This is a genomic window from Geodermatophilus sp. SYSU D00766 (assembly GCF_054049915.1).
This window is the reverse complement of record NZ_JBJGYI010000028.1, coordinates 1-57,671: the sequence shown is the minus strand read 5'-3', so window position 1 is coordinate 57,671 and position 57,671 is coordinate 1. Positions and strand designations below refer to the sequence as shown.

The 57,671-nt window shown below is 73.8% G+C and carries 52 protein-coding genes (1 of these 52 running past the window's edge); 39 read left to right on the top strand and 13 right to left on the bottom strand.

The genetic code is table 11. From position 1 onward, the window contains the following. Positions 1–130, top strand: the end of a protein-coding gene (gene purU, locus ACI8AD_RS18170) for a formyltetrahydrofolate deformylase (protein WP_456871928.1). 722 nt of this gene lie to the left of the window's left edge; 130 of the gene's 852 nt are visible here — the last part of the coding sequence; the start codon falls outside the window, past its left edge; its stop codon occupies positions 128–130. 21 nt (positions 131–151) lie between these two features. On the opposite strand, the gene ACI8AD_RS18165 is transcribed toward purU, so the two are convergent. After that, positions 152–1,552: a threonine/serine ThrE exporter family protein gene (locus ACI8AD_RS18165; RefSeq protein WP_456871927.1), complete on the bottom strand. Its 1,401-nt coding sequence runs from the start codon at positions 1,550–1,552 to the stop codon at positions 152–154. Between the two features lie 201 nt (positions 1,553–1,753). Between ACI8AD_RS18165 and ACI8AD_RS18160 the strand changes: the two genes are divergently transcribed. The 25 genes from ACI8AD_RS18160 to ACI8AD_RS18040 all read left to right on the top strand — a co-directional run bounded on the left by ACI8AD_RS18160 (position 1,754) and on the right by ACI8AD_RS18040 (position 27,521). Next, complete coding sequence (locus tag ACI8AD_RS18160) at positions 1,754–2,137, top strand: hypothetical protein (protein ID WP_456871926.1); 384 nt, start codon at positions 1,754–1,756, stop codon at positions 2,135–2,137. Positions 2,138–2,353: 216 nt separating this feature from the next. Next, complete coding sequence (locus ACI8AD_RS18155; RefSeq protein WP_456871925.1) at positions 2,354–3,619, top strand: ROK family transcriptional regulator; 1,266 nt, start codon at positions 2,354–2,356, stop codon at positions 3,617–3,619. 75 nt (positions 3,620–3,694) lie between these two features. Further along, complete coding sequence (locus ACI8AD_RS18150) at positions 3,695–4,996, top strand: ROK family transcriptional regulator (protein ID WP_456871924.1); 1,302 nt, start codon at positions 3,695–3,697, stop codon at positions 4,994–4,996. A gap of 217 nt (positions 4,997–5,213) precedes the next feature. Beyond that, complete coding sequence (locus ACI8AD_RS18145; RefSeq protein WP_456871923.1) at positions 5,214–6,515, top strand: ABC transporter substrate-binding protein; 1,302 nt, start codon at positions 5,214–5,216, stop codon at positions 6,513–6,515. Between the two features lie 75 nt (positions 6,516–6,590). Further along, positions 6,591–7,544, top strand: a complete 954-nt coding sequence (locus ACI8AD_RS18140) for a carbohydrate ABC transporter permease (protein ID WP_456871922.1) — start codon at positions 6,591–6,593, stop codon at positions 7,542–7,544. Between the two features lie 12 nt (positions 7,545–7,556). Next, on the top strand, positions 7,557–8,390 hold the full coding sequence (locus tag ACI8AD_RS18135) for a carbohydrate ABC transporter permease (protein ID WP_456871921.1): 834 nt from the start codon (positions 7,557–7,559) through the stop codon (positions 8,388–8,390). Positions 8,391–8,548: 158 nt separating this feature from the next. Beyond that, entirely contained in the window at positions 8,549–9,460 is a 912-nt protein-coding gene (locus ACI8AD_RS18130; RefSeq protein WP_456871920.1) for a redoxin family protein, read from the top strand. A 26-nt stretch (positions 9,461–9,486) separates the two neighbouring features. After that, a complete protein-coding gene (locus tag ACI8AD_RS18125) occupies positions 9,487–10,713 on the top strand; it encodes an ABC transporter ATP-binding protein (protein WP_456871919.1) in 1,227 nt (408 codons plus the stop codon). Positions 10,714–10,726: 13 nt separating this feature from the next. Continuing rightward, on the top strand, positions 10,727–11,737 hold the full coding sequence (locus tag ACI8AD_RS18120) for a sugar phosphate isomerase/epimerase family protein (protein ID WP_456871918.1): 1,011 nt from the start codon (positions 10,727–10,729) through the stop codon (positions 11,735–11,737). Next, positions 11,737–12,123: a C-glycoside deglycosidase beta subunit domain-containing protein gene (locus tag ACI8AD_RS18115; RefSeq protein ID WP_456871917.1), complete on the top strand. Its 387-nt coding sequence runs from the start codon at positions 11,737–11,739 to the stop codon at positions 12,121–12,123. Before ACI8AD_RS18120 ends, ACI8AD_RS18115 begins: the two co-directional genes overlap by 1 nt. An 11-nt stretch (positions 12,124–12,134) precedes the next feature. Next, entirely contained in the window at positions 12,135–12,545 is a 411-nt protein-coding gene (locus tag ACI8AD_RS18110; protein ID WP_456871916.1) for a C-glycoside deglycosidase beta subunit domain-containing protein, read from the top strand. Further along, a complete protein-coding gene (locus ACI8AD_RS18105; RefSeq protein ID WP_456871915.1) occupies positions 12,542–13,573 on the top strand; it encodes a sugar phosphate isomerase/epimerase family protein in 1,032 nt (343 codons plus the stop codon). Before ACI8AD_RS18110 ends, ACI8AD_RS18105 begins: the two co-directional genes overlap by 4 nt. Next, on the top strand, positions 13,570–15,090 hold the full coding sequence (locus tag ACI8AD_RS18100; RefSeq protein WP_456871914.1) for a GMC oxidoreductase: 1,521 nt from the start codon (positions 13,570–13,572) through the stop codon (positions 15,088–15,090). The genes ACI8AD_RS18105 and ACI8AD_RS18100 overlap by 4 nt, the downstream gene beginning before the upstream one ends. After that, positions 15,087–16,595 (top strand): GMC oxidoreductase, encoded by a 1,509-nt coding sequence (locus ACI8AD_RS18095; RefSeq protein ID WP_456871913.1) that lies wholly within the window; start codon positions 15,087–15,089, stop codon positions 16,593–16,595. The genes ACI8AD_RS18100 and ACI8AD_RS18095 overlap by 4 nt, the downstream gene beginning before the upstream one ends. Positions 16,596–16,597: 2 nt before the next feature. Then, entirely contained in the window at positions 16,598–17,914 is a 1,317-nt protein-coding gene (locus ACI8AD_RS18090) for a C-glycoside deglycosidase beta subunit domain-containing protein (protein WP_456871912.1), read from the top strand. Positions 17,915–18,027: 113 nt separating this feature from the next. Next, on the top strand, positions 18,028–18,810 hold the full coding sequence (locus ACI8AD_RS18085) for a nuclear transport factor 2 family protein (protein WP_456871911.1): 783 nt from the start codon (positions 18,028–18,030) through the stop codon (positions 18,808–18,810). A gap of 8 nt (positions 18,811–18,818) precedes the next feature. Further along, positions 18,819–20,267 carry an MFS transporter gene (locus ACI8AD_RS18080; RefSeq protein WP_456871910.1) on the top strand — a complete coding sequence of 483 codons (1,449 nt, stop codon included), beginning with the start codon at positions 18,819–18,821 and terminating at the stop codon, positions 20,265–20,267. A gap of 216 nt (positions 20,268–20,483) precedes the next feature. Further along, the gene (locus tag ACI8AD_RS18075) at positions 20,484–21,452 is read left to right on the top strand and encodes a sugar phosphate isomerase/epimerase family protein (protein ID WP_456871909.1); all 969 of its coding nucleotides are present in this window, start codon (positions 20,484–20,486) and stop codon (positions 21,450–21,452) included. Beyond that, entirely contained in the window at positions 21,449–22,423 is a 975-nt protein-coding gene (locus ACI8AD_RS18070; protein WP_456871908.1) for a sugar phosphate isomerase/epimerase family protein, read from the top strand. The genes ACI8AD_RS18075 and ACI8AD_RS18070 overlap by 4 nt, the downstream gene beginning before the upstream one ends. Next, positions 22,420–23,373: a sugar phosphate isomerase/epimerase family protein gene (locus tag ACI8AD_RS18065; RefSeq protein WP_456871907.1), complete on the top strand. Its 954-nt coding sequence runs from the start codon at positions 22,420–22,422 to the stop codon at positions 23,371–23,373. Before ACI8AD_RS18070 ends, ACI8AD_RS18065 begins: the two co-directional genes overlap by 4 nt. After that, the gene (locus tag ACI8AD_RS18060; RefSeq protein ID WP_456871906.1) at positions 23,370–24,356 is read left to right on the top strand and encodes a sugar phosphate isomerase/epimerase family protein; all 987 of its coding nucleotides are present in this window, start codon (positions 23,370–23,372) and stop codon (positions 24,354–24,356) included. Before ACI8AD_RS18065 ends, ACI8AD_RS18060 begins: the two co-directional genes overlap by 4 nt. Next, positions 24,356–24,754, top strand: a complete 399-nt coding sequence (locus tag ACI8AD_RS18055) for a C-glycoside deglycosidase beta subunit domain-containing protein (protein WP_456871905.1) — start codon at positions 24,356–24,358, stop codon at positions 24,752–24,754. The genes ACI8AD_RS18060 and ACI8AD_RS18055 overlap by 1 nt, the downstream gene beginning before the upstream one ends. Positions 24,755–24,764: 10 nt before the next feature. Beyond that, positions 24,765–25,823, top strand: coding sequence for a sugar phosphate isomerase/epimerase family protein (locus tag ACI8AD_RS18050; protein ID WP_456871904.1), 1,059 nt, complete (start codon positions 24,765–24,767; stop codon positions 25,821–25,823). A 1-nt stretch (position 25,824) separates the two neighbouring features. Then, a complete protein-coding gene (locus tag ACI8AD_RS18045) occupies positions 25,825–26,601 on the top strand; it encodes a TIM barrel protein (protein WP_456871903.1) in 777 nt (258 codons plus the stop codon). Then, positions 26,598–27,521 carry a ThuA domain-containing protein gene (locus tag ACI8AD_RS18040; protein ID WP_456871902.1) on the top strand — a complete coding sequence of 308 codons (924 nt, stop codon included), beginning with the start codon at positions 26,598–26,600 and terminating at the stop codon, positions 27,519–27,521. The genes ACI8AD_RS18045 and ACI8AD_RS18040 overlap by 4 nt, the downstream gene beginning before the upstream one ends. Here ACI8AD_RS18040 and ACI8AD_RS18035 read toward each other — a convergent pair. Then, positions 27,515–28,141, bottom strand: coding sequence for a trehalase-like domain-containing protein (locus tag ACI8AD_RS18035; RefSeq protein ID WP_456871901.1), 627 nt, complete (start codon positions 28,139–28,141; stop codon positions 27,515–27,517). The two genes, ACI8AD_RS18040 and ACI8AD_RS18035, sit on opposite strands and share 7 nt — an antisense overlap. Positions 28,142–28,376: 235 nt before the next feature. Here ACI8AD_RS18035 and ACI8AD_RS18030 point away from each other — a divergent pair, with 235 nt between their 5' ends. Further along, positions 28,377–29,540, top strand: coding sequence for an ABC transporter ATP-binding protein (locus tag ACI8AD_RS18030; protein WP_456871900.1), 1,164 nt, complete (start codon positions 28,377–28,379; stop codon positions 29,538–29,540). A 138-nt stretch (positions 29,541–29,678) separates the two neighbouring features. Continuing rightward, the gene (locus ACI8AD_RS18025) at positions 29,679–31,202 is read left to right on the top strand and encodes an amino acid permease (protein WP_456871899.1); all 1,524 of its coding nucleotides are present in this window, start codon (positions 29,679–29,681) and stop codon (positions 31,200–31,202) included. A 511-nt stretch (positions 31,203–31,713) separates the two neighbouring features. On the opposite strand, the gene ACI8AD_RS18020 is transcribed toward ACI8AD_RS18025, so the two are convergent. After that, on the bottom strand, positions 31,714–32,244 hold the full coding sequence (locus ACI8AD_RS18020) for a MarR family winged helix-turn-helix transcriptional regulator (RefSeq protein ID WP_456871898.1): 531 nt from the start codon (positions 32,242–32,244) through the stop codon (positions 31,714–31,716). A gap of 92 nt (positions 32,245–32,336) precedes the next feature. Here ACI8AD_RS18020 and ACI8AD_RS18015 point away from each other — a divergent pair, with 92 nt between their 5' ends. Together ACI8AD_RS18015 and ACI8AD_RS18010 are read left to right on the top strand one after the other, a co-directional pair. Further along, a complete protein-coding gene (locus tag ACI8AD_RS18015; protein ID WP_456871897.1) occupies positions 32,337–32,912 on the top strand; it encodes an NADPH-dependent F420 reductase in 576 nt (191 codons plus the stop codon). Positions 32,913–32,960: 48 nt separating this feature from the next. After that, the gene (locus ACI8AD_RS18010; protein WP_456871896.1) at positions 32,961–33,872 is read left to right on the top strand and encodes a dioxygenase family protein; all 912 of its coding nucleotides are present in this window, start codon (positions 32,961–32,963) and stop codon (positions 33,870–33,872) included. 73 nt (positions 33,873–33,945) lie between these two features. Here the strand turns inward: ACI8AD_RS18010 and ACI8AD_RS18005 are convergent, their stop codons facing one another. Then, positions 33,946–35,175: an acyl-CoA dehydrogenase family protein gene (locus ACI8AD_RS18005; protein WP_456871895.1), complete on the bottom strand. Its 1,230-nt coding sequence runs from the start codon at positions 35,173–35,175 to the stop codon at positions 33,946–33,948. Positions 35,176–35,342: 167 nt separating this feature from the next. Here ACI8AD_RS18005 and ACI8AD_RS18000 point away from each other — a divergent pair, with 167 nt between their 5' ends. Beyond that, complete coding sequence (locus tag ACI8AD_RS18000; RefSeq protein WP_456871894.1) at positions 35,343–36,122, top strand: enoyl-CoA hydratase/isomerase family protein; 780 nt, start codon at positions 35,343–35,345, stop codon at positions 36,120–36,122. A gap of 100 nt (positions 36,123–36,222) precedes the next feature. On the opposite strand, the gene ACI8AD_RS17995 is transcribed toward ACI8AD_RS18000, so the two are convergent. Continuing rightward, entirely contained in the window at positions 36,223–38,757 is a 2,535-nt protein-coding gene (locus tag ACI8AD_RS17995) for a DUF4062 domain-containing protein (protein ID WP_456871893.1), read from the bottom strand. Between the two features lie 887 nt (positions 38,758–39,644). Here ACI8AD_RS17995 and ACI8AD_RS17990 point away from each other — a divergent pair. Continuing rightward, a complete protein-coding gene (locus ACI8AD_RS17990) occupies positions 39,645–40,001 on the top strand; it encodes a hypothetical protein (RefSeq protein ID WP_456871892.1) in 357 nt (118 codons plus the stop codon). A gap of 592 nt (positions 40,002–40,593) precedes the next feature. Here the strand turns inward: ACI8AD_RS17990 and ACI8AD_RS17985 are convergent. The 3 genes from ACI8AD_RS17985 to ACI8AD_RS17975 form a co-directional block, all read right to left on the bottom strand. Beyond that, positions 40,594–40,869, bottom strand: coding sequence for a type II toxin-antitoxin system RelE family toxin (locus ACI8AD_RS17985; protein WP_456871891.1), 276 nt, complete (start codon positions 40,867–40,869; stop codon positions 40,594–40,596). Continuing rightward, positions 40,866–41,159 carry a type II toxin-antitoxin system Phd/YefM family antitoxin gene (locus tag ACI8AD_RS17980; protein ID WP_456871890.1) on the bottom strand — a complete coding sequence of 98 codons (294 nt, stop codon included), beginning with the start codon at positions 41,157–41,159 and terminating at the stop codon, positions 40,866–40,868. The genes ACI8AD_RS17985 and ACI8AD_RS17980 overlap by 4 nt, the downstream gene beginning before the upstream one ends. A gap of 654 nt (positions 41,160–41,813) precedes the next feature. After that, positions 41,814–42,707, bottom strand: coding sequence for an IS110 family transposase (locus ACI8AD_RS17975; RefSeq protein ID WP_456871889.1), 894 nt, complete (start codon positions 42,705–42,707; stop codon positions 41,814–41,816). 676 nt (positions 42,708–43,383) lie between these two features. Here ACI8AD_RS17975 and ACI8AD_RS17970 point away from each other — a divergent pair. Continuing rightward, entirely contained in the window at positions 43,384–43,821 is a 438-nt protein-coding gene (locus tag ACI8AD_RS17970; protein ID WP_456871888.1) for a GNAT family N-acetyltransferase, read from the top strand. Here ACI8AD_RS17970 and ACI8AD_RS17965 read toward each other — a convergent pair. Next, positions 43,706–47,080, bottom strand: a complete 3,375-nt coding sequence (locus ACI8AD_RS17965; RefSeq protein ID WP_456871887.1) for a BTAD domain-containing putative transcriptional regulator — start codon at positions 47,078–47,080, stop codon at positions 43,706–43,708. The two genes, ACI8AD_RS17970 and ACI8AD_RS17965, sit on opposite strands and share 116 nt — an antisense overlap. Positions 47,081–47,292: 212 nt before the next feature. On the opposite strand from ACI8AD_RS17965, the gene ACI8AD_RS17960 reads away from it, so the two are divergent. After that, positions 47,293–47,856 (top strand): hypothetical protein, encoded by a 564-nt coding sequence (locus ACI8AD_RS17960; RefSeq protein WP_456871886.1) that lies wholly within the window; start codon positions 47,293–47,295, stop codon positions 47,854–47,856. Then, positions 47,853–50,993: an ATP-binding protein gene (locus tag ACI8AD_RS17955; protein ID WP_456871885.1), complete on the top strand. Its 3,141-nt coding sequence runs from the start codon at positions 47,853–47,855 to the stop codon at positions 50,991–50,993. The genes ACI8AD_RS17960 and ACI8AD_RS17955 overlap by 4 nt, the downstream gene beginning before the upstream one ends. 29 nt (positions 50,994–51,022) lie before the next feature. Here ACI8AD_RS17955 and ACI8AD_RS17950 read toward each other — a convergent pair whose 3' ends face one another. After that, positions 51,023–51,490, bottom strand: a complete 468-nt coding sequence (locus ACI8AD_RS17950; RefSeq protein WP_456871884.1) for a hypothetical protein — start codon at positions 51,488–51,490, stop codon at positions 51,023–51,025. Positions 51,491–51,518: 28 nt separating this feature from the next. Then, entirely contained in the window at positions 51,519–52,739 is a 1,221-nt protein-coding gene (locus ACI8AD_RS17945) for an aspartate aminotransferase family protein (RefSeq protein ID WP_456871883.1), read from the bottom strand. Between the two features lie 444 nt (positions 52,740–53,183). Here ACI8AD_RS17945 and ACI8AD_RS17940 point away from each other — a divergent pair, with 444 nt between their 5' ends. From ACI8AD_RS17940 to ACI8AD_RS17925, 4 genes are all read left to right on the top strand, one after another. Continuing rightward, positions 53,184–53,996, top strand: coding sequence for an SDR family oxidoreductase (locus ACI8AD_RS17940; protein ID WP_456871882.1), 813 nt, complete (start codon positions 53,184–53,186; stop codon positions 53,994–53,996). A 474-nt stretch (positions 53,997–54,470) separates the two neighbouring features. After that, positions 54,471–54,950, top strand: coding sequence for a hypothetical protein (locus tag ACI8AD_RS17935; protein WP_456871881.1), 480 nt, complete (start codon positions 54,471–54,473; stop codon positions 54,948–54,950). 148 nt (positions 54,951–55,098) lie between these two features. Next, complete coding sequence (locus tag ACI8AD_RS17930; protein ID WP_456871880.1) at positions 55,099–55,395, top strand: hypothetical protein; 297 nt, start codon at positions 55,099–55,101, stop codon at positions 55,393–55,395. 970 nt (positions 55,396–56,365) lie between these two features. Continuing rightward, positions 56,366–56,575 carry a hypothetical protein gene (locus ACI8AD_RS17925; protein ID WP_456871879.1) on the top strand — a complete coding sequence of 70 codons (210 nt, stop codon included), beginning with the start codon at positions 56,366–56,368 and terminating at the stop codon, positions 56,573–56,575. 9 nt (positions 56,576–56,584) lie between these two features. On the opposite strand, the gene ACI8AD_RS17920 is transcribed toward ACI8AD_RS17925, so the two are convergent. Together ACI8AD_RS17920 and ACI8AD_RS17915 are read right to left on the bottom strand one after the other, a co-directional pair. After that, the gene (locus ACI8AD_RS17920) at positions 56,585–57,508 is read right to left on the bottom strand and encodes a tyrosine-type recombinase/integrase (RefSeq protein ID WP_456871878.1); all 924 of its coding nucleotides are present in this window, start codon (positions 57,506–57,508) and stop codon (positions 56,585–56,587) included. Between the two features lie 31 nt (positions 57,509–57,539). Beyond that, positions 57,540–57,671, bottom strand: a 132-nt coding sequence (locus ACI8AD_RS17915) for an integrase core domain-containing protein (RefSeq protein ID WP_456871938.1), incomplete at its 5' end; no start/stop codon positions are given.

Genomic DNA, 57,671 nt, shown 5'->3' with positions numbered 1-57,671 from the left:
CACCCACGACCCGCGCGCCCTCGCGACCGTCGGCCAGGACGCCGAGGCGCTGGCGCTGTCGCGTGCCGTCCGCTGGCACAGCGAGCAGCGGGTGCTGCTCAACGGGAACAGCACCGTCGTCTTCCGGTGACCCGGCGGGGGTGCGGTCGGCTCAGTCGGTGGTGAGCGCGCGGCGGCGGACCCGCTCGTCGTAGCGGTCCCGCCCGCCGCGCAGCGGCCGGCCGAGGTACTCGCCGAGCGTGACGCCGGCGGCCAGGGCCAGCCCGACGGCCGCGGCCCCGACGAGGATGGCGGCCCCCTCGTCGAGGCGGGCGTCGACGACGATCGCGAACAGGCCGTGGTAGACCGCCAGCCCGGGCAGCAGCGGCACGATGCCGCAGACGGCGACGAGCTGCGGGGGGACGCGCAGCCGTCCGGTGAGCACCTCCCCGCAGAAGCCGAGGACGACGGCCGCGACGCCGCCGGCCAGCGGGGGTCCGGCGCCCAGCCCGCCCGCCGCCCAGGACGTCGACCAGGCGAGCGCCCCGGCCACCGCGGCGAGCGCGACGGCGCGCGGCCGGGCGTGGCAGGCCAGCGCCCAGGACGCGGCGATGCCGGCCGACGCGGCCAGCGCGACGGCGAACGAGGTCGCAGCGGCGGTGTCGATGACCTGCAGCGGGAGCCCGGCACGCCGCGCCAGGTCCAGGACGCCGGCGATGCCCACGACGATGCCGGCGGTCAGGGTCACCACCTCGAAGGCCCGGGCCACGGCCGTCACCGGGAAGCCGTTGATGGCGTCCTGGGCCGCACTGACCAGGGACAGCCCGGCGAGCAGCACCACGATGCCGGCCGCGACGACCAGGGAGGTCCGGACGTCGACGTCCCAGACGAGCAGCAGGACGGCGACCCCGGTGGCCAGCGCCGCCCCGGCGACCTGCTGGAAGAACAGCGGCAGGCTCCGCCGGGCGAGCACGCGCATCACCTGCTCGACCAGGGCGGTGGTCAGGGCCGCGAGCAGGGCCTCCCGCCAGCCGCCGCCGAGGACGAGGCCGAAGCACGCGGCGACGCCCGCCCAGCCCAGCGCGGTCACGCTCCGGCGGTAGGTGGTCGGCGCGGAGACCACCCGGTCCAGCCGGCGGTGCGCCTCCTCGACGTCGACGTCGCCGGCGCCCACCGCGCGGGCCAGGTCGGTGACGCCCTGCAGGCGGGTGTAGTCCAGCCGGCTGGTGCTCACGACCCGCATCGCGGTGAGCGGCACGGCGTTCTCCCGGTCGTAGCTGACCGTGATCGAGGTGAAGGTGACGTCCACCGAGCAGCTGGTGAGCCCGTAGGCGGCGGCCACCCGCAGCACGGTCGCGGTCGCGTCGGCCGCCGACGCCCCGACGGCCAGCATCGACGCCCCGATGCGCAGCGCGAGCCCCAGCGCGGCGTGCGCGGCGAGGTCGTCCATCCGGCTGGCCTGGGCCCGCAGGCCGATCGGCGCGGTCGGCGGGCTGGTCCCCGCGATCGCGCGCCAGGCCCGCTCCGGGAGGCGCGCGGCGGGCAGGGGACGACGCGGGGGCCAGGTGGGCACGCGTCCACGCTAGGTGCGGCGCGATCCGCCCGGCTCGGGGTGCCACCGGGGCGGTCGACCCGCCGGCACCGGTCCGGCGGCGGGAGCGTTGACGCGCCAGTGACGCGGGCGTGATGGGGGCTGCGCAGGATCGCGCACGACCGAGCGGCCGGGAGACGTGAACCGGTGGGACCGCTCGACCGGGAAGAGGAGGGATCCCCCATGTCCGAGCAACCGTACGAGCAGCCGGCCCTCAGCGACGAGGCGCAGGCCCAGGCCCGCCAGGCCATCGACGAGTCGGCCGAGCTGGCCGCGGGGATGCTGTACGCCGTCGTGAACGGGGACGGCACCCTGGCCAGGGGCTCCGGGGTGGCGTCGGCGACCAAGCTGTTCGACGGCCAGTACGAGGTCATCTTCCGGCGCGACGTCGCGCGGGGCGCCTTCCTGAGCACCATCGGGCTGTCCGCCGACTCCGGTGCGTCCCCGCCCGGCGAGATCATCGTCAACCTCCGCGTGGGCACCACCAACGGCGTGTTCGTGATGACCTTCGACAGCACCGGCAAGGCCGAGGACCGGTCGTTCCACCTGGCCGTGGTCCTGCCCTGATCCCCGAGGGCACGGGCACCTGCGCGACCCGGCCCCGCTCTGCCGTCGGGCGAGCGGGGCCGGCTGCCGTCCGCGGGGACGTCGACCGCGACGTCCGGTGGCCCCGGAGGCCGGCGCGGTCCTGCCCCGTCGGGACGACGTCGGGGCCGTGACACGTCACGGGACGGCTCCGCGACCGATGATGGTGGCCGAGCCGTTCCGGGAGGAGACGTCGTCGTGCCGAGTGACCGCTACACCGGCCTGGCTGCCGTGCTCGCTGCCATCCGCAGCGCGTCCGACACCACGCAACCCCAGCTCGTGGAGCAGGTGGGCCTCGGCCGCAGCGTCGTCGCGCAGCGGGTCGCGGAGCTGGAGGCGGCCGGTCTCGTCGTCTCCAGCGGGTTCGGTCCCTCGACCGGGGGCCGGGCGCCGCGCCGCCTGCGCCTCAACGGCGACGCCGGGTACGTGCTCGGTGCCGACATCGCCACCAACGAGCTCGTGGTCGGGGTGGCCGACCTCTCGGGCACCCTGCTCGCGACGCGGCAGCGGGAGATCGACGTGGTCGACGGCCCGGAGATCGTCGTCGGCGCCGTCGAGCAGCTGGCCGCCGAGCTGGTCGAGGAGGTCGGCGCGCACCGGAGCCCCTGGTCCTTCGGTGTCGGCATGCCCGGGCCGGTGGCCTACGCCAGCGGCGAGCCGGTCGCCATGCCGACGCTGCCGGACTGGAGCCGGCACCCCACCCGGGAGCGGCTGGCCGAACGGTTCGGGGTCCCGGTGTGGGTGGACGACCGGACCAACCTGTCCGCCCTCGGCGAGCGCAGGGTCAACCCGGTCGCGGCGCGCGCCCGGCACATGATCTACCTCGGTGGCGGCTACGGGCTCGGCGCCGCCGTGGTGCTCGACGGCCGGATCCACCGGGGCGCGCACGGGCTGGCCGGCGGCATCGACCACGTCCCGGTGCCGGGCGCGGACGACGTCGCCTGCCACTGCGGCCGGACGGGGTGCCTGGAGGCGGTCGCCGGGCGCGCGGCGCTGGTCCGCGACGGCCGGCTGCTGGCGGAGACGGCGCAGAGCCCGGCCCTCGCCCGGGTCCTGGCCCGCACCGGCCGGATCCGCCCGGTCGACGTCACCGAGGCCGCGGGGAACGGCGACGTCGCGGCCCGGGCGCTCCTGCACCGCAGCGCCACCATGATCGGGCGCAGCCTGGCGATCCTCGTCAACGTGTTCGACCCCGACCTGGTCGTGGTGGGCGGTGGCATCGCCCGCGCCCGCGCCCACGTGCTGGCGGCCATCCGCGAGGAGGTCTACCGGTCGGCCCTGCCGGCGGCGACGCGCGACCTGCGGATCGAGCCGTCCGCCTTCGACCAGGAGGTCGCCGGGATCACCGGTGCCGTCGAGTTCGCGCTGGGGGAGCTGTTCGGTCCCGAGCACCTGGCCACGGTGCTCGACGGCCGCACCGGCGCAGCCGCCGTCACCGCCCTGGAGGAGGACCTGCCGGCCTGAGCGGCGGGCCCGCTTCGGCTTCCCGCCCGGCCTACTTTCTCCGCACGGAGGTAGAAGTCCGGCTACGCTCCGTCCGTGACTGCGGACACCCGGCACGGGGACGGGGCGCCGGCGTCCGGTGAACGGCTCGACGGTCTCGTGGCCGTCCTCGACGCCATCCGCTCGGCACCGGTCACCCAGCCCCAGCTCGTCCAGCGGCTCGGCCTGGGCCGGACCGTCGTCGCCCAGCGCGTCGCACGCCTGGAGGCGGCCGGGTTGGTCGTGCAGGACGGGCTCGCGCCGTCCAGCGGCGGGCGGTCACCGCGCCGGCTGCGCCTGCAGCGGACGGCGGGGATCGTCGCCGGCGCCGACATCGGGGCAACCGGCATGGCGGTGGGGCTGGCCGACCTCGAGGGCACCGTGCTGGTGGAGGCCCGGGAGCGCGTCGACGTCGCCGACGGCCCGGACGCGGTGCTGAGCCGGGTCGAGCGACTGGTCGAGGACCTGCTCACCCGGCTGCCCGCCCCGCGGCCGCTCTGGGGTCTCGGGGTGGGCGTCCCCGGCCCGGTGGAGTTCTCCACCTCCCGGCCCGTCGCCCCGCCGATCATGCCCGGCTGGGACGGCTACCCGATCCGGGAGCGGCTGGCCGGCCGGTTCGCCGCGCCGGTGTGGGTGGACAACGACGTCAACGTGCTCGCCCTGGGCGAGGTGCGGACGAACCCGGCCGCCGCCGGGGCGCAGGACGTGCTGTACGTCAAGATCGGCACGGGCATCGGCGCCGGCCTGGTCTCCGGCGGGCGGGTGCACCGGGGGGTCAACGGCTGCGCCGGCGACATCGGGCACGTGGCCGTCGCCGAGGCCGACGCGGTCGTCTGCCGCTGCGGCAACGTCGGCTGCCTCGAGGCGGTGGCCGGCGGGGCGGCGCTGGCCCGCGAGGGGCGCCTCCTGGCCGAACGCGGGGACAGTCCGGTGCTGGCCGGGGTCCTCGCGGCGAGGGGGGACCTGGCCGCTGCGGACGTCACCGCCGCCGCCGAGCGCGGGGACCCCGCCGCCCGCGCCCTGCTCGCCCGGACCGGCCGGCTGGTCGGCAGCACCCTGGCGACCCTCGTGAGCTTCTACAACCCCGGCCTGGTGGTCCTCGGGGGTGGTGTGGTGCACGCCGGCGACCACGTCCTGGCGGTCGTCCGCGAGGCGGTCTACCGGCGGTCGTTGCCGCTGGCGACCCGCACGCTGCGCATCGACCCGTCCGTCCTCGGCGAGGCCGCCGGGCTGGCCGGGGCCGTCCACCTCGTCCTCGACAACCTGTTCGCGCCCGGCCGGCTCGCCGCGTGGCTGTCCTGGGGCTCCCCGGCCGGCCACCCGGAGATCGCGGGCACGCCCGACCGCACCCCGGCCTGACCCGGCTCCCGGCCCGGGTCGCCGGGGAGCCCAGGGCATCACCGCGGCTGATGCCGCGCATCAGCAGCGTTACGCCCTCGTTGCATTGACTTCCTCCGCTGACTGGCAGAAGTATGTGGTTGCCATCACGCGGACGGTGTCGCGAGAGACCGGACGCGGTGCTCAGCCCCAGCGTCGCAGCCGTCCGGAACGCGGACACCAGCAGAGAGGCAGCCACATGACCCAGCAACCCCACCGGGGGCTCCGCCGCATCGGCGTCCTCGCCGCCGTGCCGGCCCTGAGCGCACTGACGCTCGCCGCGTGCGGGGGCGGTGACGACGCCAGTGCCTCCAGCGGCTCCGGCGGGTCCTCGGACAGCTTCACCTTCGCCTTCGAGAACGCCTCGGGCGGCCAGCAGAACCCCTGGCAGCTGCTCGCCGACCAGTACGCCGAGGAGACCGGCGTCCAGGTCGAGACCCAGGGCCTGCCCCCGGACAGCTACGGCCTGAGCATGCGCACCCAGCTGCAGGGCGGCAGCGGCCCCGACCTCCTGATGGTCTCGCCGGGCGCCGGCAACGCCAACGCGGTGCTGCCCCTGGCCGAGGCCGGCTACATCGAGGAGCTCGGCGAGGAGTCGGCGGCCCTCGTCCCCGAGGGCAACGAGACGCTGTTCGAGATCGACGGCAAGGTCTACGCGCAGCCGACCGACATCATCCCCGTCGGGGTGGTCTGGAACTCCGGCGCCGCCTCCGACACGGGCGTGGAGTTCCCCGCGGACGAGTCCGCGATGCTCGACGACTGCGGCACCCTCGCCGGCGACGGGAAGTCCTTCCTCGCCGTCGCGGGGTCCGCACCGCCGAACATGGGCCTGATGGCCATGGCCATCTCCGCCACCCGGGTCTACTCCGAGACCCCGGACTGGAACGAGCAGCGCTCGGCCGGTGACGTGAGCTTCGCCGACAGCGAGGGCTGGCAGGCCACCCTGCAGACGATCGTCGACATGAACGAGGCCGGCTGCTTCCAGCAGGGCGCGGCCGGCGGCGGCTTCGACGCCATCACCCAGGGCCTCACCCAGGGCAGTTCGCTCGGGGCCTTCGTCCCCGGCGCCGCCGCGACCGAACTGGCCAAGGCCACCCCCGGCCTGGAGCTGCAGGTGGAGCCGTTCCCGCCGGCCGACGGCGGTGAGCAGTTCCTGCTCGCCAGCCCGAACTACGCCCTGTCGATCAACGCGGCAGCCGACGACGGGGCCAAGGAGGCCGCGCAGGAGTTCCTCGCCTGGATGGCCGAGCCGGAGAACGCCGCCCGCTTCACCGAGCTGCAGGGTGGGGTCGCCATCACCGGGGTCGACGAGAACCTCTCACCGGTGTACGAGCCGGTGGCCGACCTGCTGGAGAACGGCGACTACGCCCCGCTGCCGAACCTGGCGTGGCCCAACCCCGGCGTCTACGACGCGCTGTCGACCGGCGTCCAGGGCCTGCTCGCCGGCCAGGGCGACGTCCAGTCCGTGCTCGAGTCGATCGACCAGGCCTGGGACCAGTGACCCGGGCCGGCTGACCCCGGCACCACTCCCGACCGCACCACAGACCGCACATCCGGACGCACCGAGGGACTGACGATGACCGCAACCATGGGCACCCCGCAGGACACCGGTGCAGTCGTCCGGGGCACGGTCCCGGCCGCCGGGGGCGGGCGCTCCGCCCGCTCCCGGCGCACCCGGCCGCTCATCACCTACGGCCGCTGGTGGTGGGCGCTGCCCGCCGTCCTGGCGGTGCTGCTCATCCACTACATCGCCACCGCCGGCGGTGCGCTCTACGCCTTCACCAACTGGACCGGGGTCGGCGACTTCGACTTCGTCGGGCTGGACAACTTCCGGCGCATCGTCGAGGACCCGGCCCTCATCGGGTCGCTGAAGAACACGCTGTTCCTCGCCTTCGGCTTCCTGATCGCCACGAACGTCTTCGGCCTGCTGCTGGCCCTGGCGCTCAACCGCACGCTGAAGACGCGCTACCTGCTCCGGGTGCTGTTCTTCATGCCGGTGGTGCTCAGCCCGCTGGCGGTCTCCTACATCTGGAAGTTCATCTTCGACTTCAACGGCCCGCTCAACGGCGTCATCGGCTGGTTCGGCGCGGCGCCGAAGACGTGGCTGGCCGACCCGGACCTGGCGCTGTGGGCGGTGCTGGTCGTCATGGCCTGGCAGACGACCGGCCTGGTGATGGTCATCTACCTGGCCGGGCTGGCCACCGTGCCGGTGGAGATCGAGGAGGCCGCGGCGCTCGACGGCGCCAGCACCTGGCGGCGGTTCCTCCACGTCACCCTGCCGTCGATCCGCCCCTCGGTGGCGATCGCCTCGACCCTCATGCTCATCCAGGGCCTGCGGGTGTTCGACCAGGTCATGGCCCTCACCGGCGGCGGTCCCGCCGGCGCCACCGAGACCCTGGCCACGCAGGTCTACAAGGAGACGTTCGCGCTCAGCAACTTCGGCTTCGGCGCGGCCCTCGCCCTCCTGCTCACCCTCATCATGCTCGTCTTCTCGGTGCTGCAGCAGGCTGCCACCAAGGACCGGTCGTAAGGGATCCGTGCCATGTTCCGATACACGAAGGCCACGGCGCTGCGCGAGGCGCTGGTGTGGGTCGTCGCCCTGCTGACCCTGCTGCCGTTCTACTTCCTGGTCATCAACGCGCTCAAGCCGGACGAGGAGCTGCTCACCACCGGCTCCTCGACCCCGCCGAGCCGGCCGACGGTGGAGAACTTCACCGAGGTGCTGACCGCCGGTGGCGACTCCAACATCCTGCTGGGCCTGTTCCACAGCGTGGTGATCACCGCCGGGAGCATCGTCGGCCTGGTCGCCTTCGGCTCGCTGGCCGCCTACGTGCTGGCCCGCACCACGGCTCGCTGGGGCACCGTCGCGTTCTACCTCTTCCTCGTCGCCATCGTGCTGCCGACCCAGCTGGGGCTCATCCCGCTCTACATCGGCGCCCGGCAGCTGGGGCTGGTCGGCTCGGTCTGGGGGATGGTCATCCTGTACGTCGGCACGCTGATGCCGCTGGCGGTCTTCCTCTACGCGGGCTTCTTCCGGAACCTGCCGCGGGACTACGAGGAGGCCGCCGCGCTCGACGGCGCCAGCCCGGCGCGGGTGTTCTTCCGGGTCGTCCTCCCGCTGATGGCGCCGGCGACCGGGACGGTGGCCATCCTGACCGGGCTCATCGTGTGGAACGACTTCTTCTCGGCGCTGATCTTCCTCGGCGGCTCGGAGAGCCAGACGCTGACGGTGTCGATGTACTACTACGTCGGGTCGCTGGTCTCCGCCTGGAACAAGATCTTCGCCATCGTGATCATCTCGATGATCCCGATCCTGGCCTTCTACCTCTTCGCCCAGAAGCGCTTCATCCAGGGCTTCGCCGGCGGCATCAAGTAGCCGCCCGCGCGCCCGCCCGCCGGCGGGCCGCGCCTGCTCACCGACGCCGGTGGCACTCACCGGCGGGAGCGGGCAGCCGTGTCACCTCCTTCCTCCGATCCTCGGAAGAAGTAACCGATCCCGGTCACGCACGTGGCCCGACACCCGAGGGAGTCCCCGTGAGCGACCGCCTCCTCGTCGACAGCCGGCTCGCCGTCGGCGACCCCGCGCCGTCGTTCGTCCTCCCGGACACCGGGGGCTCGGCGGTCGGGCTCGACGCCGCGGCGCACGCCGCGACCGTCGTCGTCTTCACCGCCAACGGCTGCCCCTTCGCCCGGGCCTGGCACGACCGCGTCCAGGACGTCGCCCGTGCCTACGCCGGCCGGGACGTCGCCGTGCTGCAGGTGGTGAGCAACGACGAGACCGACCACCCGGAGGACTCCCTCGAGGGCATGCGGCAGCGCGTCGCCGCCGGCGAGGTCGCCGGCCCGTTCCTCCGGGACGCCGAGCAGGCCGTCGCGCGGGCCTACGGTGCGACCGCGACCCCCGAGGTCTTCGTCGTCGACCGCGCCGGGGTGCTGCGCTACCACGGCGCACCCGACGGGGACCACGACGACCCGGCCCAGGACGCGGCGTGGCTGCGCGCCGCCCTCGACGACGTGCTGGCCGGGCGCGAGGTCGCCCGCGCGGTGACGTCGCCGGCCGGCTGCTCCCTCAAGTGGCGGGTCGAGCTGCTCTGGTGGGCGGGCTGCCCGACGCACGACCGCGCCGCCGACCTGCTGCGCGACACCCTCGCCGACCTCGGCAGGGGCGAGGTCCACGTCGTCGAGCGCGAGGTCCGCACCCGCGAGGAGGCCGCGGCCCTCGGCTTCCCCGGGTCACCCACCTTCACCGTCGGGCGGCGCGACCTCTTCCCCGTGGACGCGCAGCCCGCCCTCACCTGCCGCGTCTACGCCCGCGACGGCCGCGGCTCACCGCTGCCGGGGGCAGCCGACCTCGCCGCCCGGCTGCGGGCGGCCCTCGCCCGCCCCTGGGACCTCCCGCACTGGGTGGACCCCCGCACCCCGGCACCCGCCGACAGCCCGTCCTGACCCACCCACCCGCAGCAGGAGCAGCCATGGCATCGATCACCTACGACCGCATCACCAAGCGGTACCCGGACGGGACGCAGGCCGTCGCCGAGCTCGACCTGTCCATCCGCGACGGCGAGTTCCTCGTCCTCGTCGGTCCCTCCGGCTGCGGCAAGACGACGGCGCTGCGCATGGCCGCGGGCCTGGAGGAGATCTCCGACGGCCGGCTGCTCATCGGCGACCGCGTCGTCAACGAGGTGCACCCCTCGCAGCGCGACATCGCGATGGTCTTCCAGAGCTACGCGCTCTACCCGCACATGTCGGTGCGCGAGAACATCGCCTTCCCGCTGCACTGCGCCGGCCTCGCCAAGGTCGAGGTGACGTCGCGGGTGGACCGGGCGGCCGACGCCCTCGGCCTGACCGAGCTGCTCGACCGCAAGCCCAAGGCGCTCTCCGGCGGGCAGCGGCAGCGGGTGGCCATGGGGCGGGCGATCGTGCGCCAGCCGCAGGCCTTCCTCATGGACGAGCCGCTGTCCAACCTCGACGCCAAGCTCCGCGGCCAGATGCGCGCCGAGATCCGCAGCCTGCAGCGCCAGTACCGCACCACCACGCTCTACGTCACCCACGACCAGGTCGAGGCGATGACGATGGGCGACCGCATCGCCGTCCTGCGCAAGGGCGTGCTGCAGCAGCTGGGCACCCCGGACGAGCTCTACGAGTCCCCGGCCAACCTCTTCGTCGCCGAGTTCATCGGCTCCCCGCCGATGAACGTCCTGCGCGCCACCGTGACCCGGACGCCGGCCGGCGCCGAGATCGTGCTCGGCTCCCAGCGGCTGGCGCTGCCGGCCGGGGCGCTCGACGCCCACCCGGCGCTCGCCGGGGCGGACGCCACGCCGGTCGCCCTCGGCCTGCGTCCCGAGTCCCTGCGCGAGGCGGCCGGCGCCGACCCCTCCTGGCCGCGGCTGAGCGCCGACGTCGAGCTGGTGGAGAACCTGCCGCCGGAGAAGCTGGTGCACCTGCGCGTCGACGCCGACCCGGTGGTCACCGAGGCGACGCTGGAGATCGCCGCCGACGTCGACGCGGCCGCCGCCGAGGACCTGCGGGCCCTGGGCTCGGGCTCGGTCCTGCACGCCCGGCTGCCCGGGACCGCGGCCGTCCGCGAGCGCACCCGCGCGCAGTTCGCCGTCCCGCCGTCGGCGCTGCACTTCTTCGACCTGTCGACCGGGCAGGCCATCGCCCCGCAGTCCCCGCGGCTGGCCGCGGCGACCGCCTGACCGGGAGGACCCCGTGAGCGCACCGGCACACCAGATCAAGCGGGGCGTGAGCCTCTACTCGTTCCAGGAGGAGTACTTCCTCCGGACGCTGTCCGTCGAGGACTGCATCCGCGTCGCCGGCGAGATCGGCGCCCGGGGGATCGAGATCATCCCCGAGCAGATGATCCCCGGGTTCCCCCACGTCAGCGACGAGTTCGTCGAGGACTGGTTCGCCTGGATGGAGCGGTACGGCACCACGCCGGTCGCCACCGACCTCTTCCTCGACACCAAGCTGCACCCCGACCGGTGGCTGACCCGCGAGGAGCAGGTCGCCTCGATCTGCCGGGACGTCGACATCGCCGTCCGGCTGGGGGCGCGCATCGTCCGGGCGATCATCAACACCCCGCCGGAGGTCATGGAGGAGGCGGCGCCCTACGCCGAGGAGCAGGGCGTCCGGCTGCTGCTCGAGGTGCACGCGCCCTTCCACTACGAGCACCCGTGGATCCTCGAGCACCTCGAGGTCATGCACCGCACGGGGTCGCCGGCGCTGGGGCTCATGCCCGACATGGGCACCTACGTCGAGCGCTTCCCGCGGGTGGTCAGCGAGCGCGCCCTGCGCGACGGGGCCGAGCCGGAGCTGGTCGACCTGATCGTGCAGACCTACGACGACCACGGCGACACCCACGCGCTCATGGACGTCGTCAACTACCGCGGCGGCGGACCGGTCGACTTCGGCCTCGCCCGGCAGGCGACGCACTACACCTGGTCCGAGCCCAAGTCGATGCTCGAGCACATGCCCCTGATCGGGCACGTCCAGGCGAAGTTCTACGAGATGACCGACGACGGCACCGAGTACTCGATCCCCTACGACCGGATCGTCCCGGTGCTCGTCGAGGGCGGCTTCGACGGCCACCTGTCCAGCGAGTACGAGGGCAACCGGCACGTCCAGGACGCCTTCCCCGTCGACAGCGTCGAGCAGGTCCGCCGCCAGCACGCCATGTTCGCCCGCCTGCTCGGCGAGACCACAGGAACGGAGCCCTGCTGATGTTCGACAGGTACATCGTCTGCGAGGAGGGCTTCCGGGCCCTCGACGACGGCCGCACCGGCGGGGTCGTGGAGGTCCGGATGCCGTACTACCGGGGCCTGGCGCTGTCGATGGTCGAGGCGGTCGACCTCGTCCTCGACGGCCGGCCCGTGCCGCCGTCGCGCACCACGTTCACCGTGCACGGGCGCACCTACGGCTTCGACCGGCTGCCGCACACCACCGACGACCGGTGGGAGATGGGGGAGCGGGCGCAGCTCGCCTTCCAGACCGACGAGCCGCTGGCCCCTGGTGAGCACGAGGTCACCGTCACCGTCCGGCTGCGCATCTCGTACATGCCGGTGCCCGGCGGTGGGCGCGACAGCAAGCGCCTGACGCTGGCCGCCTGAGAGGAATCGACATGGGACCCCTCGACGACCAGGTGGTGCGCGCCGACTCGCTCACCGCCACCCCCGACGGCCTCGACATCGCCGTCTACTCGCACTGGTACCGCGCCCTGCCGCTGCCCTCGCTGGCGCGCGTCGACCTCACCGTCGACGGCCGGCGGATCGACCCGGCGCAGCTGTCGGTCACCGTCAACGGCACCCGCCACCCGCTGCCGGAGGTGGCCTCGGCCGGGGACGAGTACTGGTTCACCACCGACCCGCTGGTGCTGCACACGCCGGTCGAGACCGCGCCCGGCCGCGAGCACCGGGTCCAGCTGCTGCTGGGCCTGTCGATCCCCTACATCCTCACCGGCCCCGACCGGGTGCCCCTCGTGGCGCCCAGCGCCACCGACAAGACCCTGACCGCGGCGGGAGCACGCTCGTGACGGACACCGCACCGGGGCTGCCCCGCCTCGGCACCACCCTGTTCAGCCTCACCCTGGAGCAGCGCCGACCCGGCGGGGACTTCGCCGGCCTGGTCGGCGAGGTCGCCGCCCGCGACCTCGGGCCCGGGCTGGAGATGGTCGCCTTCCAGAGCCTGCGCGGCTGGCCCCGGCTGTCCGCGGACCAGGAGCGCGAGGTCCGCGGCGTCATCGAGTCCTCCGGCCTCACCCCGTCGTGCCTGGCGATCAACAACGACCTCGGCCTGTACCCGGGCCGGCTGCTCACCGACGACGAGTCCCACGAGTACGTCGCCGTCCAGCTGCGCGGGGCGGCCGCGCTCGGCTTCCCCGTCGCGCGCGTCGGCATCGAGACCGGCCCGGCGATCCTGGAGCGGCTGCTGCCGCTCGCCGAGGAGCTCGGGGTGGCGGTCGGCGTCGAGATCCACGCGCCGCTCACCATCGACGCCCCGCCGGTCGCCGCGCTGGAGGAGCTGTTCACGCGGCTGGACACGCCGTGGCTGGGCTTCATCCCCGACATGAGCGCCAGCATGCGGGCGGTCCCGGACGCCGTCGACGACGCCCACCGCGCCGCCGGCATCGCCCCCGAGCTCACCGCGCTCGCGAAGGAGCTGTGGGCCGAGCCCGGCCCGACGATGGCCAAGTTCCCGGAGCTGGAGCGGCGGGCGGCCGAGGCCGGCGCCACGCCGCCCCAGATCGGCAACCTCAAGATGCTCTTCACCATGCACGGGCGGATGGCGCCCGAGCGGTGGGCCGACTTCTTCCCCCACGTCGTGCACGTGCACGGCAAGTTCTACGGGATCGTCGAGGGCCCCGACGGCCTCACCGACCCGTCGATCGACTGGCCGGCCGTGGCCCGCGTCCTGCGCGAGCAGGGCTACGCCGGCTACGTCTCCAGCGAGTACGAGGCGCACGCCTACTCCGACCGGTACAGCGCCTTCGACCAGGTCCGCGCGCAGCACGACATGCTCAAGCGGCTGCTGGAGGCCGAACCGGCGGTGGCGGCGCGATGAGCACGACGAGCACGCCCCACGACGTCGTCGTCGTCGGCTCCGGGCCGGTCGGCACCGCGGTGGCCCGGGAACTGGCCGACACCGGCTCCGGCCTGCGCGTCCTGGTGCTCGAGGCGGGGCAGGCGCTCGGCGACCCGGCCGGCGGCCACGTGAAGAACATCGTCGACGTCGAGGCCCGCGACGCCGCCCTCGCGGCGCTGGCGACCGGGCCCGGCCCGCTGCCGGGCGGCACCCCCGCCCGGCCGGGCACCACCCTGGTCGGGGCGGCCGCCATGCCCAACGCGGCCGTCTCGACGAACGTCGGCGGGATGGGCGCGCACTGGACCGCGGCCTGCCCTCGGCCGGTGGACGACGAGGTGCCCGGCTGCGTCGACCCGGCGGTGCTCGACGAGGCGCTGTCGCGCGCCGAGGCGCTGCTGGCGGTGACCACGCACGCCTTCGACCGGGCGCCGCTCACCGGTGCGGTGCAGCGGGTCCTCGGCGAGCTGTTCGACCGGCCGCACCGCCGCCCCGCCGGGCCGATGCCGGTCGCGGTGTCCGTCGGCGAGGACGGCTCGCTGCACTGGACCGGCCCGGCGATCATCGCCGGTGACCTGTGGGACCGGCCCGACGTGGAGCTGCGCACCGGCACCCTGGCCCGGCGCATCCTGCGGGACGGCGACCGTGTCACCGGCGTCGAGGCGGTCGACCTCGCCTCCGGGGAGCGGTACGAGGTCCCCGCCCGCGCCGTCGTCGTCGCCGCCGACGCCTTCCGGACGCCGCAGCTGCTGTGGGCCTCCGGCATCCGGCCCGAGGCGCTGGGCCGCTACCTCACCGAGCACCCGCAGGTCATGGCCGCCTCGCTGCTGGACGAGCGGTACGTCCCGGCGGACGCCCCCGTCGACGCCGACCTCCCGGCCACCGCCGCCGCCGCGCCCGGGGGCGGGGCGATCGTCCCGGTCTCCGGCGTCTCCTGGGTGCCCTACGCCGCCGACCGGCCGTTCCACGGCCAGGTCATGCAGATGGACGCCTCCCCGGTGCCCCTCGACCCCGGGACCGCCGTGCGCCCCGGCCAGGTGGTGGGTCTGGGCTGGTTCTGCCGCAAGGAGCTCTCCCCGGACAACCGCGTCCGGTTCGACGAGGACGCCGGCGACGAGCACGGGCTGCCGGCCATCCGCATCGACTACGCCCTCAGCGACGTCGACCGGGCCTCGATCAGCGCGGCCGTCGAGGAGATCCGCCGCGCGGCGCAGGCGCTCGGCCGGCCGCTGGGCGAGCCGTTCGTCATGCCCGCCGGCAGCTCGCTGCACTACCTGGGCACCACCCGGATGGGCGCGGCGGACGACGGCAGGAGCGTCTGCGACCCGACCGGCCGGGTCTGGGGCACCGCCAACCTCTACGTCGGCGGCAACAACGTCATCCCGACGGCCACCGCCTGCAACCCCACCCTGACCGCCGTCGCGCTCGGCGTGCTCACCGCCCGGGCCGTGGCCGCGCAGCTGACCCCCACCACCGTCGCCGAGGAGGCGCACGCATGAGCCCCCGAGTCCTCGTCGTCGGCAGCGGGCCGACCGGCGCGACCTACGCCCGGCTGCTCCTGGAGCAGGTGCCCGACGTCTCCGTGCTGATGGTCGAGGCGGGCCCGGTCGTGACCCGGCCGATCGGCATGAACGTCAAGAACGTCCCCGACGCCGACGAGCAGGCCGCCGCCCGGCTCGCGTCCCAGGGGCCCTCGCACGAGAGCGGTGTCTCCGGCATCCCGGGCGGTGTCGTCGTCGAGGGCACCATCACCGCCCGGCAGGGCACCCACCTCATCGGCCGGGCCGCCGAGGGCTCGCCCGGGATGCCCGCCGCCGCCGGGGCGACCTGCGTCGGGGGACAGGGGGTGCACTGGACGTGCGCCACGCCGGCCCCCACCGGGCCCGAGCGCGTGCCGTTCATCGACGACGCCGAGTGGGAGCGGCTCGTCGCGGCCGCCGAGGCGCTGCTCCACGTCCACCGGCCCTCGTTCGAGGGCGCGCCGCAGGCGACGGCCATCCTGCAGCGGATCCGCGACGAGTTCGCGCCGGACGGCATCACCGTCCGGCCGCTGCCGGTGGCCGCGGACCCGCGGGCCGACGGCTCGCTGCGCTGGAGCGGCACGGACGTGGTCCTCGGTCCGCTGGCCGACGGCGCGCACGGCGACCGGTTCACCCTCCGCGCCGAGACGCTCTGCGTCCGGGTGCTCCAGGACGGCGACCGGGCCGTCGGCGCCGTGCTGCGGGACCGGCGGACCGGCGCCGAGGAGGAGGTCCGCGCCGACGTGGTCGTGCTGGCCGCCGACGCGCTGCGCACGCCGCAGCTGCTGTGGGCCTCGGGCATCCGGCCCGAGGCGCTGGGCCGGTACCTGACCGAGCACCCGCTGCTGTTCGGCGTCGTGGCCGTGCGGCCGGACGTCCTCCCGGCGCGGGACGACGCGTCGGGACCCGTGGACCCGATCCGGGCGATCGTCGCCATCCCGTTCGACGAGGAGCGGCACCCCTACTCCGCCCAGATGATGTACAGCCCCGTGTCGCCGGCGCCGCTGCCGGAGGGCAGCCGGTTCCGCGACAACCCGGCGGGCTACGTCGGCATGGGCTGGGGCATCCGCAAGTGGCCGCGCGCGCAGGACCGGCTGACGTTCGAGGACGACCGGCCGGACGAGAACGGCCTGCCCGGCATCCGGATCGCCTACGAGCTCACCGAGCGGGAGGAGGCCGACTTCGAGCGGGCGCGCAAGCACCAGGCCCGGGCGGCCGCCGCGCTGGGGGAGTTCGTCGACGGGATGCCCAAGGTCATGCCCGCCGGCAGCTCGCTGCACTACATGGGCACCGTCCGGATGGGCCCGGCCGACGACGGCACCAGCGTCTGCGACCCCTTCTCGCGGGTGTGGGGCGTGCCCGGCCTCGTGCTCGCCGGCAACGGGCTCATCCCGACCGCCAACTCGATGAACCCGACGCTGACCAGCATCGCCCTCGCCGTGCGGGGCGCGACCGCGCTGGCCGCCGACCTGGGGGAGGACTGACGGTGCTCGACTTCCCGATCATCCAGGGCCGCGGCTTCCGCAACGTCGTGGAGGGCGGCCGGGTCACCGGCTTCGCCTTCCAGCTGCGCAACCCCAACTACCGGGGCGGGCCGGCCAGCATGCTCGACGGCATCGAGGTGGTGGTCGACGGCGAGCGCGTCCCCGACTCCGTGCCGCTGTGGACGCTGCAGGGCCGCACCCTCACCCTCGAGGAACTGCGGGCCTCGACCGACGTCCGCTGGCAGCTCGACGAGCCGGCCACCATCACGGTGCCCAGGCCGGGCGGCCTGCCGGTGGGCGTGCACCGCATCGAGGCGACGCTCTACCTGCGCCGGTCCTACTTCCCGCCGCTGATCAGCCGGTCGGAGTTCGCGATCGCCGGCTCCGGCGTCATCGTGCCGCCGGTGCCGGACGGCGGGCTCCGGTACTGCGTCTCGACCTACAGCTACACCGGCGACGTCCACACGTCGATGACGCTCGAGGACGTCTTCGCCGACATCGCCGACCTCGGCGCCACCGGCATCGAGATCCTCGGCGAGGGCAACGTGCCGGGCTACCCCACGCCGGACCCGGCCTGGATCGACGGCTGGCACGGGCTGGTGGAGAGGTACGGCCTGACGCCGACCAACTTCGGCTCGTGGGTGGACACCACGCGCTTCCCCGGACGCGACCTCACCGCCGAGGAGGGCGCCGAGCAGCTGCAGCACGACCTGCGGCTGGCCCGGGAGCTCGGCTTCACCTCGGTGCGGCCGAAGTTCGGCGTCGTCTCCTGGGACCTCGACCCGCACCCGATCTGGCAGGAGGTCGTCGCGCGGTCACTCGATCTCGCCGCGGAGCTCGACGTGGTCATCTGCCCGGAGATCCACGCGCCGACGCCGATCCGGCACCCGGTCACCCAGGGCTACGTCGACTTCATCGAGAAGACCGGCACCGAGCACTTCAAGCTGCTCATCGACACCGGCATCTTCCAGACCGCCGCCGTCCGCGAGGCCGCGGAGGTGCTCGGCACCGACGACGACGAGGACGTGCCGCCGCCGCTGCGCCCGCTGCGCGTGCCCATGGCCGACCTGGTCGAGGTGCTCCCGCACACCCACTTCATCCAGGCGAAGTTCTTCGAGATCGACGACGACCTGCACGACCTGCACGTGCCGTGGCAGGACATCGTGCCGACCCTCGAGGAGGCGGGCTGGAACGGCTGGCTCTCCAGCGAGTACGAGGGCCGGCGCGAGCCGTACCGCGGCCGTGACCAGGTGCGCCGCCAGCACGCGCTGCTGCGCTCGCTGCAGACGGGCGCCCGGGGCGCGCGCGACCGCGGCTGACCGCACGTGCCCCTCTCCTGCCGGCTGATCACGCCGCGCCCGTTCCGGGGACCGCCGTTCCCCCGGTGAGCCCGCCCCACCGACACCCGACCAGAGGAAGCAGGGACCCGGACATGACCACGATCGACCAGACCCAGGCGCTCGAGCAGCGCCTCGCGGCCCTCGAGGAGCGGCTGGTCGCCGCCGAGCTGGCCGCCGGCCGCGCGCAGGACCGCGGCGCGGTGGAGAACGTCTTCAACCGCTACATGCACTACCACAACGCCTACGAGGACCAGCGGATCATCGACGAGCTCTGGGCCAGGCCCGGCACGCCGGACGTGTGGTCGCGCTACAACAACGTCGGCCTCTACACGACCTACGAGTCGGTGACCGCCTACCACCGCGGGCGGCCCAAGCCGGTCGGCAAGCTGCTCTTCCACTACACGACCACCCCGGTGGTCGAGGTCGGCGCCGACGGGCAGACGGCCAAGGGCATCTGGATCATGGCCGGCCTCGAGTCGGGCCTGATGGACCCCGAGGTGGCGAAGGACGTGCCGCCGTGGGTCTTCTCCGGTGGTGAGGTCGACGGCAAGCCGGTCTGGGCGCACTGGGTGTGGTGCAAGTACGGCGTCGACTTCGTCAAGCAGGACGGCGAGTGGCGGATCTGGCACTTCCGCTGCTACGAGGTGGCCCGGGCGCCGTTCGACCGGGACTGGATCTCCTTCGCCAAGGACAACCAGGAGAGCCACGACTCGCAGCTGGCCTGGTTCGGTGACGACGGCGTGCCGGTGTTCCTGCCGCCGGTCGACGAGCCGGTGACGACGACGGACTACCACCCGTACGCGAACGACCGGGCCCAGACGCTGGAGCCCGAGCCGCCGAAGCCCTACGACCGGTTCGAGGACACCTTCCGGTAAGGACCCCCGTGCCCCCCACCGCTCGCACGCTCGCGGCGGGCCCCTACACGGGGGCCGCTCCGCCGCGCCATCCCTCCGTCGTCCTCGCGGTCGCGTGCTCGGCGCAGTTCATCGCCGTGCTGGACGCGTCGATCGTCAACGTCGCGCTGCCGCCGATGCAGGAGAGCCTCGGGCTCTCGCCCACCGGGCTGCAGTGGGTGGTCAGCAGCTACGCGCTGACGTTCGCCGGCTTCCTGCTGCTCGGGGGCCGGGTCGGCGACCTGTTCGGCCGCAGACGGGCGTTCGTCGTGGGCCTGGCCCTGTTCGCCGCGGCCAGCCTCGCGGCCGGCCTGGCTCAGGAGGGCTGGCAGGTCGTGGCCGCCCGCTTCGTGCAGGGACTCGGCGGCGCGGTGCTCGTCCCCACGACGCTCAGCCTGGTCGCCACCGGCTCCCCCGACCCCCGCGCGAAGGCGAGGGCGCTGAGCCTGCTCACGGCGGCGGCCGCGTCCGGGTCGGCGCTCGGCGGCGTCATCGGCGGGCTGCTGACCGGTCTGCTCAGCTGGCGCTGGGTGTTCTTCGTCAACGTGCCGCTCGGCGTCGCGCTGGTCCTGGCCGCGCTGTGGGCGCTGCCCGGCCGGCCGCCGGGACACGTGCGGGGGCGGCTCGACGTGCCGGGGTCGGTCACCGTCACCGTGGCCACCGCGGCGCTGGTCGGGGCGGTGATCCTGGGGGAGGAGCGCGGCTGGTCGTCGCCGGCGACCCTCGGCTGCCTCGTCCTCGCGGTGGCGTCGGCCGGGCTGTTCGTGCAGGTCGAGCGCCGGGCCGCGGAGCCCGTCGTCCCCCTGGACGTGTTCGGCGTCCGGCCGGTCACCGTCGCGAACGGGCTGAGCGCACTCGTCGGCGGCCTGCTGCCGACGACGATGTTCCTCCTCGCCCTGTACCTGCAGCGCGTGCTCGGCATGGACCCCCTGCAGGCCGGCCTCGCGCTCACCCCGGGCGCCGTCGGCATCGCCCTGGGCGCGCGGGGCGCCTCGCGGTGGATGGCCGCGCTGGGGCCGCGGCGCAGCTTCGTGCTGGGCGCCCTGGTCGCCGCCGGGTCGCTGGCCTGGCTCGCGGGGATCGACGTCGAGGGCCGCTACGCCGTCGACGTGCTCGTGCCGCTCACCCTGGCCATGGCCGGCTTCGGCGCCTCGGGCCTGCCGCTGACCGTCACCGCGATGTCCGGCCTGCCGCCGGAGCGGGCCGGGCTGGCCTCGGGCCTGCTCAACACCTCGCGCCAGGTGGGCAGCGCCGTGGGCCTGGCGGCGCTCGTCTCGCTGGCCAGCGCGGTGGCCGCCCGCCACGGCGGGCCGGACGACGCGGCGGGGCTGACGGCGGGCTCCGGGACGGCGTTCCTGGTGGGCGCGGGCCTGCTCGTGGCGGCGTCCGTGCTGGCTCTCGCCCTGCCGACGCGGCAGCCGGCGCATCACGGGCGCTGATGCCCGGCATCAGCAGATCGCTCTGGCCTCCGTGGCGCGGGCCACAGCAGAATCGAGTCGGCTGAACGAGCCCGCACCACACCTTCTGCTCGACCAGGGCGGTCTCGCCCCAGGTGGCTCCCGATGCCGCCGCCGAGGGCCCTCGGCCCCCGGTTCTCGGACCGTCGCGCCGGGCCCCTCGCCGGACCCGGGTCGCGCGCCAGCGAGGGGATTCCCGTGGCCTGGACCAAGTGGTCGTACATGGACCACTGGGTGACGGAGACGCCGCAGGGGCCGCAGCCCCCGTCGTTCAACCGCGCCTACATGGACCGGTACGTCAAGCAGCTGTCGGCGCTCGGCTTCACGGGCTTCGACACGTTCTTCTTCTACCTGCCGCTCTACGCCGGGATGTACGGCGGCGTCCCCGGCTTCGAGCGCTTCCTGCAGGACAACGGCTTCGACAAGATCACCGGGATCTTCTCCGCCTACCCGTCGGCCACGAGGTACACGGCGCCGCACGTGCGGGAGACGCACGACCGGATCGTCGCCGACTGCGAGAACACGCTGCGCATGTGCGAGGGGCTGAGCGGCGTCGAGAACTTCATCGTCATGCCGACGTCGACGTACTTCCAGACCGAGCCGGTCACCGACGACACCATCAAGGTGGTCGCCGACCTGTGGAACCGGGTCGGCGCGCTGACCCTCGAGCACGGCATGACGACGACCTGCCACTTCGAGTTCTGGGGTGCGATCCGCACCCGCGAGCAGCTCGACACGTTCCTCCGGTACACCGACCCGGAGCTCGTCTCCTTCTTCTGCGACACCGCGCAGCACACGATCGCCGGCGTCGACCCGGTACAGCTGTTCCGCGACCACTCCGACCGCTGCACCGGCTTCCACTTCAAGGACACCAAGAACGTCGACGAGCACGAGGCCTACCGGACGCCGCCGGACCCGGAGCTGATGGCGCCGCAGGTGACCCGCTGGTTCTACGAGATGGGCGAGGGCGGTCTGGTCGACTTCCCGACCTTGATGAAGGAGATCGTCGCCTCCGGCTACGACGGCTGGCTGACCGTCGAGCACGACAAGGCCGAGCTCGGCGGTGGCAGCTACGCCGAGGCCACCGCGGTCGCCAAGTGGTACATCGACAACGTCCTCGCCGAGGCCGAGGCCGAGGCGCGCAGCGCGCTGGAGACGGCCCGATGAGGGACACCCTGCGCTGGGCCTACGCGCTGAACCAGTGGAACGTCCGGCTCGACGTCTTCGTGCGGCACGAGGACCAGCAGCGGGCGCTGAAGACCGTCTCCGCCTGCGGCTTCGACACGATCGAGCTGGCCTCGGGCACCGGCCGCTGGGACAACATCAGCCGGCCCGAGGTCATCCTGCTCAACCACGGCAGCCACACCGGCTTCCTCGACTTCCTGCGCCGGGCGCAGGTGCAGCGCGTGTCCAGCCTGTTCTGGGACCCGCAGGCGCCCGCGGAGGAGGAAGAGGGCTACGCCTTCCGGTCGACGGCGAACCCCGCCGACGCCGACGCGATCGTCGAGTGGTCGAAGCCGTTCGTCGACTTCGTCGCCGGCGTGGGTGCCGACCAGCTCGTCGTCCGCCCCGTCGGGTCGGCCTGGATGACGCCGCCGCTCGACGCCGACGCGATCAAGCGCATCGGCGACGTGTGGAACCGGGTCGGCGAGCTGACGTCGGCCGCCGGCACCGGCCTGGCGCTGCACTACGACTGCCTGGGCGCCGTGCACACCGAGGCAGAGCTGACCGGCCTGCTCGAAGCGACCGACCCGGCGACCGTGGGGTTCGCGCTCGACACCGCTGAGCTCACCGTCGGCGGCATCGACCCGGTGGCCTTCTACCGGTCGCACGCCGACCGGGTCACGCACGTGCACCTCAAGGACACCCGCTACGCCGACACCGGCGAGGAGTACCGGATGCCCGGCGCCGAGTCGACGATGCTCAAGGGCGGGGCCGGACGGCGGATCGAGCGCTGGTTCTTCGAGCTCGGTACCGAGGGCGGCCTGGTCGACGTGCCCGGCTTCGTGTCGGTGCTGCGAGAGCACGATTACCCGGGCTGGGTCGTCGTCGAGAGCGACCACGGCGGCAACCCGGCGGAGCTGGCCATGCTCAACAGCTGGTATCTGCAGCGCGTGCTGGGGGTGCCGAAGCGATGACCGAGGTGACCGAGCGCGCGATCAAGTGGTCCTACATGGACCACTGGCGGAGCAACGGCCCGTCCGGGCCGGTCGACCAGTGGCACTCGCACAGGACGATGTCGGCCTTCCTCAAGCAGATCAAGGCCGTCGGGTTCGACGCGATCGACACGTTCGACTTCCGCATCTGGCAGATGTACGGCGACTACGGCGGCCCGGCGGGGTACCAGCGGATGGTCCAGGACCACGGCCTGGAGCGGATCGTGAACACGTTCCACGCCGCCGACTACGACCTGCGCACGTACGCGCCGCACCTGCCGGAGACGCACGAGAACATCCTCGAGGACTTCCGGGTCACGATGGGGCGCTGGTCGGAGATCGAGCTCGACAACATCATCGTGATGCCGGCGACCCTGTACTACGACATGGAGCCGGTCACCGAGGACAAGCTCAAGTACACCGCGGAGTGCTGGAACAAGGTCGGCGAGATCACCGCCGGCTCCGGGGTGCGGCTCACCTGCCACCACGAATTCTTCTGCGGCATCCAGAGCGAGCCGGACATCGACACCTTCTACTCCTACACCGACCCGCAGTACGTCTCGCTGTTCGTCGACACCGCGCAGCACTGCATCGCCGGGGTCGACCCGGTGGCCCTGTACGACCGGCACGCGCACCGGGTCAGCGGCTTCCACTTCAAGGACACCCGCAACGTGGCCACCGGCGACGACCACCGGCACCGGCCCGACTCCGAGATCATGGCGCCGACCACCGGCAAGTGGTTCTACGAGATGGGCACCGACCAGGGCCTCGTGGACTTCGCGGCGATGATGACCGCCGTCCGTGACAACGGGTACCGCGGCTGGATCTCCGTCGAGCACGACAAGGCCAACAAGGAGGGCGGCGACTACTCCGAGAGCACCGCGATCTCCCGCTGGTACGCGAAGAACGTCCTCGAGGAGATCTACCGATGAGCGGGATCCGTTGGGCGTACGCCATCAACCAGTGGAAGCCGCAGTTCGACGACTTCGTCCGCCGCGAGCAGCACGAGCGCGCGCTGAAGACGATCTCCATCGCCGGCTTCGAGGGCGTCGAGCTGACCTACGGCACGGGGCGGTGGGAGCCACTGGGCAACCCCCAGCAGCTGGCCGCCAACTTCGGCTCGGTCGCGGGCTTCCGCGAGTTCCTCCGCAGCTGCGCGCTCGACGCGGTCAGCAGCTGGTACTGGGACCCGGCCGAGCGCTCGATGGAGCACCTCACCGGCCCGCTGTCGCCGCTCGCCGACGCCGACGTCCCGGCGATCGTGGCCCGCGCGCGGGAGCTCGCCGCCGCGTTGGCCGAGCTCGGCGGGTCCGTGCTGCTCGTGCGCCCGGTGGGGGGCGCCGGGGACGTCGAGCCGCTGGACGACGAGGCGATCGGCCGGCTCGCGGCCTGCTGGGAGGCGGTCGGCCGGGCGACGGCCGAGCACGGTGTCCGGACGGCGCTGCACGTCGACTTCCTGTCCGCGCTGCGCCGCGACCACGTGCCCCGGCTGCTCGACCGCACGGACCCGGCACTGGTCGGGCTGGCCGTCGACACCGGCGAGCTGACCGCCGGAGGCATCGACCCGGTGTCGGTGATCGAGCGGTACGGCGACCGCGTGTGGCACGTGCAGCTCAAGGACGCCCTGGCCGTGGACGACGCCGAGGAGTACCTGCAGCCGCACGCGCACTGGACGGTGCGGGTCCGCGGGGGAGCGCGGGAGGTGCCGCGCTGGTTCGCCGAGCCGGGCGCCGACGGCGGCCTCGTCGACGTCCCGGCGGTCCTCCGCGCCCTGCTGGACGCGCGGTACGAGGGCTGGGTCGTCGTCGAGAGCGACCAGAGCCCGCACCCCGCCGCCAGCGCCCTGCTGGCCGGCTACCTCGTGCAGCGCGAGCTGCGCCCGATCCTCCTCGACCAGCGGAAGGCAGCCGTCTGATGGCCACCGGCGACACCGTCCTCACCGACGACAGCCTGCTCCGGCGCCCCGAGGGGCTCGGCATCGCGCTGACCGTGCCCTGGTACCGCAGCCTCTGGCTGTCCAGCGTCAGCGACATCGCCGTCGCGGTGGAGGGGCGCGACATCCCGACGGCGGACCTGCGGGTCGAGCTGGGGGAGCGGACCTTCCGGGTCGACGAGCTGGCCGACCAGTGGGACGTCCTGTGGTTCATCCAGGACCGGCTGGTCGTGGTCGTCCCGCTCCACGAGCCGCCGGCCGAGGGGCAGCAGGTCGACGTCGAGGTGACCGTCGACCTGCGGCTGCCCTACATGCAGATCGCACCCGCGACGTACGTGACCAACCACGCGAGCAACCGCCGGTCGCTCGCCGTCCGCTGAGGAGCACGCGATGACCAGCACCGCTCCGGCCCGGGAGGCGCAGCCTGCAGTCGAGGGCAGCGGCATCACGCTCGGTCTCACCCTGTACTCGCTGACCAGCGAGTGGGCGGCCGGCCGCTACGACCTCGCCGGCCTGCTCGACGTGGTCGACGCCGCGGGCATCGGCCCCGGCATCGAGATCGTCGCCTCGCAGACCATCCGCACCTACCCCGAGGTGACCGACGAGTTCGTGCGCACCTGGCGCGAGGCGTTCGACCGGCACGGCTTCGCGCCGAGCTCGTTCGGGTGCAACCTCGACACGGGCCGCCGCCGCGACCGGGACATGACCCCGGACGAGGAGTACGAGTTCACCGTCACCCAGTTCCGCAGCGCGCACGCGCTCGGTTTCCCGCTGGTGCGCATCCAGAGCGCCAAGCCCTCGCTGATCCGCCGGCTGCTGCCGGTGGCCGAGGAGCTCGACCTGACGATGGCGTGGGAGCTGCACGCCCCGCTCGGGCCGAACTCGCCGCGGGTGCTGGAGATCCGCGAGACCTACGCCGAGCTCGACTCGCCGCGGCTGGGCTTCGTGGCCGACTTCAGCTCGACCATGCACGCGATGTCGCCGACCATCCTGCGCAAGCTCGGGAGGATGGGCCTCGGCCCCGAGGAGCTCGGCCGCCTGCAGGAGATATGGGCGACCGACGCCGACATCGACGCCCGGCACGGCGAGTTCGTCGAGTACCTGCACTCGCGCGGCATCGCGCCGGAGTCGCTCGGCTCGTTCGCGCGGCTGGCGTTCAACATGCACGGGCACGTCGACCCGGCCGAGTGGGCCGACATCATGCCGCAGATCAAGCACGTGCACGCCAAGTTCTACGACATCGACGAGCACGGCGACGAGCCGGCGATCGACTACCCGGCGATCGTCCGGGAGTTCGTCCGCGGCGGCTACAGCGGCTTCTTCTCCAGCGAGTGGGAGGGCCACGCCTTCGCCGACCTGGACGAGGCCGACCCCGTGGACCTCGTCCGCAAGCAGCACGACCTCATCCGCCGGTCGATCACGGCCGCCCTCAGCGAGAAGGACTCCTGACGTGTACCAGCTCTCCGCCAACATCGAACTGCTCTTCACCGAGGCCGGCCCGGACGCCGGTGACCGGGTCCGCGCCGCCGCGGCCGCCGGCTTCGACGCCGTCGAGATGTGGTTCTCGACCGACAAGGACCTCGACTCGCTCGCCAAGGCGCTCGCCGACACCGGCGTCCAGCTGACCTCGCTGCTCGCCGGCCCGCGGATGGGCTTCACGTTCCCGGGCACCGACCTCGCCCCGGCCCACGAGGGCCTGGACACCGCGGTCGAGCACGCGAAGCTCCTCGGCTGCCCCCGGATCGTGCTCGCCTCGGGCGTGGGCTTCCCGGGCATGAACCGGCAGCGCAACCACCAGGTGGTCATCGACCTGTACGGCGAGGCCGTGCAGCGGCACCGCGGTTCGGGGATCACCTTCGTCCTCGAGCCGGTCAACTCGCGCGTCGACCACCCGGGCGCGCTCACCGACCGCACCGAGGACGCCGTCCACGTGGCCCGCGCCATCGACGACCCGTCCTTCGGCATCCTCTACGACCTCTACCACTCGATCGCCCAGGGCGAGGACCCGAGGACCGAGCTGGCGAACGCGGCGGGCTTCGTCAAGTACGTGCAGCTCGCCGACGCGCCCGGCCGGCACGAGCCCGGCAGCGGCGACGTCGACTGGCCGGCCCAGCTGGCCACGCTGCGGGCGTCGGGCTACGACGGCCCGATCGGGCTCGAGTACTTCCCGGCCGTCGAGACGGTGAAGTCGGTCGAGTACATCCGGTCGGTCGCGGCGGACGCGTGACGGAACCGGCGGCGAAGCTCGACGTCCTGCTGGCGACCGGCAGGGTCACCGTCGAGCACGACAACGAGTTCCGCAGCTTCCGGCACCACACCTCGATGCTGACGACGCTGCTGGAGTCGACCGGGCGCTTCCGCGTGCGGGTGCTCGAGGAGTTCCGCGGCATGGGCGACGAACTGCTCGACCGGTTCGACGTCGTCCTGGTCGTGTACGAGGGGCGGGACGACTACCACTCGGTCGCCGAGGGCTTCGGGACGACGACGGAGCAGGCGCTGCTGCGGTTCGTCCGCGAGAAGGGTCGTGGGATCGTCTGGTTCCACGGCTCGTCGGTGCAGGAGCCGGACTGGGGCTGGCCGGAGGAGTTCGACCGGATGCGCGGGGCGACGCTCAGCCGGGAGACCGGCCTGCGGCCCCGGCCGCAGGGCGAGGTCGTCGTCCGGACCGCGGAGCCGCGGCACCCGGTCACCGAGGGCCTGGACGCCGAGTGGACGGTCGTCAACGACGACGTCCTGACGGGTGCGCGGATGGACCCGTCGGCGCGGGTGCTGCTGACCGTCTTCGACGACGTCGACAGCTACCGCCGGGCCGGCTGGCCGAACGCGCACACGCCCGTGGTGATCCCGCCGGGTGGGCTCGAGGAACTGAAGGGCATGGGCACCGACCAGCCGCTGGCCTGGGTGAACGAGTGGGGGAGCGGCCGGTCGTTCTGCGTGACCCTCGGGCACGACTGGGACACCTTCCGGAAGGTGCCGTTCATGACGCTGCTGGTCCGCGGCGTCGAGTGGGCGGCCACCGGGTCGGTCACCCTCGGGCCGCCTGAGCGGACCGGCGCCGCGCGCTGGCGGCTGTGGCCGTACTACGCCGGCGACCCGTCCCGCTTCGACCGCGCCGCGCCCGCGGCCGCGGCCGCCGCCCGTCACTGACCGCGTGACCGCACTCCCTCCCGGACGGCCCGTGCGGCCGGGCGGGTGCCCGAGAGGTGGCGGCGGTGTAGACCAGCCCGACGTGGCTGAAGGGCCTGCGGGGTGTTGCCGACCTGCCGGCCGGCCGCGACGTCGCAACTCCTCGCTGAGCAGGCCGAGGTCGTTGCGCAGGCCGAGCAGCCGGGTGAACAGCGCCTCGGCCAGCCAGAAGCTGCAGGCCAGGAACGCCCCCTCGTCACCGGCCAGCCCGTCGACGCCGCCGTCGGCGTCCACGCGGTAGCGCCGCAGCAGGCCGTCGTGGTCGAGCTCCCGCTGCAGGGTGGTGACGGTGCCTGTCCGCGCGGCGGCATGAGGTCGACCACGCGCACGGTCCCCTCGGGGGTCTGCCACTCCGTCTCGAGCACCAGCGAGTCCCCGCGGTAGCGGCGGCGCGTGCAGGTCCCGCCGCGGTGGGGGGCGAGCACCCAGGAGCCGGCCCGCTCGTCGCCGAGCAGCGCGGCGAAGCAGGCGGGGGAGTCGAACCGGGGCAGGCACAGCCAGTCGACGGTGCCGGTGCGGTCGACCAGCGCGGCGGTCTGCAGGTCGCCGACGAGGCCGTGGTCCTCGATCCGCGCGGTCACCGGGTCGCCCGTGCCGGGGGTCCTGCAGCGAGATGACGATCCCACGACCCCACATCGGGGTGCAGCGCGCTCCCGGCACCGGCGAGCGGCTCCCGCCGCCGTGCCCGGTCCCGCGGGCGCGCCGGTCGTCGCCGACCCGGTGGGTACCGCCCCCGGGACCACGGCGGGGCGGCCCGCGGCGGTGCACACTGCCTCCACGGGACGGTCGGGCGGGACGAGGCGGCGGGCAGGACCGATGACGGACACGGGCGTGGTGGGCGTGACCGTGGTCCGCGGCGGGACGACGGTGCTGCACGACGTGACGCTGCTCGCGGCCGACGGCGAGCTCCTCGTGGTGCTGGGCCCGTCCGGCAGCGGCAAGTCGACGCTGCTGCGGGCCGTGGCGGGGCTCGACCAGGTCCGCTCCGGCGACGTGCTGGTCAAGGGGCGCCGGGTGACCCGGCTGCCGTCCTCCGAGCGGCACGTGGCCATGGTGTTCCAGTCCTCCGCCCTGTTCCCGTTCCTCGACGTGGCGCGCAACCTCGGGTGGGGCCTGCGCGTGCAGCACCGGCCGGAGGCCGAGGTGCAGGAGCGGGTCAGCGGCCGGGCCCGGCAGCTGCGGCTCGGCCGCCTGCTGGCCCGCCGGCCGCGCGAGCTGTCCGGCGGCGAGCGCGGCCTGGTCGGCGTCGGCCGGGCGCTCGTGCAGGTCCCGGACGTCTTCCTGCTCGACGAGCCCCTCGGCGACCTCGATGCGGTGCAGCGCGTCGAGGTGCGGCGGCAGATCGTCGACGTCGTCCGCTCCCTCGGCGTCCCCACGCTCTACGTCACCCACGACCCGGCCGAGGGCCTGGTCATCGCCGACCGGGTCGCGCTGATGAGCGAGGGCCGCGTCGTGCAGGTGGGCCGGCCCCGCGAGCTGTACGAGCGGCCGGTGGACCTGTTCGTCGCCGGGTTCGTCGGCGACCCGCCGATCGGGCTGCTGCCCGCCCGGCTGGTCTCCGCCGGCGGGCAGGCCGGCTTCCGGGTGGGTGCCCGGACCCTGCCCCTGTGGCAGCCGGTGCCACCGCCGCTGCTCGACCACGTCGGCCGCGAGGTGCTCCTCGGCCTGCGTGCCGAGGACGTCCACGACGCGGCGACCGGTCAGGACCCGGACGCCGTCGCGCTGGACGGGGTGGTGAGCCACGTCGAGTACACCGGACGGCACCAGGTGGTCGCGGTCGTGGTGGCCGCGCCGCCGGACACCCCGGGCGGGGCAGCGCTCGGCGGCGGCTCCCCCGGCGGCACCCTGCACTCGTTCCTCCCGCCGCGGGCGGTGGTCCGCCCCGGTGACGCGGTCCGGGTCACCGTCGACGCGGCCCGCGCCCACGTCTTCGACCCGGTCACCGGCCGGGCACTCCGGCACCCCCCGGAACGGCGTTGACCACCGCCGCGCGCCCGGTGACCTGAGTACACGGGGCCTCACCGTGCGCAGTCGCTGCAGTGGCGCGACTCCGCGAGTCGCCCCATCCTTGTCGGCACGCCTGACCCCACCGACCCGTCGTTCCACGAGGGAGCGGACATGGCTCACGGCCCCGCCGACAGCGGCGACCTCCACAAGGGACTCAAGCAGCGCCACCTCACGATGATCGCGATCGGCGGTGTCATCGGCGCGGGCCTGTTCGTCGGCTCGGGCGCGATCATCGGCGAGGTCGGTCCCGCGGCGTTCCTGACCTACGCCCTGACCGGCGTCCTGATCGTCATGGTCATGCGGATGCTCGGGGAGATGGCGGTGGCCAACCCCTCGACGGGGTCCTTCGCCGACTACGCCCGGCAGTCGCTCGGCGGCTGGGCCGGCTTCAGCGTGGGCTGGCTGTACTGGTACTTCTGGGTGATCGTCGTCGGCTTCGAGGCCGTGGCGGGTGCGGCGATCCTGCAGCGCTGGCTGCCCGACGTCCCGCTGTGGGTGCTGGCGCTCGTCCTCATGGTGCTCATGACGGCGACCAACCTGTTCTCCGTGGCCTCCTACGGGGAGTTCGAGTACTGGTTCGCCGGCGTCAAGGTCTTCGCGATCGTGGCCTTCATCGCGCTCGGCACGCTGTTCGTCCTGGGGCTCTGGCCGGGGCGCGACCTCGACTTCTCGAACCTCACCGAGCACGGCGGACTGTTCCCCAACGGCGCCGGCACGCTCGTCTCGGGCATCGTCATCGTGGTCTTCTCGATGGTCGGGGCCGAGATCGCCACCATCGCCGCCGCCGAGTCCGCCGAGCCGGAGCGCGGCATCGCCCGGGCCACGAACTCCGTCGTGTTCCGGATCCTGATCTTCTACGTCGGGTCCATCTTCCTGCTGGCCACCATCCTGCCGTGGAACTCCACCGAGCTCGGGGACTCGCCCTACGTCTCGGCGATGGAGGAGATGGGGATCCCGGCGGCGGCCGAGATCATGAACGCGGTCGTGCTCACCGCCGTCCTGTCCTGCCTGAACTCCGGCCTCTACACGGCCTCGCGGATGCTGTTCGTGCTCGCCGCCCGGCACGAGGCACCCGGCCGGCTGCTGTCGATCAACCGGCGCGGTGTCCCCGCGTGGGCGATCCTCGCGTCCAGCGTCGTCGGGTTCCTCTGCGTGATCGCCGCCTACGTCTCGCCGGACACCGTCTTCCTGTTCCTGCTCAACTCCTCCGGCGCGATCATCCTGTTCGTCTACCTGCTGATCACGCTGTCCCAGCTGCGGATGCGGCCGACGATCCCGCCGGAGCGGCTGCGGGTGAAGATGTGGTTCTACCCGGTCCTGACCCTGCTGACGGCGGCCGCGATCGTCGCGATCCTCGTGCAGATGCTCGTCCGGGAGAGCACCCGGTCGCAGCTCCTGCTCAGCCTGCTCGCCTGGGCGGTCGTGCTCGTCGCCTACGCCGTCCGGCGCCGGGCCATCGGCGCGGCCCACCTCAGCGAGCAGGGGGCCGCCGCGGAGACCCGGGCCGACCGGTGGATGCACGAGCACGGCGCCGTCGTCGACGCCGAGGTCGACGCCGCCGTCGGGGAGGGGCGGCTGGACCCCCGCGTCATCCGGCGGATGGACGAGGAGGGCTATCCCAACGAGGCGCCGTGACCCCCGGTCCCGTCCGTCGGGGCACCGTCGACGTCGTCCGCTGCGTCACGCGGGAGTCCGGTGGGGACTCCACCACCGAGGTCGGGGAGGGGCCCACCGAGGCCTTCGTCTTCGGGTGGGGGCGGGACGCGCGGCCTGCTCACCCACTTCCTCGAGAGCCAGCGGACGACCGTCACCGTGCGGTACGACGACCAGCCGGCGGTGACCCGGGGCCTTTCGGACGCCTCCTCCGCGCCGGTGTACGACGTCCAGGAGGGCATCTGGTCGAGCGAGCTGCTGGATCCCCCTGGGCGACCTGGTGGCCGGGGACGAGGTCACGGTCACCATCGACACGACGACCACGAGGCCGAGCACGGACCAGCTCGAGGGGGCCCACCGGGAGCTGGTCCCGGCCGGCGCGACGCTCGCCTCCGGCACCTGCGTGATCACAGTCGTCCCTGCGTGACGGGCCGTCGCGCGACGCCCGCCGGCGCGCACCACGGCCGGGAGCGCGAGGGAGCCCTCGGCGCGGTCAGGCGCCCGAGTGCCTCCGGGACTGCGTCCCGGGGACGTCGTCGTCGTAGAGGGTGTAGGTCGCGCTCATCGTGCCCGCGGGGTCGAGCCGGGCGAGCAGGGCGTCGCCGATGGCGGCGAGCTGGTCGATCTGCTCGTCGCTGAGCGCGTCGACGACGTGGTGCCGCACGGCGGCGACGTGGCCGGGCGCGGCCGCCCGCAGCGTCGCCCAGCCGGCGTCGGCGAGCCGGACGTCGGTCACCCGGCGGTCGTCGGGCCGGGAGGCGCGCGCCACCAGCCCCCGACCCTCCATGCGCGTCAGCACGTGCGAGAGGCGGGGCAGGGTGGCGCTGGTCCGCCGGGCCAGCTCGGTGGTGCGCAGCGTCCGGCCGGGGACCTCGGAGAGCATGGCCAGCACCTGGTACTCGAACTCGGTCAGCCCGGCGTCCCGGCGCAGCTGTGCGTCGAGGACGCCGGGGAGCAGCTCGAGCACCGCGCGCAGACGGATCCAGGCGCGCAGCTGTCGCCGGTCGAGCCACGGTGTGTCCACGGTCACGTCCTCACCGGAATGCTTGTGCCGACAAGTATGCTGTCCCTGCTGGTAGTTGTCGCAACAACCAATCAACCGGCAGGAGCAGCGACGTGGCACACGTGAGCATCATCGGCACCGGCACCATGGGTCAGGCCATCGCCGAGGTCGTCCGCCGGGGCGGCCACACCGTCGAGCTGATCGGGCACGGTGACACCGACCAGCCGGTCACCGGCGACGTCGTCGTCCTCGCCGTCCACCACGCCTCCGTCGCCGAGGTCCTCGACCAGCGCGGTGCACAGCTGGCCGGCAGGGTCGTCGTCGACATCACCAACCCGGTGGACCCGCAGACCCTCGCCTCCCTGGTCGTCCCGGCCGACGGCTCCGCCACCGCCGGGATCGCCGCGGCGCTGCCCGACTCCCGGGTGGTCAAGGCGTTCAACACGAACCTCGCCGCCACCCTGGCCTCCGGGACCGTCGGCGACCAGCCCACCACGGTCCTGATCGCCGGTGACGACGCCGGCGCCACGTCGCTGCTGGCCGGGATCGTCACCGACGGCGGACTGCGCGCCCTCGACGCCGGCCCGCTGCAGCGCGCCCGCGAGCTGGAGGCGCTCGGCTTCCTGCAGATCACCCTGGCCGCCGCGGAGGAGGTCGCCTGGACCAGCGGCTTCGCCGTCGTCGCCTGACGACCGGCCCCGTTCCCCCACGCCTCCCACGCACCCCCAGGAGCCCGCATGACCACGCCCGCCCCCACCCCGACCGCTGCCGCCGACGCACGCATCCCGGCCGCGCACCCCTTCACCGCGCACCTGCGGCGGGCCGCCGCCCTCGAGGCCGAGCGGCCGCACCGCGCCTGGACGCCGGAGGACGGGCCGCTGCCGAGCCTCTACCTGTCCCACGGCGGCGGGCCGCTGCCCTTCGCCGACCCCGGGTGGCTGGACCCGCTGCACGGCTGGGCCCGGGCGCTGCCCAGGCCGCGGGCGATCCTGGTCGTCAGCGCGCACTGGGAGTCCGCGCCGCTGTCGCTCAGCGCCGCCCGGCCGGCCGAGCTGGTGTACGACTTCGGCGGCTTCGACCCGCTCTACCACACCTTCCGCTACGACACCCCCGACGCCGGCGAGCTGGCGCGGCAGGTGGCCGGGCTCGTGCCGGACACCGAGCAGGTGCACCAGCACGCGCGCCGCGGGCTCGACCACGGCGCGTGGGTGCCGCTGAAGATCATGTACCCGGCGGCCGACGTCCCGGTGCTGCAGCTGTCCCTGCCCACCGAGGACCCGGACCGGCTGCTGGCCCTCGGAGCGCGGCTGCGGCCGCTGCGCGAGTCCGGCGTGCTGGTGGTCGGCTCCGGGCACATGACCCACGGCCTGCCGTTCCTCACCCGGGAGAACTTCACCCGCAACGAGGTGCCGGGCTGGTCGGCGGACTTCGACACCTGGGCCGCCGACGCCCTCGCCCGCGGCGACGTCGCCGAGCTCGCCCGCTTCCGCACCGCCGCGCCGGGCATGCCCTACGCCCACCCCACGGTGGAGCACTTCACCCCGCTGTTCGTCACCCTCGGCGCGGCCACCGACCCCACCGCGCCGGTGACCACCACGCTCGACGGGTACGGCGTCGGCCTGTCCCGGCGCTCCTTCCAGGCGGCCTGACGCCGGCGGGGTCGACTGCCGCGGGGACGTCGACGACCGCGACACGACCCGCTCTGGCGGGCTGACCGGGGGGTCAGCCCCGCGGCGGGAGCACCGGCGTGCGGCCGAGCTCGGCGCGCGCGATCGACCGCAGGTGGACCTCGTCCGGGCCGTCGAACAGCCGCATCGCGCGGTGCCAGGCGTACATGGCGGCGAGCGGGGTGACGTCGGACATCCCGGCGCCGCCGTGGACCTGGATGGCCCGGTCGATGACGCGGGTCGCGGCCCGGGGGACGGCGACCTTGGCCATGGCCACCAGGTCCCGGGCGGTCTTGTTGCCGTGGACGTCGATGACGTGGCTCGCGCGGTGGCACAGCAGCCGGGCCTGCTCGATCTCCAGGCGGGACTCCGCGATCTGCTGCTGCACCACGCCCTGGTCGGCCAGCGGGCCGCCGAAGGCGACCCGCTCCCGGGCCCGCGCGGTCAGCAGGGCGAGGGCGCGCTCGGCCGCGCCGAGAGCGCGCATGCAGTGGTGGATCCGGCCCGGCCCCAGCCGCGCCTGCGCGGCGGCGAAGCCCCCGCCCTCCTCCCCGACGACGTTGGTGACGGGCACCCGCACCGCCTCGAAGGACACCTCGGCGTGCCCGTGCTGGTCGTGGTGGCCGAGGACGGGGTGGTCGCGGACGACGGTCACGCCCGGCGTGTCCCGGGGGACGAGCACCATCGTCTGCTGCCGGTGTGCCGGCGCCGACGGGTCGGTCTTGCCCATGAGCACGAGGACGGCGCACCGCGGGTCCATCGCGCCGCTGGTCCACCACTTGCGGCCGGTGATCACGTACTCGTCGCCGTCGCGTTCGATCCGGGTGGCGATGTTGGTGGCGTCGCTGCTGGCGACGTCGGGCTCGGTCATGGCGAACGCCGAGCGGATCTCCCCGGCGAGCAGGGGCTCGAGCCAGTCGCGCTTCTGCTGCTCGCTGCCGAGCAGGTGCAGCAGCTCCATGTTGCCGGTGTCCGGGGCGGCACAGTTGATCGCCTCGGGCGCCAGGTCCAGGCTCCAGCCCGACAGCTCGGCGATCGGCGCGTACTCCAGCTGGGTCAGTCCCGACTCCGCCGGGAGGAACAGGTTCCACAGGCCCTGCGCCCGTGCCCGCCCCTTGAGCTCCTCGACGACCGGCGGCACGACGTGGCCGTCCGGGCCGGCCGCCCGGCGGGAGGCCAGGTAGGCGGGCTCGGCCGGCAGGACCTCCTCCCGCATGAAGGTGACCATGCGGTCCCGCAGCTCGCGGGCCCGCGTGCTCGGCGCGGGCAGCTCGTGGTCGGACACGGGGACCTCCCGGGGGACGGTGGGACCGGCCCCACCGACGCTAGGGCCACCGCGGGCCGGGGGGCCAGGCACGGAGGAGGACAGGGTCCGCGCGCCGCCGGTCGCCCTAGGGTGCTGGGGGAGGACCCCCGGACCGGGTCGTCCCCGTCTCCGCGGAGGAGCCCGGCATGAACGCGGTCGAGTACGAGCAGCGGGACGGCGTCGCGCGGGTCCGGCTGGCCGACGCCGAGCGGGGCAACCCCCTCACACCGGCGACGGTCGGCGAGCTGGGCCGGGCCGTGCGGCGGGCCCGCGCCGACGACGTGCACGTCGTGGTGCTCTCGGCCGCGGGCCGGACCTTCAGCGTCGGCGGGGACGTGTCCGCCTTCGCCGCCGCCGAGGACGTCGAGCAGGTGGTCGACGACATGGCCGAGTCGCTGCACCGCGTCGTCAGCGACCTGCACCGGCTGGACGCGGTGGTGGTCTCGGTCGTGCAGGGCACCGCGGCCGGCGCCGGGGTGCCGCTGGCCGCGGCGGCCGACCTCGTGCTCGCGGCGGAGTCCGCGCGGTTCACCCTCGCCTACACCCGGATCGGCTTCTCCCCGGACGGCGGCAGCACGCTGCTGACGGCGTCGGTCGGGCTGCACCGGGCGCTGCACCTGGCGCTGCTCAACCCGGTCCTCTCGGCGGAGGAGATGCGGGCCATGGGGGTGGTGACCCAGGTGCACCCCGACGCCGAGCTCGAGGGGGCCGTCGAGGACGTCGTCGCGGCGCTGCGGTCGGGCTCGCGGACGGCGCAGGTGGCCGCCAAGCGCCTGCTCCGCGACGTCGCCACGCCGAACGCGGAGGCGGCGCTGCGCCGCGAGACCCTGTCGGTCAGGGCCGCCGCCGCCAGCGCGGACGGGCGGGAGGGCGTGGCGGCGTTCCTCGGCAAGCGCCCCCCGCGCTTCCCGAGCAGCACGCCCTGACCTATCTGGCGAGGCATCCAGGGGAGACCTGAACCCGTCGCTCGAGGGCGGTCGCCCGGACCGAGGCGTCGGCGCGCCCCCGGGGGCGACCGGGTGGGCGTCACCGGACGGTCAGCAGGTCCTCCAGCGGTCGGCGCGCCTCGGCTTCGATGCGGGCGGCACTGTCCGCCTCGCCCAGCCGGTCGGCGAGTGCGGATCGGGTGTGCGCCCACGTGGTCCGGTCGGTGGGGAACACGGCCGCACCGACCGACCGGCGGACCCCCTCGGCCGCGCCGGTGAGGCGGGCGGCCCGCTCCGGGTCCCCGGCCTCCACGGCGACGGCGGCCAGCCCGTCCAGTGCCCGGGCGCTGGTCTCGCGGCTGTCGAGGGCGCGGCCCTGCTCCAGCGCGTCCCCCAGCACGCGGCCCGCCTCGTCCAGGTCCCCTCGCGCGGTGTGCGCCAGGCCGAGGTTCACCAGCGCGTTGCCGAGAACGATCTCCGTCGGGACCGTCCGGGCGACCGCGACGCTCTCCTCGAGCACCGGCACCGCCTCCCCGGGGTCGTCCCGCAGGAGCAGCGCCGCGCCCAGGAACAGCAGCGCGAACGCGAGGCCCCACCGGTCGTCGAGCCGGCGGAGGTCCGCCACGGCGGCCCTGAGCATCGCCTCCCCCTCGGCGGGGTCGGCCGCCGCCACGAGCTGTCCGAGCGGGACCGCCGCCAGGGCGGCCGAGCGGCGGTCGCCGAGTGCCCGGTGCAGCTCGACCGCCGTCCGCAGCGCCGGGAGCGCGCGGTCGTGGTCGCCCTGTCCGAAGCTCAGCATCCCGACCACCAGCGACGCGGAGGCGCGCTCGGCGTCGGTGATGCCGGAGCTGCGCGCCAGCACCTCCTCCATCCACCCGATCCCGGGGCGGAAGAGGCCGTGGACCCACCAGAACCGCCACAGCGCGAGCCCGAGCTCGGTCGCCTCGTCCTCGGCGCCGCGGTCGAGGCACGTCCGCATCGCCGCGCCCAGGTTCCGGGACTCGACGACGTACCGGTCCAGCGCCGACGGGTCCGGCCGCCCCGGCGGTGCCGGCTGGATCGTGAGCGCGAACGCGCGGAAGAAGGCGGCGTGGGCCGCGCGGATCCGATCGGCCTCCCCGCTGGCCGCCAGACGCTCCTCGGCGAACTCCCGGACGGTGTCCAGCAGGCTGAACCGCGGGTCCCCGGAGTCCGGTGCCCCCACCCGGACCAGGCTCTTGTCCACCAGGGAGGCCACCGCGCCGAACACGTCGGGCACCCGCTCGTCGGCGCACACCGCCTCGGCGGCCGGCAGGGTGAAGCCGCCGACGAAGACGGCCAGCCGGGCGAAGGCGACCTTGTCCCCGGCGTCGAGCAGGTCGTAGCTCCACTCCACCGTCCGGCGCAGGGTGTGCTGCCGCTCCGGCAGGTCGCGGGGTCCCCCGGCCAGCACGGTGAACCGGGAGTCCAGCCGGCGCAGCAGCTCGACCGGGTCGAGCAGCCGCACCCGGGCGGCCGCGAGCTCGATCGCCAGCGGGAGCCCCTCGAGCCGGCGGCAGATCTCGGCGACCGCCCGCAGCTGTGGCTCGTCCACGGGGACGTCGGCCCGGACCGCCCGGGCGCGGTCGAGGAACAGCCGCACCGCCTCGGTCCGGGCCACCACCTCGACCGGCTCGCTGGCCCGGCCCGTCTGCAGCGGGGGGACGGCGACCACGTGCTCGCCGGTCAGGTGGAGGACCTCTCGGCTGGTGGCGAGCACGGTGAGTTCCCGGGCGGCCTCGAGCAGCTGCGTGACCAGCGGTGTCGCGTCGGCGACCTGCTCCAGGTTGTCCAGGACCAGCAGCACCTGCCGCGGCGCCAGGAACGCGGCGAGCGCGTCCTGCGGCGACCGGCCGCCCCCGTCCGACAGGCCGAGCGCGGTCGCCATGGCGGAGGGCACCAGGTCGGACGCGCGCACGGTCTCCAGCGGCACGGCGGCGACGCCGTCCCGGAACGCCTCCTGCAGCCCGGTGGCGACCTGCAGCGCCAGGCGGGTCTTGCCGATGCCGCCGGGCCCGACGAGGGTCACCAGGCGCGTGGCGGGATCGGTCAGCAGCTTGCGCAGCTGCGCCACCTCACGCCGCCGGCCGACGAACGAGCTGGTCGGCGCCGGCAACCTCCACCGCGGACCGGGCGCCCCGCCCGCCGTCGCCCCCGGGAGCTCGAACCGCTCACTGAGCAGCAGGGCGAGGTCGTCGGCGACCAGGGTGGCGAGCTCCTCGGCGGTCCCGAAGCTGCGGTAGGACAGCCCGTCGGACCCGATGCGGTCGATCATCGTCGCCAGCCTCGGGTCCCGGTCGGGCGCCGGCGTCTTCAGGTACACGAGCTTGGGCATGTCCTTCGCGGCGAGGTACTCGTCCTCCAGCCCCGACAGCTCCTGCCCGGGTGCCACCCAGCCGTACGACTGCCAGTAGACGCCCACGAACACGTGGCTCTGCTGCAGGTACGCGAGGTAGAGCTCGCGCGGCGGGTGGGGCCGGGCGCCCAGCTCGAAGAGCACCGGGGTGAACCGCAGCCGCTCGACGGCGGCCTTCACCGCTGCCCGCTCGGCGGCCAGCTCCTGCATGGTCGAGCTGATGAAGACCCGGAGCCGCTGGTCCGGGGTCCGGATGGGCACAGCGGTCCTCCCTCGGCGGGTGAGGCGGTCAGGGGCGCCGCGACGCCGTCGAGCGCGGCCGGCCGGCTCGCGGCGTCCTCACGGAGAGCCGACGAGGTGGGGCCGGGCACGCTCGGCGTCGGATCCCTGGCCGATGCCGTCCACAGTCGTCCTCCTCATCCGGGAGCACGGAGGTCGTGTGCCGGATGATGCTCCGGCTGTCCCGGCGCGTCACCCCTGCTCTCCTCGCGCGGTCGCGCGGCGCCGCGCGGGCTGGGTCGGTCGCCGCGCGACCTGCACGGCATCGACCCCGCGGACGCGCGGGCGACCGGCCGAGGCGTCGCTCGCCACCCGCCGGCGCCGATCTCCTGCCTCGCTCGCGCTCGGCGACCGAGAGCTCCGCCGGCATCGCCTCGTGCCCTTCCGGCTCCTCTCCGGCCGTCGCCCGGGCAGCCGGGAGGCCCGCCGGCACGGGATCGGGGGAGCCCGGCGCGGTTCTCATCGCGCGCGGCGCCCCCTCACGGTGATCTGATCACGTAGTCCGTCGGGTGCGGTGTGCCGGTGGTCGTATCGGCGGTGCGCGTCTCCCCGATCGACGGGGTCGTGCCAGCGTCGCCCCGAACGTGATCGCCTCCGGGTGCCGGGACACCGATGTCGCCACGGTGGTGATCGGGCGTCGCTCGACCGGCCGACGGAGAAGCCCCCATGCAGTGGGTCCGGGAGTAGGGTGCCGCCATCGCGCCGCACGCCCGGCCGGCGGCTACCTCGACCTCGCCTCGGGCGATGGCCGATCCAGGGATGGCGGGGGACCACGACGCCACCCACCAGCGGTTGTGCGAGGTCGACCGGCCCACGACCCCGGCAGCCCGATCCACCTCGACCTGAGATCAGGCACTGAGGAGGCCACCGTGAAGGCGATCACTCGCACCGACCTGCCCGTCGAGATCGAGGGCGGCGGCGTCGACTTCCGCGCCGACCGCTTCGGAGACATGACCGTCGCCTGGGTGCGACTGCCCGCAGGCACAGACCTGCGCCAGGCGCTGACCGGGCTGCCGGGCGACCGGTGCCCCTGCCCGCACTGGGGCTACATGGTCGACGGCCGGCTCGCGATGCACGGCGAGCAAGGGGTGACCGAGTACGCGGCCGGCCAGGCCTTCTACTGGGAGCCGGGCCACGCTCCGGTGGCGTTGACCGACTGCGAGTACGTCGATGTCTCGCCCTCCGAGGATCTCGAGCGAGTGATCAAGCACATCCAGGGTGGATGAGCCGGGGCCGCCCCGGGGGCGACGTTCCTGGCCGGCTGCGGGCCGTCACCTCGCCGCACCAGGAGGTGGACCGGCTCGACCGGACGACGGCTGGACGCCAGTCGCACGAGCTGCCGGCTCGGCCGTCTGCAGGGCCTGGCAGCGGCCGCTTCGGCGCCTCCAGGGAGCGGCTGGAGGAGCACGCGAACAGGACCGGAGGACAGGGGTCGTCCGTCGATCGGGCGCTGCGCGCTGCTTGCCTCGAGCGCCGGATCAGTCGTCCGCGCCGGCCTGGCTCCTGGCACGGCTGGGCTGCACCCGCATCGGCTCGCCCGGCGTCTTCGGGGAGCGAACCACCAAAGCGCTGTTCAGAGCGGCAAGAGGCCAGGTCGGCCGTGAGCGAAGTCGGGTGGGTCATCCGGCGGGTTCTCGCGCCCGGAGACCGCCCGGATGCCCGTCCCGTGCCCGATCCTCGTCCTCGCCCCGCCGTCGAGCCGGCCATCCATCCGTCCGGTACGGGCGTGGCGACAGGGCACTGGCCACGGGCCTCCCTGCTGCGTCCGAGGAGGAGCACAGCGCTTCCGCACACGCCGTGCCGGCAGTGAGGTGCCGGTCAGCCGTAGACGTCGGCGCGGTGCGAGATGCGCACGACCCTGACGAGGACCTCGTCGTCGTGGATCGAGTAGATGACGCGGTACTGGCCCCGTCGCGCGGACCGGTAGCCCTCGAGATCGAAGCGCAGCGGCTTCCCGACGCGGTAGGGGTCCGCAGCCAGCGGCCCGTAGAGGAAGTCGACGACCGCGACGGCCACCGGTTCGGGGAGGTCCCGCTCGATGGCACGCTTGGCCGCTGCCGAGAGGACGACGGTGTGACGACGAGGGCCGGTCACCGCCGGCGGGCCGCGAGTGCGGCCCGCACCTCGGCCTCGCCGTAGACCTCACCGCCGGCCATCGCCTCCTCGGCCTGCCTGATGTCCGAGCGTGCTCGAGGATCGGAGAGGATCTCCAGGGTCTCCACCAGGGACTCGTAGTCCTCGACGGCGAGGATGACCGCGACCGGGCTGCCGTTCCTGGTGACGGTGACGCGTTCGTGCGTGCCGGCGACCTCGTCGATCACCTGGCTGAAGTGCGCCTTGACCGCCGCCAGCGACTGCGTCGTCATGACCTCGATTGTGGTCATCTAACCAGCCATGGTCAAGGAGCTCGGCCGGGGTCGCCGGGGGATGCGGTGTGGTCGAAACCTCGCAGCAGGGGGATCGACGGCAGTCGTGATCCAGCCACCTGTCGCGACGTGGAAGCTCCGAGTTCGAGGCCGGCCTCGCCGAGGGGCGCCTGCAGCGCTCGGGGCCATGCGTCGTCGTCATCGTCGATCGAGCGGCGACCAGAGGAGTACGCCAGCTCCACTGGAGGATGTGGCTTGTCCGTCGAGTGATCGCTGGGCTCTGCTGGCGTCGAGCCCTGACTCATCCGTCCGCGCTCGTAGGACGCCTGGTCCTGCTCGGTTGGACCCACATGGGTTCTCCCGGCATCCTCGGGGAGCGAGATCCGAGAGCGCTGTTCAGAGCGGCAAGACCGCAGGTCGCGGGTGAGCGACAGTGGGCGGGTTGTCGGGCGAGTTCCCACCCCCTGGTCAGCGCTCGAAACAGTTGCTGTGCCGCCACGACCACCCTTCACGGTAGTGGTGCCGGCTGCCGCACCTGACGCCGATCGAGCCGCCTTCGGTGATCCGCGGGTGAGAGGTCCCGGCGCCCGACCCCGTGCGGGGGGCATCACGGAGACGAGCATCGCCGGGGTTTCAAGAGGCCCCTCGACCACTCCGATGAGGGCGGTCAGGTTACGCCGGCTGGTCGTCGGGTGCGCTCGACCGCCCGGTCTCGTCGCAGGCGCGGGAGGTCCTTCGCCGCGCCTGGGCCGACCGAAGCGCGAGGCGGGTGAAGTAGGCCGTCCGGGCGTGCCCCGCCCGGCGTGCCCGTTCAGCCGGTGACAGCACGCCGTCGGGGTCGACCTCGCGCTCTCCGAGGATGGTGGCCGCACTGACCGGGCCGATGCCGTAGAGCGCGGTCAGCCCGGTGGGCACCTGCTCGACCGCGGCGGTGATCAGGCCGGTGACCTCCTGAATCTCTGCGGTCAGCTCGGCCAGCCGCTCCAGCCGGCGGCGGGTCAGCTGCGCCCGCACGCTGCTGTGCCCGGCGAGCAGATCCTTTGCCGCGGTGATGAAGGTCGGCCCGGTCAACCGAGGCACGGTGGCCTGGTAGCCGGGATGCAGGCCGTGCAGCTCGGCGTGAGTGCGGCTAGCAAGGGCGGTGCGCTCGGCCACCAGCTGGGCTCGGTAGTCACACAACGCCCGCAGGTCGGCGGCCTGCCCAATGGGCAGGCGCACCGGTGGCAGGCCCGGTTCGCGGGCGGTGATCCGGGCGATGGCGACCGCATCGTCGGGATCGGTCTTGCCTCCGGCCGGGCGGGCGGTGCGCTCGCGGGAGGTCAGGCTGGGCGGCACCTCGACCACCTCCAGACCGCCGGTGAGCACTAGGCGCACTGCGGCGCCGCGGCCGTAGTTGCCCGAGCCCTCGATGCCCACCCGTTGCACCTGGTGGCGCCCCAGCAGCTCCTCAAGGGCGTCGAAGCCGGTCTCGGTGTTGGCCAGCTCGGTGACCGCCACCGGTCGGCCGCGATCGTCGATGACGGCCACGGCCAGGGTGTCTTTGTGCGTGTCGATGCCGGCAAGCACGCCGACTCCTTTCGCGTCGACTCTGCGCTCGCGACCGCCGAGGTCCCGGGCGGAGCGCACGCACCTGCGGGCCGCCGCGGCCCACGCTCCTATCAGGCGTCAACCGTCCAGGACATCGGCAGGCGTCACCGGCGGGCACTCACTGCGAAGGCCACAGATGATCACGACGGGCAGCAAGACGTCGAGCGTCGCCGGTGACGCCCGCGAGCACCCCGCTCGGCGACGGGGCGTCTCTTCGTACCGCAGGTGCAAGAGGTGTGACGGCTCGCGATCTTGAAATCTCCAGCGGTGCAACCGTGCGCCAGAGAGAGGCCGGTGACCGACTCGCCGGGGGGCTCTGAGGCAGGCGATCAAGTGTCGCGTCGGTGGTGCACGGGGAGCGGTCGGTGGGTGGTGCCGCCGTTGGCATCGGGCCGTCTTTCATGGCGCTGCGGGAGCTGTCCCCGGATGGCGCCCCGTCACCAGGCGTGCCCGCGGGGTCAGGCGAGACGGCTGTGCTGCACCGCGGGAACCAACCAACGCCTGTGGAGCCTGCCCCTGTTCTCCGGAGTGGCGTAGGGGGTGGACGTAGTGGTGCGTCGGTCCATCGGGCGAAGGACCGTGCCGTCAAGCCGTCGTCAAGGTGTCGCGGGGACTGTCGTGCGCAGACGCAGGAACACTTCCTCCGGGAGGACTGATGGCGTCGCTCGCGCACGGATCACCGGTCGGCATCGTCTTCCGACGACTGGATCTCGACGACGATCGGCGCCAGGCCCGACGGCTCCTGTCGCACAGCGAGCTGGCGAGCTACGAGGTCGGCTGTGTCTGGTACGGGTTGTGCGACTTGACAGTGGTCGGGCCCAGCAGCCTCGCTGCGGCGGTGGTGGTCCGTCCTGTCGAGCCCGGGACGACGCGCCTGTGCGGTCTCGCCGTGTCGGAGGCGTATCGCGGCCGTCGGCTGGGACGGCGCCTGCTGTGCGAGGTCGCCGACCGGCTGCGCGCATCGGGCGTCGAGCAGATCATCGCCGGGGCTGTCCTCGAACCGCACGAGGAGGCGCTGCTCGCGCAGGTGGGATTCGCGCCGCAGGAGGAGCCTCCGGATGGTGGGCCTCGGTCGTTGCGCCTGCTGCTGTGAGGTCGAGCGGAGCGTGGAGGTCGGTCTCGGCAGCGCGCCGCTGCAGCAGGACGGAGCCCTGCTCGCTCGCCACCGTCAGCGCCTGCTGCAGAGCGCTGTGAGCCTCCTCGTAGCTGGGCGGAGCCAGGCCGACCAGGCACAGCGCTCGCAGGCGGTGCAGCTCGGACTCGTACAGCCGCTCACCGGTGAGTGAGACCTGGGCGATCCCCTCATCGATGAGCCGCAGGGCCTCCTCGGGCCGGCGATCTCGCAGATGGGCCTCGGCCAGCAGCCCGAGTCCCCAGGCAAGGAGGTGGCGGGCACCTCCCGTCTCGATCTCGTCGAGGTGGCGGCGGAGCTCGGGGATGGCGACCGCCGGATCCGCCTCCAGGGCGGTCACCCAGCTGAGCACGACGGCTGCGTATCCGCCCGGCGCGGGGAAGTTCCATCGGGAGGCCAGGTCCAGTGCAGCGGTGGCCCAGGCGCGGGCGGCCGTGAGGTCGCGGCGCAGGCCGGCCATCAGGGCGGCTCCGGTCAGGGCGGCGGCGCGCACGAACGGCTGGTCGTCGGGGGATCCCGCGACGGCTGCCCTGACGAGGCCGGCGGCTGCCTCCAGTTCTCCGAGGAGGTCCAGCACCGCGGCGAGCTGGAGTTGCAGTGTCACCTTGGGCGGGACGAGCTCGCGGGCGTCGTGCGCTTCGCTCGCCAGCCGCATCCCCAGCTCGAGGTGTTCCTTGGCGGAGGTCGGGCGTCCCTGCGCCCACAGTGTCCGTCCCAGTGCCAGGTGGCCGACGACGACCTCGGCCGGGTCGTCGCTGCTGTGGGCCAGCTCCACGATGTCCTCGGCCAGGGCTCGGGCGAGCCGATGGTCGGCCCGGGCGAAGGCCACCTCGTACAGGCTGCGATAGGCGGCGAGTACGGCCGAACCGTCCCCGATCTCGTTGGCCAGATCCCGGGCGCGGGCGAAACTGGCCCAGGCTCGTTCGGAGCCCGTGCCGTGGAGTTGCACCAGCAGCGTGCCGAGGCGGAGCTGGACGTCCAGCTCGGACGCCGTCCGGCTCGCTGAGGCAGGCGTGTCGGCGAGCAGGTCCAGGCTGCGGGAGAGTTGGCGCTCGGCTTCTTCGTGCGCCCGGGTGTCCAAGCAGATCTGCGCCGCCGCCATCACGTGCGGCACCGCCCGCTCTGCACCCGTCACCGATGCGGCCAACCACCAGTGATGGGCCACCTGCAGCACGTGATCGGCATCCTGGCGGCGGCCGGCGGACAGCGCTGGGGCCACCCGCGCGTGCAGCCGAGCCTGACGGGCTCGGCTGATCTCGCCGTAGACGGCTTCGCGGATCATGGCGTGGGCGAAGCGGAAGCGCCCCACTCTCGCGGAGTCCTCGGTGACCAGTCCGGACAACACGCTGAGCTCCACGGCGTCCAGCGCGTCGTCGTCGTCGAGGCCGGTCACGGCGCGCAGGACGTCCAGATCGAACTCCTGACCGATGACGGCGGCGACCAGGAGGACGGTGCGGCTCTGATCCGGGAGGCGAGCGAGGCGCCGGCGGAGGACGTCACGTACGCCGACGGGGATCTGCTGCGCCACCAGCGATGCCGCGTCGTCGGTCGTCCGTGCCGGCCAGCCACTGGCGTGGAGCAGGCGGAGGACCTCCATGACGAAGAACGGGTTCCCTCCGGTGCGGTCGCTGACGAGCCGGGCGAGCCGCTCATCAGGTGCGCTGCCGAAGTGGGACACCATGACCGTGGCCACGTCGGCCGGGCCGAGGCCGGCCAGCGGGAGCCGATCCACCGGGGCCGTCCGCGCCAGCTCGGCCAACGTGTCGGCGAGCGGCTCGCCGCCGTCCAGCGTCCGGTCCCGGTAGGTGGCCAGGACCACGACCGGCGCGTCGTGCAGCGTTGCGGCCAGATGGCTCAGCAGGCGTTGGGAGGCGACGTCTGCCCACTGCAGGTCGTCGAGGACGAGGAGGAGGCGTCGATCCCTGCTCAGGTGGAGCAGTGCCGCGGTTGCCGCCTGGCACAGGCGGAACCGGGAGGTCTGCACGTCCAGCAACGGTGCGGGGGCAGGGGGCGTGCCATCGGAGAGCTCCGGCAGGATGGGGGACAGCTCAGCGGCGTGCGGACCGAGCGCGGCCGCGGCTGAATCGACGGTGACGGCGCTCAACAGCTCACGGATCAGCTGGGTCCAGAGCCAGAAGGCCAGTGTTCCGGCCTCCTGATCACTGCGACCCCATGACACGGTGATGCCGGATGCGCGGGCGCGGCGGGCAGCTTCCTCGGCCAGTCGTGTCTTCCCGATCCCGGGCTCGCCCGTTACCAGGATGACCCGCCCCCGGCTGGCTGATGTGCCGGCCAAGGCTCGGTCGATCACCCGCAGTTGTGGCTGGCGTCCCGCCAGCCCATCGGTCACATCGGGATGCGCGCCGTCGACGGCGACGCCGGTCGTAGGCGCGGTCTCCAGCGCGGGGGCGAGAGCCGGCCCGGGCGCCGCGAGGTCGACACCGACTGCGGCCATCCAGTTCAGCTGCGCCTCCTGGCGCAGGATGTCGCGTTCCAGCATCCGCAGGGCCGGACCGGGGTCGAGGCCCAGCTCCTCACGCAACTGCGCACGGAACCTCTGGTAGGCCTGGAGTGCTTCGGCCTGTCGCCCGCCGAGGTACAGGGCGGCCATGCGCAGGCCTTGGAGCCGCTCGCGGAACGGGTGCTCACCTGTCAGCTGGTCGAGCTCGGCGACGATCAACGCGTGTCGGCCGACGCGGAGATCGGCGCTGAGCCGGTCCTCCAGGGCGGTCAGCCGTAGCTCCTCCAGCCGGCTCCGCTCCGCCTGGACGAAGGACGCATCGGCGAAGTCGGCGAGGACGGGGCCGCGCCACAGTCGCAGGGCCTCGGCGAGCGTGTCAGCCGCGCGTGACGCATCGCCGGTGCGCAGGAGCGTGTGTCCGGTCCGCGCGAGCGCCTGGAAGCGGACGGCATCCAGGTCGTCGTCGGCGACCACGATGCGGTAACCGGGTGCCTGGTTGACGAGGACCGATGCGGGTGCACCAGCTGGGCGTTGCGGTTCCAGCAGGCGACGCAGATGTGACACGTAGGCGTGCACCGAGGCCAGGGACTGCGGGGGTGCCTGTCGGCCCCACAGCTCGTCCACCAGGCGGTCGAGCGACACCACCGTGCCGGGGTCGAGCAGCAGGATGGCCAGGACAGCGCGTTGCTTGGGCCGGCCCAGGGGCAGCGGCCGGCCCCCGTCGAGGACCTGCAGCGGCCCCAGGATGTCGAATCGCACCGCACCGCCCTCCCCGAGGCTGCCGGTCTGCCGTCAGGCCATCATGCCGCCCGGTCGGCGCTCCCGTGCGGCTCCCCGGCGTCGCGGGGTCTGAGCCGCCGCCGTCAAGCCGACGCCCACGATCCGTCAAGGACCGGCACCGACGCTCCTCTCGCGGGCGCCGGCCCGTCGGCGCCTCGCCGTCCGTCGTTCCGCTCCTCGAGGAGGACACCGTGGACATCCCTCAGTTCCTCGCCGATTTCGGTGACTGGGCCTTCGACCGCCACGCCAACGTCCTGAGTTGGTACATCAGGCCGCTGTTCCTGATCCCGCTCGCGTGGTTCGCCCATCGGCGCAGCGGCTGGGGGATCGCCGGCACCCTCGTCGCCCTGGCGAGCAGCATCTTCTGGTTCCCGGCGCCTGCCCAGCCGGACCCGCGGGTGCTGGAGTTCCTCGACTTCGAGCGCGATTGGCTCACCGGTAACTGGGACGCGCAGAAGGTCCTGCTCTCGTTGCTGGTTCCGCTGTCGCTGATCGCCTTCTGCCTGGCGTTCTGGCGGCGGTCCGTGCTGTGGGGGCTGGTGATCCTCAACCTCATGGCCGGCGGCAAGCTGCTGTGGGGCGTCGTCGCCGGGGACGGCACCGGGTGGGCGATGACGGTGCCCGCGCTGGCCGGGCTGGCGATCGGCAACGTCGTCTTCCTCTGGATCCTGCAGCGGCAGCGGGCACGCCGGCAGCGCGACGTGGACGAGCCGGTCCCCCCGTCCCTGGTGTCGTCGGCAGGGTCGTCCCGATGACCGGTCCGGTCGGTGCCGGCCCCGACCTCGAGCAGCGGGTGAGCGCATTCGACCCGTCACCGCCTCCGCGCCGGCAGCCTCCGGGGGAGGAGGCGGAGATCAGCCCCCGCGGTCGGGATGCCAGCCGCGGGGGAGTTCCGGTGGCACCGGACAGTCGCTGGACGGACGAGGCGAGGACGGGAGTCATCACCGTGGCCGTGCGCGGAGAGGCGCCGCCGTCGATCTCTCCGAGCACCGGGCGGCCAGGTGCGCTCGGTGATCGAGCAGTGCATCCTCCGCGCGAGGCAGACGTTCGCGTCCGGCAGCGGGAGTCCGGCTCCCCGCGATCGGCGCCGCCAGATGGCTGCACCTCGACGAGCGCCCTGTCAGTTCTTCGGCACCGGGCCCGTCATCAGCGTGCCGCCGTGCTCGCGGGCAGAGCGGAGGAGCTGGCCGTGATCAGCCGCGTGCTCGACGACGTGCGCCGGTCCACCGGAGGTGCCCTGGTGCTGAACGGCGGCGCCGGCACGGGCAAGTCGGTCCTCCTCGACGCCGCTCGGCAGCAGGCGGCCGGGGATGTGGCCGTCCTGGTCGCCCAGGGAGTCGAGTCGGAGTCCGAGTTGCCGTTCGCAGGACTGCACCAGCTCCTCCGGGGCGCGCTCCAGCACCTGCCACGGATCCCTCTCCCTCAGGCCGACCAGCTCCGAGCGGCGCTGGGCCTGATTCGCGATGGTGCGGTCGACCGGTTCCTGGTCTCGGCGGCCGTGCTGAGCCTGCTGGCCGAAGCCGCCGAGGAGCGGCCGCTGCTCTGCCTCATCGACGACGCGCACTGGTTCGACGCCGCCTCGGCCGACGCCCTGGTCTTCACTGCCCGTCGGCTGCAGGCCGAGCCGGTGGCGCTGGTCTTCGCCGCCCGCGACGACGCGAGCCGCCGATTCCCTGCCACGGGGCTGCCGGAGTGGCGACTGCGCGGCCTCGACCCCGCCTCGGCGGCGCAGCTCCTGGGTGCGCCGCTGGGGGCCGACGTGCCGCTGGACATCGCTACCCGGCTGACGGAGGCGACGGACGGCAATCCGTTCGCCCTGGTGGAGCTGCGCGCCGCTCTGACTGCCCGGCAGCTGACCGGCGCGGATCCGCTGCCGGTTCCGTTGCCGCTCACCGCGGACCTCGTCAGCGTGGCCTTGGACCAGTTCCGACGTCTACCGGCCCCGACACGGACGTTGCTCCTGGTGGCCGCCGCTGATGACTCCGGGAGCGCCGGCACCGTGTTGCGCGCCGCGGAAGAACTGGGCATCGATCCGGAGGCCCTGTCGCCGGCCGAGGCCAGCGGGCTCGTGGCCGTGTGCGGCGACGACCTCGCCTTCCGGCATCCCCTGGTGCGCTCAGCCGTCGTCGTGGGGGCGCCGGCCCCGGACCGGCGCGCTGCCCACCGTGCGCTGGCCACGGTCCTGACAGATGACGCCGATCGCTGCGCCTGGCACCGGGCGAGCGCAGCGGTGGGTCCCGATGCCGAGGCGGTGGCCGGACTGGTCGCGGCTGCCGACCGCGCCCGCGAGCGTGGCGGTCACGACGCCGCGTCCGCAGCGGCGGAGCGGGCGGCGCAGCTGTCCTCCGCCGCCGAGGCCTCCCCGCACCTGGTACGAGCGGCGGTCGACGCCTGGCTGGCCGGCCAGACCCAGCGCGCCCGGGACCTGGTGTCCCTGGCCCGTCCGCACGCCACCAGGTCGCTGCGGTGCGAGCTGGACCGGTTGACCGGGATGATCGAGCTCCGCTGCGGGCGACCGGCGGAGGCGTTCACCCTGCTGGTCCGGGCGGCCGAGGAGGCGGGGAGCGGCAGTCAGGCGGTGCGGCTGCTCGCGGAGGCCTCCGAGGCCGCGTCGATCGCCGGCGACTTCCCCGGCTGCGGGGAAGTCGCCGCCATCGCCGACCGGTGCGGCCGGCCGGCCCGCCCGGACGACGCGGTGATCCACGACCTCGTCGTCGGGATGGGTGCCTTCCTCACCGGCGACCGCGAGCGTGCCGTGCCGCTCCTGCGGCAGGCCGTGACCGCGAGCCACCAGCTCACCGAGGTCGTGCCCGTCGCCCAGGCCGGCCGGGCGGCCTGGTACCTCGGGGACGAGGCCGGTGCGCAGGTGCTCGTCGAGCGGGCACTGCAGCTGGCGCGCGATCGCGGTCAGCTGGGGCTGCTGCCCTACACCCTCGACCGGGTCGCCGCCTGCGAGGTCGTGGCCGGGCGCTGGGCCTCGGCGACGAGCTACTACGAAGAGGCGCTCGAGCTCGCTCGCACCACGGGGCAGGAGGAGGTGGTGGGGCACCTGCTGAGCGGTCTGGCGCTGTTGGCGGCCTCCCGGGGGCAGGAGCAGACGCTGCTCTCGCTGGAGGAGGAGTTCCGCCGGGTCGCCGAACCGCGCGGGCTGCTGCTGCCCCGGGAGGAGGTGGTCTGGGCGCGAGGCCATCTGCACCTGGCCGCCGGCCGCACGGCCGAGGCGTTGGCCGCCTTCCGGATGATCACCCACCCCGCGGTCCTCGCCGCGTCGCTGGTCGACCGCGTCGACTCCGCCGTGCGCGCGGGCGAGGTCGAACTCGCCCGCTCCTGGCTCGCGTCCGCCCTGCCCGGGGCCGGTGCGACCGACGTCGTCCAGCTCCCCGCCGGGCCGGCGCACGCGCGCGCCCTGCTCGACGACGATCCCGAGGCGGGCCTGCGGCACGCCTGCCGCCCGAACACCCCGGGTCGGCCGTTCGACCGGGCCCGGGCCGCGCTCGCCCTGGGGGAGACCCTGCGCCGGAGGGGGCGCCGACTCGACGCCCGCACCGTCCTGGGGTGGGCGGTGCAGGAACTCGAGCAGCTGGGCGCGGAACTGTGGGCCGACCGTGCCCGGCGCGAGCTGCGCGCCGCGGGGCGGTCGATCCGTTCCGACCGCCCCGGCCCGAACGCCGCACTGACCCCGCAGGAGCTGCAGGTGGCCCGGTACGCGGCCGAGGGCCGGTCCACCCGGGACGTCGCCGCCCTGCTCTACCTCTCCCCGCGGACCATCGACTTCCACCTGCGCAACGTCTTCGCCAAGCTGGGCGTCGCGTCCAGGACCGAGCTCGCGCACCTGCCCCTCGAACGGCTGGCCGGCCCTCGCACCGAGAGCCGCCCGCGGCGAGCGGGCTGACCGGGTCGGCGCACGGCGACGCCCGGAGGTCATGACCGGTCCGTCCGCGCCAGCGACGACCGGTCCTCCGGCCTTCCCTCGGGGGGCCGGACCGGCAGCCGGAAGGCCAGCACGGCCAGCAGGACCGCGGCGAGCGAGACGGCGGTGAGGGTCACGGTCTGCAGGACCTGGTCGCCGGTCGTCTCCAGGACGTGCAGGTGCTCCTGGTGGTAGAGCTGGTGCGGCAGGTTGGCCACGACCGCGGCCAGCCCGGTCGCGCGCGCGAGCCACACACCACCGGTCAGCAGGGCGACGAGGGCGACGACGCCGAGGACGAGGTTGCCCTGCCCCACGTCGCGGAGCAGGTGCTCGTTGTAGGGGCCGTCCACGCTCACCCAGTGGCGGCCCAGGCCGGGGAAGTCCCGGTAGAAGGACTCGGGCGCGAGCATCTGCCAGCTCCCGATCACCAGGCCGAAGAAGGTGAACCAGGCCAGTAGGACGTTGACGGTGCGACGCATGGATGTGCCTCCTCGTCGTGCAGGGGTGTCAGGCCACGGCGGCGAACGCCCGCCGGGCGGCGTCGACGGTCTCGTCGACGTCGTCGTCGCTGAAGGCGACGCAGATCCGGTTGTCGGTGAGGACGTAGGGCGGCAGCAGGACCCCCGCGTCGAGCATCGCGAGGCGGAACCCCTCGGCCCGGGCGAGGTCGGCGTCGACCGCCTGGCGGAAGGTGACGGGCGCCTGGGCGCGCCAGTTCACGCACCAGGCCGAGCCGATGCCGGTGACCACCGCCCGGACGCCGGTGTCGGCGATGGCCCGGGCCAGCCCCTCCCGCAGCCGGGTGCCCAGGCGGTCGAGCCGCTCGATGCCGCCGTCCTCGAGCAGCTCGATGGTGCGCCGCGCGGCCGCGACCGCGTAGGGAGCGGCGTTCTGCGTCCCGTCGAGGGTCACGGCCGGTCCCAGCAGCTCCATGAGGTCGGCTCGCCCGGCCAGGGCGGCGATCGTCCACCCGTTGCCCAGCGCCTTGCCGAACGCGGTCAGGTCCGGCGTGACGCCGGCGATGGCCTGGTATCCGCCGAGGTGGTGGCGGAACCCGGTCTTGACCTCGTCGAACACCAGGACCGCGCCGTGTCGCGTGCTCTCCTCGCGCAGCAGTTCGAGGAAGCCGGGAGCCGGGGCGGCGTTCGTGTAGCTGTGCAGGTACGGCTCGGTGAAGACGGCGGCGAGCTCGCGGCCCTGAGCGGCGAACACCTCCCGGACGGCGGCCGCGTCGTTCCAGTCGACGACGGTGGTCGTCGTCCCGACGTCCGGCCCGGCGCCCGCGGAGTTGGGCTCTGAGGGACCAGGAGCGTGTTCGGGGGAGACGTCGAAGTTGGCGCCGACCCCGAGGTCGCCGGCCCAGCCGTGGTAGTGCCCGTGGAACTTCAGCACGCGGGTGCGGCCGGTGGCGGCACGGGCGACGTGCAGCGCGTGCTGCAGCGCGTCGGTGCCCGTGGTGAGGAAGGCCACCTGCTCCGCCGAGGGCACGACCGAGACGATCGTCTCCGCCAGCTCGACCTCGCCGGCCTGCGGGCCCACCCAGTTCAGGTCGACCCGGGCGGCGGTCTCGGCCACGGCGGTGTTCACCCGCGGGTCGGCGTGGCCGATCACGATCGGCCCGTAGGACAGCAGGTGGTCCACGAAGCGCCTGCCGTCCGCGGTCCAGAGGTAGGCGCCCTGCGCGCGGGTGACGACGTCGGCGTACACCTCCCGGCCTCCCGCGGACACCCCGTGGGGGATGACCCGCCGTGCCCGCGCGAGGAGTTCGGTCCGGTCGACCCGACGGTCTTCGGCAGGACGCTGCAGAGCGGTCATGACATCTCCTCCGTCCCGGCGCCGACCTAGCGACGCCGCTGAAGGAGACGGTGCGCCGGCCGACGCAGGTGCGGACCGGCAGGATCACCGGGTTCCGCCTGCCTTCGGAGCGCCGGACCACCGGGAGGCGTGGACCCGATGCTGCGCAACTCGGCGGCCGGCGGGTCGCTGCGCGCCCACGTCGACGGGTCGCGCGACGGCGCAATCCCGGTGATCTCACCGGGGCACGCCGGACACGCGCTCCCTACCGTTCCCCCCGTTCGCAGCGCCGGCCGGGCGGCGCAGGCCGGGCCGGAAGCGGTCATCCGGACTGCTGCCCTCCAACACAGCCCGCATCCCCTCAACAAGGAGGTCGCCATGACCACCGTCCTCGTCACCGGCGGATCGGGACTGCTCGGCCGCGCTGTCGTCGACCGGCTCGGCGCCGCCGGCCACCGGGTGCGCGCACTGAGCCGCAGACCGGCGGACGTGCTCCAGCCGTCCGCCGATGCCGTCCGCGGCGATCTGCGCACCGGCTCCGGACTGGTACAGGCGGTGGCCGGGGTCGATGCGATCGTGCACTGCGCGTCCGATCCGCGCGGCTTCCAGGACGTGGACGTCGCTGGGACCGAACGGCTCCTCGCCGCCGCACGCGAGGCGGGCGGGCCGCACCTGGTCTACATCTCCATCGTCGGCGTCGACCGCATCCCCTACGCGTACTACCGGGCCAAGGCCGCGGCGGAACGGCTCGTCGAGGAGTCCGGGCTGCCGTGGACGACGCTGCGCGCCACGCAGTTCCACGAGTTCGGCCTCGCCGCTGTGCGACAGCTGACCCGGTCGCCGCTGGTCCCGGTCGTCCGGGGCTGGCGGTTCCAGCCCGTCGACGTCGGCGAGGTCGCCGACCGGCTCGTCAGCGGCGTCACCGCGGGACCTGCGGGCCGTCTGCCCGATCTCGGAGGTCCCGAGGTGCTCGGCCTGGCCGAGCTCGTCCGTAGCTACCTGACGGCGACGGGCGCGAAGCGGGCGCTCGTGCCGATCCCCGTGCCCGGCGCCTTCTCCGCGGCTCTCCGCTCCGGCGCCAACCTCGCACCGACCAACCGCGCAGGAGGACCGACGTGGGCGGACTTCCTCGCCTCGTCAGTCCCCGGCCCTCGGCGCGTCACCCCCGCCCAGCCGACCCGACCCCGGTAGCGCGACGCCGTCCCGACGCACACCGCCGAGCGTCTGCCACCGACAGGAGGCACGCCCCGGTGAGGACGCATGTGCGGATGGTGACCGGCGGGACCGGTGCCCTCACCACCCCCACCGCCGCCGGCCCCGACGTCGTCCTCCACCGGGCGACCCGGCGCTCCCTTCGGATCGGAAGCGATCGCCCCCGCGCTGACGGCACCTCGCCCGCACGTCGACTCGGCGTTCGCCGCCGGAGTGGGTGCCGTCGTCCACTGCGAGCGGAACCGATCGCCCGCCTGCACCGCCCGCTGCGCCACCGAGAGGGAGTCCATGGCCCGGCAGGACTTGGGCGTGACGCGACCGGCGGGTGTGGCCTTGCCGGCGTGGGCGAGGACGTCGACTCGTCCGCGGGAGCGCCGATCCCGAGAGCGCACGGGGACCGTGACGGTGACCTGGGACAACAACTGGAGGGAGAGGTGAGGAGCCATGTTGGTGATGGTTTCCACGGAACTGCCGTGCTCGGTCGAACGGGCGGGCGACGAGGTCATGACCTCCCGATTGCTGAGATACGTGTCCTGGCCGCTGATCGTCTTCGACGCCGTCGTTCCGCCGGAGCTGCCGGCGACGTGGAAGCCCGGCGACCACCTGGTCCGGATGCGGCTGTTCGGAGTGGTGCCGCTCGGCCGGCAGACGATCTCCATCTCGTTCCCGGTCGCCGCTCCGGGTCAGGTGCTCCTCCGGGACGACGGCTCGGGGCAGCTGCTGCGTCGCTGGGACCACCTGATCACCATCGAGCCCGGCAGCGCGCCCACACGCGCGCGGTACACCGACCGGATCGACGTCGAGGCCGGTCGGCTGACCCTGGTCGCGTGGGCCTGGGCGCACGTGCTTTACCGGTGGCGTCAACACCGGTGGCGGCGTCTGGCCGCCCGCGGCTTCCGGTACCCGAGGCTTGCGAGCAGGAGGTGGGAGTAGTGGTGAGGATCGTCGTTGGTGGCATGACGACGATCGGGTCCGAGCTGGTGGCTCAGCTGGCCGACCAGGGGCACCAAGCCTCCACGCGTTCTCACCGTGTTGGGTGCGTCCCACAAGCGTGACGCTGGGCCTCATGACGCCTCGGTCCGTGGCACTGGGTCGTGGCCAGTCGGTCACCACGACACAGCGGGCCGGGCTGACGCACACGTCCTCGAGTGAATCGGACCGCTACGAGGAGCTGCTGGTCCATCCGGCGGTCGTGCTGCTCCTGCGCCAGCGCGGGGAGATCGACTGCGGAGGACTCGATCACGTGGTCGTTCGGTACGGGCGCTTCTCCCAGATCGTGGTGTCGATCGAGGACGGCCACCTCTCGGTGGCGGTGGAGTTGCACGCCGACCCTCTCCAGGTCGCTCGGCTCGTGCTGGACCGGTTGACGCAGCCGTGAGCGGCGGCATGGGACACGGACCCGGGCTCATGCCGAAGTGCATCACTACGACGTCACCGTGCCGGACGGACGCCTGTGATTCCGCGTTGCCGCGTCGGTGGCGGTTGCGTTCTCCAGAGCCGTTGACGACCAGGACCGTCGGTGGACCGGGCAACGCCGTTCCATCGCCGCGGCGCCCCGCGGAGCAGGGGCTAGCAGCCACATGGCGTGAGTGGTCGGCGGGCGTGGCCCGGCGATGGCGCATGGCTCACGTCTCGCGCGGACGAGTGCCGAACTGGCCGGCCCACCGGGGACGGCGGTCGTTGCCACGGTCGGTCAGGCCGGCTCCGGACCAGCAGCAGCGCGCTCGTGCACCACGGTCCCACCTCCGGGTAGGTCACCGACAGCACCCGGTGGTCGGCCTCCATGGCCGTGAGGTGCTCGAATGCGGCCTCGGCCTGACCGGTGCCGCCGGGCAGGTACAGCAGAACTCGCGGCCCGGACCCGCCGGTCAGGTACTCCCACCGGGTGGCGCCGACCCGCAGCCGGCGCACGGGATGGGCGGCACGGAACCGCGCGAGCTGCTCGCGCCGGCTCGCGGGACGTGGGGACGCCCGGCCGATTCCGACCCGCTCCACCTCCGGGGCCGACCGGTCGGGTGAGGTCCACCTCCGGTCGCGCCGGCGCTGGGCGACCGCGACGGCGAGGGTGCGGACGAGCAGCGCGACGTCGCGCTGCCAGCCGCCCTCGACGGCGGCCAGGTCGCCGCCGGCGTTGAACGACGCGTGCAGGACACCGACCGCCAGGTCCCCACGGTGTTGGTCAGCGGTGAGGTGACCATGACTCGACCAGTGCCGGCGCTGTTCGAGGGCCCGTCGGGTTCGGAGGTCGAAGCGGAGCAGGAGGCAACGCAACTCTCGAGGAGGAGCAGCGACGAGCGGCCGGGGACCAGCGGCGGCCGGCGGAGGCGGCGGCAGCCGCTCGAGCCGCGGTGGAGGCGGCAACCGCAGAGGGGGCAGCGGCGGCTGCGGAGGCGACCGTCATCGAGGGGGAGTGCATCGGCTACGGCTGGAGCCCGGAGCAGGACGCGCAGATCCTCGACCTGGAGGTGCGGTGTGCGAACGGCACGGCCTCGGTCGAGGAGTGCTTCGGACCCGGCGCGGATGCCAACGGCAACGGCATTGCCGACGTCAACGCGTAGTCCGCCGGCTCACAGTCGATCGCCGAGACTGAGGCGCCGGTGGGCCTCGTGCGCGCGCTCGACCGCCGTGGAAGCCGCGAAGCGGGAGAGCATGTCGTCGCTACGCCAGCCGGCGAGCATCATCAGGTCCCTCTCCTGTCCTCCTCCGGCCAGCCACCGGTGGGCGAAGGTGTGCCGGGACCGGTGCGGGTGCACGTCGGCGACCCCGGCCTGCGCGGCGCGGAGGTGCAGCACGTCGCGGGCACCGTCGGGGGTCATCGGGCCGCGCTGGCCGAGCAGCAGCCGCGGCGACCGGGCATACGGGTGCAGGGCCCGCACCCGCAGGTAGCGATCCACGGCCTGCGCGGTCTTCGCGCCGAAGGGCACCACCCGCGGGCGGGAGCCCTTGCCGGTGACGTAGGCCAGCTCCCGGTCGAGGTCGACGTCGGTGAGCTCCAGCCCGCACAGCTCGGACACCCGCACGCCGGTGTCGAGCAGCAGCCGCAGCACCACCTCGTCGCGGCGGCCGAGGAACACCGCCCGGTCGAAGACGCCCGGCCGGCCGCGGCCGACCGCGCACGCCTTCAGCAGTGCGGCGATCTCCTGGTCGCTGAGGATCGGCACAGGCTTGTCGGGTGGGCTGGGGATCTCGATCCCGTCGGTGGGGGCCTTCTCCAGTTCTCCTTCAGTGAGCAGCCAGCGGCAGAACCGGCGCATGCCGCGCAGCCGGGTACCCACCGTGGAGGGCTCGCACGTCTCGGCCAGCTCGGCCAGCCAGGCGCTGATCGCGTGCCTGGTCAGCTCCTCCAGCGTCGCCGGGCGGCCGCGATCGGCCAGCCAGCGGCTGAAGTAGCGCACCGACTGGCTGTACAGCTCGATCGTGCGGGGCGCCTTGGCGGCGGCCCGCAGGTGCCGCCGGAAGGACGCCAGCAGGTCCTCGAGCCGGATCGCCACGGCGGCAGGTCATCCGGGGAACAGCGCTGTGCTAGATGTACTGACCGGGGAGGTTGGTCAGGCGGCTGATAGGTGGATGGCCGCCGATGCCGGTGTGGGGCCGGTGGTGGTTGTAGGCGTGCAGCCAACCAGGAAAGGCCGCGCGGCGGTCGGCCTCGCTGGT

Coding starts and splice junctions, on each gene's coding strand:
- ACI8AD_RS18160 (WP_456871926.1), top strand. CDS start 1,754: ATGTCCGAGCAACCGTACGAGCAGCCGGCCCTCAGCGACGAGGCGCAG.
- ACI8AD_RS18145 (WP_456871923.1), top strand. CDS start 5,214: ATGACCCAGCAACCCCACCGGGGGCTCCGCCGCATCGGCGTCCTCGCC.
- ACI8AD_RS18140 (WP_456871922.1), top strand. CDS start 6,591: ATGACCGCAACCATGGGCACCCCGCAGGACACCGGTGCAGTCGTCCGG.
- ACI8AD_RS18135 (WP_456871921.1), top strand. CDS start 7,557: ATGTTCCGATACACGAAGGCCACGGCGCTGCGCGAGGCGCTGGTGTGG.
- ACI8AD_RS18125 (WP_456871919.1), top strand. CDS start 9,487: ATGGCATCGATCACCTACGACCGCATCACCAAGCGGTACCCGGACGGG.
- ACI8AD_RS18115 (WP_456871917.1), top strand. CDS start 11,737: ATGTTCGACAGGTACATCGTCTGCGAGGAGGGCTTCCGGGCCCTCGAC.
- ACI8AD_RS18110 (WP_456871916.1), top strand. CDS start 12,135: ATGGGACCCCTCGACGACCAGGTGGTGCGCGCCGACTCGCTCACCGCC.
- ACI8AD_RS18100 (WP_456871914.1), top strand. CDS start 13,570: ATGAGCACGACGAGCACGCCCCACGACGTCGTCGTCGTCGGCTCCGGG.
- ACI8AD_RS18095 (WP_456871913.1), top strand. CDS start 15,087: ATGAGCCCCCGAGTCCTCGTCGTCGGCAGCGGGCCGACCGGCGCGACC.
- ACI8AD_RS18085 (WP_456871911.1), top strand. CDS start 18,028: ATGACCACGATCGACCAGACCCAGGCGCTCGAGCAGCGCCTCGCGGCC.
- ACI8AD_RS18070 (WP_456871908.1), top strand. CDS start 21,449: ATGAGGGACACCCTGCGCTGGGCCTACGCGCTGAACCAGTGGAACGTC.
- ACI8AD_RS18065 (WP_456871907.1), top strand. CDS start 22,420: ATGACCGAGGTGACCGAGCGCGCGATCAAGTGGTCCTACATGGACCAC.
- ACI8AD_RS18060 (WP_456871906.1), top strand. CDS start 23,370: ATGAGCGGGATCCGTTGGGCGTACGCCATCAACCAGTGGAAGCCGCAG.
- ACI8AD_RS18055 (WP_456871905.1), top strand. CDS start 24,356: ATGGCCACCGGCGACACCGTCCTCACCGACGACAGCCTGCTCCGGCGC.
- ACI8AD_RS18050 (WP_456871904.1), top strand. CDS start 24,765: ATGACCAGCACCGCTCCGGCCCGGGAGGCGCAGCCTGCAGTCGAGGGC.
- ACI8AD_RS18030 (WP_456871900.1), top strand. CDS start 28,377: ATGACGGACACGGGCGTGGTGGGCGTGACCGTGGTCCGCGGCGGGACG.
- ACI8AD_RS18025 (WP_456871899.1), top strand. CDS start 29,679: ATGGCTCACGGCCCCGCCGACAGCGGCGACCTCCACAAGGGACTCAAG.
- ACI8AD_RS18010 (WP_456871896.1), top strand. CDS start 32,961: ATGACCACGCCCGCCCCCACCCCGACCGCTGCCGCCGACGCACGCATC.
- ACI8AD_RS18000 (WP_456871894.1), top strand. CDS start 35,343: ATGAACGCGGTCGAGTACGAGCAGCGGGACGGCGTCGCGCGGGTCCGG.
- ACI8AD_RS17980 (WP_456871890.1), bottom strand. CDS start 41,159: ATGACCACAATCGAGGTCATGACGACGCAGTCGCTGGCGGCGGTCAAG.
- ACI8AD_RS17970 (WP_456871888.1), top strand. CDS start 43,384: ATGGCGTCGCTCGCGCACGGATCACCGGTCGGCATCGTCTTCCGACGA.
- ACI8AD_RS17955 (WP_456871885.1), top strand. CDS start 47,853: ATGACCGGTCCGGTCGGTGCCGGCCCCGACCTCGAGCAGCGGGTGAGC.
- ACI8AD_RS17950 (WP_456871884.1), bottom strand. CDS start 51,490: ATGCGTCGCACCGTCAACGTCCTACTGGCCTGGTTCACCTTCTTCGGC.
- ACI8AD_RS17940 (WP_456871882.1), top strand. CDS start 53,184: ATGACCACCGTCCTCGTCACCGGCGGATCGGGACTGCTCGGCCGCGCT.
- ACI8AD_RS17935 (WP_456871881.1), top strand. CDS start 54,471: ATGGTTTCCACGGAACTGCCGTGCTCGGTCGAACGGGCGGGCGACGAG.